Here is a 57671-nt window from a genome sequence, read left to right as displayed (position 1 = left end):
CCTGGACCAATGCCACATTTGCGGTTACTTTGGATGAAATAGCCAACCTTTGGCTTTTGGCAATATAGTTCAGGGCATTGTCAAAGCAAGCTGCATATCCTGCTGCAAACAATTGCTCGGGATTGGTATAAGCCCCCCCTACTCCTCCAAATACCTTAGGTAAACGTACTTCCAAATCCAAAACCCCATCATTGGATTTGACCCTTCCATTTCTACCCCCTACTGCAAAGGCAGCAGTTTCAAATAATTTCTGCATATGTTTTTTTATTTATATCGTACGCGATACAATAACAGGATTAGTATTTAGAATGTTTATAAAAAAAATTATATCCGAAAGAATTTAATAGAAAGCCATCCATAAGAAAAGGGACATCTATTTAAAAATCAATGTCCCCAATTGTATCCGGCCATATCATCCAAACAGGCCTTTAATAACAAAATACAATCGGCGATATCCTCCTTATGCGCCATTTCTATGACTTGATGGAGATGTCTGGTCGGTATGGATATTGCTCCGGCAATGGCACCTTGTTTACCCATTCTTTGAACTCCGGCAGTATCTGTTCCACCTGCTGTCAAAATTTCAGGTTGCCATTTGATTTTATGTTTCTCAGCTGTTTGTTTCATATAGGCTACCATTCTATAATCACAAATGGTGGATGCATCCATGATTTTTATAGCAGCTCCTTTACCCAACTCGGTGATTTTCTCATGTGGCTGAGCGCCCGGAACATCATAGGCCACGGTTGTGTCCAAAGCAATGCCAAAATCAGGATTAATTCCATGGGCTGCTACATTGGCTCCCCTTAAACCTACCTCTTCCTGTACTGTGAAAGTGGCATAAACGTCATATGCCGGATTGTCCAATATTTTTAAAGTTTCAATTAAAATAAAAACAGCCACCCTGTTATCAATGGATTTGCAATTGACACAATTACCCATTTCTATCAATTCCCTTTCCCTGGTGATGGTATTTCCTACGGAAACATACTTTTCCACTTCCTCTTTAGACATCCCCAAATCAATAAAAAAATCTGTAGTCTGGGGAAGCTTATTTTTTTCTTCCGCTGTCATGACATGGACAGGCTTGCTGCCCATCACTCCTACCAAATCTTTCTTGCCGTGTATAATTACTCTTTGTGCAGTTAAGGTTTTGGGGTCAAATCCCCCTAAGGTATGAAATCTGACAAAACCCTTATCATCAATATGGGTCACAATAAACCCAATTTCATCCATATGGGCAGCCACCATGATTTTTTTGCCATCCAGAATTTTTTTAGATTTTTTAACAGCAATGACATTCCCCAGATTGTCCGTTTTCACCTCATCTACTAAAGGTCTCACCAACTGGACCACCAAATCCCTAATTTTTTTCTCATATCCAGGTGCACCCGGAATTTCACAGACTTGCTTTAGTAAGGGTATATTAATTTCCATAAATCACAATTGCTTAGTCAATATTAATTTTTCCCCAATTTGGGGAATTTTTCCCTATTTTAAGGCTTTTTCAAGGAATAGAAAAATAGTTTGACCCTCTGTTTTGGCATGAAAATTTCTTCCTTAGGGGTAAATCAAACAATCAGGAGTTTTTCATGCAAATAATCCTTTTACTTATAGGTTCATTTATAATTTTTATTTTAAGTACGTTGACTGGCGGAGGGGCAAGTCTATTATTGATGCCACTGGTAGCCGCAGTAGTAGGTGTCAAAGCAGTAGCTCCGGTGATGGCTATCAGTATAGGCATGAGCAGTACCTCAAAGGTTTTTTTCTTTTTTAAATATATAGACTGGAAACTCTTTGCCTGGCTTTTCCCCTCCACAATAGTAGGTTCCATCATAGGGGCCAAAATGTTTGCAGAACTATCATCGGATTACCTCCAAGTTCTTATAGGCATCCTTCTTGTTTCCACCGTATTTCAATTCAATAAAACAGAAAAAAGAACAGGTTTCAAAGTAAAAGCATGGCATTTCGCCCCGATGGGACTTGTTGTAGCATTCCTATCAGGCCTTATTGGAGGGGTAGGTCCTTTGATGAATTCCGCTTATCTAAATTATGGCATCAGTAAAGAATCTCTTTTGGGCACCAGAAGTGCCAATGCCATCCTGCTTCACCTTACCAAGATCATCAGCTATGCTTATTTCGGGTATGCAACAGGTGAAGTACTGAAGTTTGGGATTTTGATAGGTATTTCATCTATGGTGGCTGTTTATTTTGGCAAACTTATCCTGAACAAAATGTCTGAATTGATCTTCCGTAAAATCGTGGTGGTCAGCATGGTTTTAAGTGGTGTACTGATGCTTTGGAAGAACAGGGATTTTATCAGTGAAATGGTGGCCTTGATTTAATCCACTCAAAATTCAAAAACCTCCTACATCCTAAAAATAAAAAATCAATTCGGTATAAGTTAGCTACTCTGCTGGAAAAGAGTAATGTGGGGCTAAACCAGAAAACAATGAATTTAAAATCAACTTTATGAAATTATCCATATCTAAAAATGTTCACCTGGTTGAACCAGGGGATTTTGAAGCGACAGATCATTGGTATCCAAGAGTGCTCAATTCAAATATCCATCCTTTAGTGGCATATTTTCTAAACCTTAGCCATGAGCAAATGGTAGAAAGATATCACCGACTACATCCATCCAGTGATCTGAATGCGATTATGGAGATTCTCCAATATCAACCACAGTATTTTAGATGGGCAGGGACAGATCTCATGCATATCACCAATCATGAAGGGTACAGAAAACTTGCTGTTATCGAAACCAACAGTTGTCCTTCAGGTCAGAAATCAATGCCTCTTCTGGATTTAAATGTAGAACAGGGTGGCTACAAAAGGCTGATTGAAAACACCTTCAAACCTATGGTCGAAAAACATCAGGAACCAGGTGGGCTTGCTGTGATTTATGATAAAAACCCCATGGAGAATATTGGTTATGCGGCTACCATTGCTGATGTTTTCGATGAAAATGTCTTATTGGCAAAATTTGATAAAGACGATCAAGATCCTCCTGCAAAGTTTGTGAACAACAAACTCTTTGTTAGGAATGAAAAAGAAGGTTGGACCGAAATCAGGGCAGCTTTCCGCTATGTTACCCAGGAACCATGGAATAGGATACCTCAAAAATCCAGGACATTACTTCTAAATCCTATAGAGGCCTGTTTGGCCGGTGGAAGAAACAAAGAAGTCGCTAGCTTGGCTTATGACAATTTTAACGAAAAATTCTCAGGGAGTGGTATAAGCATTTTTACCCCCAAGACATTCACAAAAGTACCTTATGGAGAATTGGCCAAATATTTCAAATTATTAGCGGGAAGCATGGTCATTAAGGTGCCCGATTCAAATGCAGGTCAGGGAGTCTATACAGTAATTAATGAAAAAGAATTGGATTTTACACTTTCCAAAATAGATCCTAACAGTGAGTATTTGGTTCAACAATTAATCCATAGTAATTACAGCAAGGGTTTGGACCCAACCCAAGCCTGGTACCATGTAGGTACCATTCCCGATAGTAAAGGAAGAAGCTATGCCTTTGACCTTCGATTGATGATGCATGCTACTGCAGAAGGAATGCGTCCTTTGGCAGTATATTCAAGGAGGTCAGGGTTTCCATTGAACCAAGAGCTACCTGAAAACATGAATTCCTGGGAAGTTTATGGGACTAATCTATCCATCAAAGGGGAAGATGGCTGGACTTATGCAGATGAAAGATTAATGCTATTTGACATCAGGAATTTTGGCCAATTGGGATTAGGAATAGATGAATTGATCAAAGGTTTTGTCCAAAGTGCCATGGCAGTGTATGCCATTGATCAAAATGCCATCAAAAAATTTGGTGTAAATCAAGCGAATATCTAATTTCCAATATTAACAGAAAAATGATGAATAAGAATATATTAATTGTGGAGGATGATGTAGTATTCTGCAAATTGCTCACCAGATTTCTTACCAAGAATAATTTTGATGTGATGGATGCACAAAGTGGCAAAGATGCTTTGGAATTAGTCAACCTCAATCAATTTGAACTGGCCATATTGGATTACAGATTACCGGATATGACAGGAATTGAAATCCTGAAGAAAGTAAAAGAAAAAAAGCCGAATGCAAAAGTTGTGATGATTACCCGATACGGAGACCAGGAAGTTGCCGTAAAATCAATTGAATCAGGGGCGGATGCTTTCATTTCCAAACCCATCAATCCTGAAGAATTATTACAGGTAATTCAAGGGTTTGAATAAAAAAAGCTCACTTATCTGTGAGCTTTTTTTATTTCTGAATTTTTCTTGTATTAATAAGCCCTAACGACTTTCCCTTCCATATAATTTGCAAATGCCCTATTTACAACCCTCATCCCTCCTGAAGTAGGAAAATTACCCGTAAAGTACCAATCACCCAAATGGTCAGGGATACACTTATGCAGGTTTTCAACCGTTTGGTAAAGAACCTTCACCTCAGCCTTGATTTCCTTAGTCGTGATGATTTCTGCTACCTTATCCGAAATTTCCTGGTCACTAAACGGCTCATAAAGCTCCTTCACATAATTCTCAGTCAAAATTTGTTTGGTTGTACATTTTTCATACACCTCATCCATCAAATTGGACATACCTCTTTCTTTCAACAGTTCCACAGTAGCCCTGAAAGCAATAAACTCCTTCATTTTGGACATATCTATCCCATAGCAATCCGGGAACCTTATCTGGGGAGCAGAAGAAACAATAACAATCCTTTTTGGATTCAATTTATCCAAGGTAGTCAAAATACTTTTTTCCAAAGTGGTCCCCCTTACAATGCTGTCATCTATCACCACCAAAGTATCAATCCCTGCCCTGACTACTTCATAAGTCGTGTCATACACGTTGGCCACCATGGCATCCCTGTCGGAGTCGTTGGTAATGAAGGTCCTCAATTTTACATCTTTACTTACTAATTTTTCAACCCTGGGTCTAAAACTTAATAAGGATTCCGGATCTTCTAAATGAGGTTTACCTTCTAATAGCACTTCTTTCCTTTTGGCAGAAAGATAATCTTCAAGACCTTCAATCATTCCCAAAAATGCTGTTTCAGCTGTATTGGGGATATAGGAAAATACTGTGTTCTTTAAATCAAAATCAATTGCCTGAAGAATCTGGGGAACCAAGGCTTTCCCCAATAATTTTCTCTCTTTATAAATATCCGGGTCGGTTCCTCTTGAAAAATATATCCTTTCGAAGCTGCATGATTTTTTCTCCCTTTCAGGAAGTATTTCATGCTCTGCGTAGGTACCATCTTTATTGATGACCAATGCATGCCCGGGATGGATTTCCTTAATTTGATTATAGTCAATATTAAAGGCCGACTTGATTGCTGGCTTTTCAGATGCCACAACCACTATTTCTTCATCCGCATAATAATATGCCGGCCTGATACCCGATGGATCACGCACTACGAAGCTAGAACCATTACCGATAATTCCAGCCATCGCATAACCCCCATCAAAGTCCCTACAGGATCTTCTTAATATCCGGGCTACATCAAGTTCATTTTCAATTACTGCAGTAATTTGTTCATTGGAGTATTCGTGCTTGTATTTATCAAAAATCCTCTGGTTTTCTTCATCCAAAAAATGTCCTATTTTTTCCATGACAGTAACCGTGTCTGTCTTTTCCTTAGGATGCTGCCCTAGCTGTACCAATTTGGCGAAAAGCTCTTCGACATTGGTCATGTTAAAATTACCCGCCATCACCAGATTCCGGCTCCTCCAATTGTTCTGCTTAAGAAAAGGATGGCAGGTTTCTATACTGTTTTCGCCATGGGTACCATACCTCAGATGTCCTAACCACACCTCGCCTGTAAATGCAATGTTTTGTTTTAGCCACTCTGCATCCAAAATTGCCTCTTCACCTCCCTGCTTTTTGGCCTTTTTATATTTCTTTTGAATTTTGTCAAAAATATAGTTGACTGCCTGCGGTTCTATAGACCTGTACCTGCTTATATAGCGAACCCCAGGCTTGGTATTAATTTTGATATTGGCAACCCCTGCACCATCCTGACCTCTATTGATCTGCTTCTGCATCAGCACATAAAGTTTATTGGGAATGTAAAGGGGAGAACCATATTTATCAATATAGTATTGCGGATTCTTCCGAAGCCTGATCATTGCAATACCACATTCATGTTTTATTTGGTCACTCATGAAGTTAAGGGTGAAATATTCTGACAGTGCAAAGTTAGCTCTTTTTTAGAAGTTTATGGAAGTAAATAAAATTTGGTTTACATTTTATTTTGACCCCCTCTTCATCCCCGAACAAAACTTCCAGAAAAAAGAGAAGAATAAGCCTCCTTTTATTTTTAAAACCTGGGTAAAATTTCCCCAATTGTGGATTATTTACACAGTTTGACCACATCATAAACACTCATGATTGATTCAAATCAGGGTATTTTTCAATTGGCATGACCCCTGCATGGTATCAAACATGAAAAAATTGACAATGGTTCTTCTAATGGGAATTTACCTGTTATTCTTAGGTATCAAATCCTATGAAAAATGTCAGGCCAATGCAGTAGCCCATAATGAAGAAAAGGAAATACAGTTCTTGGGTGGAGAATTGGAAAAGAAATTCTACGCCCCATAAAATATCAATTGTCCAATTATTAACCCAAAACCGCAATATCATGAAAAAGCAACTGCTCATTACCGCAATCTTCATGTTGGGGCTTTTTGTGTCCCCGTTGATGTCAATGCCAATCCCTTCTTTGAAAGAAAGTCTGGATTTCATTAATGACCAGGAGAAAGTTCAGTTAGACCCCAATCATCTCCCAGAAAAGGTCAAGAATACCATTGAAAATAATGAAGAAATCAAAGACCTCCCTATCACACAGGCCTGGCAGATCATCGAGGAAGATGGGACATCTCACTTTAAAGTGAAATTCGATATAGGAGGAGAAGAGCTTATCAAAATTTATGACCCTGAAGGAAAAGAAATCATAGATTAAATTAACCTGCTCTAAGTTTAAGGCATTGGGTGTATCCCATTGCCTTATTTTTTTATTAGCTTAGTAGAAAATTTTGTATGGGCAGATGGGAAAAATACTTTTAATTGAAGACGATATAAGTTATTCCAGAATTATCAAAAATTTTCTTGAGAAAAACGGTTTTGAAATTTTTACTGCCAATAAAGTTTCAGAAGGGCTTTCCGGTATGAAAATTTATAAGCCCGACCTGGTAATCACGGATTTTAGATTGCCGGATGGTAACGGAATGCAGATTCTGGAATCTATCCTAAAAGAAGGCAAGAACACCAAGGCCATCTTGATTACCTCTTACTCAGATATCAGAATTGCCGTAAAAGCCATAAAAATGGGTGCTGTGGATTATATTACTAAACCCATCAATCCGGAGGAACTGTTAGAGACAGTAAAAGAAGCTTTGGAATACCCTTCAAAAGACCAAGGTGAAGGGGAAAGTATTTCATCAATGTCCAAGCAGTATGTTGAAGGAAAGAGTCCTGCTTCACAAGAAATGGAAGAACAGATCCAATTGGTGGCACCTACTGACCTAAATGTATTGATTCTTGGTGAAACGGGTTCAGGGAAAGAATTTGTTGCCAATAAGATTCACCTGCTCTCAAAACGGAAAAACAATGTGTTTACCGCTATTGATTGTGGAGCAATCCCCAAAGAACTTGCTGGAAGTGAGCTCTTCGGCCACATAAAAGGGTCGTTTACAGGAGCTTTTGATAACAAAACAGGACATTTCGAAAATTCTAAGGGAGGAACTATCTTTCTCGATGAGGTAGGGAATCTAAGCAGTGAGGTTCAAGTGATGTTGTTAAGAGCTATCCAGGAAAGAAAAATCAGAAAAATAGGCTCTAACTACGAAGTTCCTATCGATGTAAGGATTATTTCAGCCACCAACGAAAACCTTAAATCACAGGAAAAAGACGCTTCATTCAGAGAAGATTTATACCATAGGCTGAATGAATTTTCCATTCAGGTCCCCTCTCTTAAAGAAAGAAAAGAAGACTTGGATCTTTTTATTCAAAGATTTATCCAATCCAGCAACCAAAGGTTGGGCAAATCTGTGGAAGGCATTGACCCCGAAGTCAAAAACATTTTTTATAACTATTCCTGGCCGGGCAATCTCAGGGAACTGAAAAATGTAATCCGAAGGGCGGTACTGCTTTCGAAAGGTCCTAAAATCACATCAGATTTGCTTCCTGTAGAAATCAAAGATTATATAGTAACCAGAAACGAATCCTCTTACACACCCCCATTTAAGGACAGTCTTCAGATCCAAGAAAGAGAAATCATTCAAAAAGCACTTTTGGAAACAAAATACAACAAATCCAAAACAGCCAAACTTCTGGGAATAGACAGAAAAACACTTTACAATAAAATGGAGAAATACGGCTTGAATTAAGCCAGGCTCAGCCTAAAATCTTTTTCGATTTTCCCCAAGAGCTTATTCGTTTCTTCAATGAGTCTTAAAACTTGATGATCCAATTCATTAATTGCTCCATCCTTAATGTTGACTTCAATTTCTTTCGCCATCTCTCCTTCCTTTGCTTTAATCTGGGACAATCTACTGGATAATTGATGGGTTATTTCCCGGACCTTTGATAAATCACCCGATTTTATAGCTTTTCCCAATTCTAAAATATTGGAATGGGTTAACTGAAGGATATCGGAAATTACTTCAAGCAACATCTCCTCATCTCCCATACAAAATTTCTTTATGTCGGAAACATCATATGTTGAGGACTGTTGGACCAAACTCTGATTTAAATCTTCTTTCCCTCCGATTTTTTTCTTTTTAAGTTTTAATAGTCCTCCAATTTTAGAAATAAGTTGCTTATCACTGAAAGGCTTTAAAATCAGATCATTAAAACCATTATTTTTCAACTTATCCTGTTCATCCGCAAAAACATTTGCAGTCATTGCCAAAACAGGTAAAGATTGGTAGGTATCTTTTGCCCTTAACATCTTCAATACTTCAATTCCACTAACTTCCGGCATCTGAATATCCAATACAGCCAAATCAAAGGGCATATCCTTAAACTTTTCTTTGAACTCAATCCCACCATGATATGCCGTAACATTGGCCCTCTCGGATTCCAAAAGCAACTTAATCAACTTCAAACCTAAAGGATCATCATCTACAACAAGCACCTTCAATCCGGCGATTTTATAGACTGATTCAATGGATTCTTCTTCCTGATCAATTGGGTCAACACAATCCATGGGTAAAACCACCTTCATTTTTGTTCCTTTATTGAATTTACTTTCCGCAGAAATACTTCCCCCCTGGAGATCTATCAATTTTTTGATGATGGCTAAGCCAAGTCCGGTCCCTCCAAATCTTCTGGTAATTGAGGTATCTCCCTGATTGAATTCTTCAAAAATTTGAACCAACATTTCCTCAGACATTCCTACCCCTGTATCCTCAACGGTAATTTTAAGCTGACCATTTTTAAAAATGACTGCTACATCAATCTTCCCTTTATGGGTAAACTTAATCGCATTGCTAAGCAGATTATTCAAGATCTGATTGATTCGGAGTTGGTCTCCTAAAAGCCATTTGGTTTTAGGAATATCAATATCCCAATTAAAACCAATACCTTTTTCTTCTGCTCTAAAAGAATAAAAACTCTTGATGGAAAGGAATAATTTTAGAGGGTCAAAGGGTTCTTTGTCAATCTGCACTTTTCCTGCTTCGAGCTTTGAAAAATCAAGGATATCATTCACAATCCTTATCAAGGTATCTGAAGCAAATCCAATCATGCCAACAAATTCCTTTTGGTCTTCATTAAGCGTTGACTTTTCTAGAGCTTGCTGATATCCCTGAATAGCGTGGAGAGGATTTCTTATCTCATGGCTCATGTTGGCAAGAAAATCCTGTTTAGCCTTGGCCAATTTATCGGATTCTTTCTTTGCTTCTTCCAACCTAAGCCTATAAAGATTGGCCTTTTTAACCTCATTCAGAATGCTGTTGATAAAACCCAAGGAACCTACTACCCCTAAAAAGACCATGATAGCCAACACAATCGAAACATTGTAAGTCAATTTATAGGCAGATCGGTTTTTATCATCATAATTTTCAAGCAAATCCCTTTGCATACTGGAAATCATTGCCTGAATCTGGGAAAAAACTTCCTTGTTTTTCTCAATCAGCCTGGTCTCAAGGTCCACAAAATTCCTTTGAAGCCTTTGCTCATCCTCAAACATTTCTGTCATATAGCTTTTGAGGGCCTCGAGCGCTCCTTCAGGTGTCTCAGCTTTTTTTCCTTCGGATCCAGCCTGCAATTCCCCTATATCTTTGACAATCTCCAAAATTTCATCTCTATAATCAATCTCCCCCTGTGACAAAAGGGTCTTTTCCTCCTCTTCAATTTTGGAGTTCAGGCTCCTTCCGGAAATTTCAGACATCAGATCTCTATTTCTGATTTTACCCAAAAACTGCATTTCGCTCAGTTCCTGCTGACGTTTGATCCTGGTCTCAATACTTTTGAGTGCTTCTTCACTGAATGTCCTATTTGTCAAATTATACCTTACCTCCTCCAATCCGGCAAAAACCACCATAAGCTCACTGATATTCAAACTTATTTTTTCACAACTTTTGACTTCTAATGAATCCTGGGCGTTTGATTTCAGCCAGTCCAAACGGAATTTAACTCTATTTAGGGTCTCCTCTAGGACAGAATCCTTATCTGATGTCCTTTCTGTCTTGGACATATCCAGCAAATATACATCCGCCAGTAATCCGTTAAGTTGGGTAAGTTTTTCATTCGGTTTGGTTAAATTCTCAACTGTATCCAATAGTTTGGTAATACTGAAATAGGTGATTACACTTACTGTAATCACTAAAAATGCTGCAAGGATAAACCCTATTACAACTTTACTCCTCAACTGATGTCTTTTCCAACTCTTGATCAAGGCTCTTTAATTTAAACTATCGTTGATTGCATATCAGAATTATGGCTGGCAATATGGTCGTTCTGATCAATTACTCAGACAATTATTGTTCCATTTAAATTAATGGATATAAATTAAGCCGTCCTAAGATCTAGGAAAGGAATCCATTCCTCTGCATGCCTTTCTGCATATTCTGCAATAAAAAAACCCAAAGTGGGTTTGAAAGGCTGTGTCTTCAGCCTCATTCCCGCCTGTTCAGGTTCTTTATCTCCTTTATATACATTGCACCGGTGGCAGGCAGTTACCAAATTGGTCCAATTACTTTTTCCACCTTTAGATTTTGGAATCACATGGTCTATAGTGAGTTGTTTTTTGGAACCGCAATATTTGCATTCATGCCCATCCCTCTTAAAAATATTGGCCCGATTGAGAAGCACCCCCTTGTAGGGAATGTGTTTGTAATCGTTCAACCGGATGACAGCAGGATATCTATATTCTCTGGAAACCGTCCTGATGGCCAAAGATTCGTAATAGGTCAAACAGCTTACTTTTTCCAAAACAGATAAAACAATTGCCTTTTGAACCGTCACAACAGCAACAGGCGAATGATCGAGATTCAAGACAAGAACACGTTTCTCCATAATCCTCTAATATAAAATCTTTGATCGGAAAAACCTGTTGTTCAATGTGATTGTTTTTAGAACTTCATTCTATCAAGTTCTCTCTTGACGTCCTTGGCTTTTATGTCCTGTCGCTTATCATGAAGCTTTTTACCTCTGGCAAGGGCTATTTCCATTTTTGCAAGTCCTTTGTCATTGATGAAGATCCTTACAGGAATAATTGAAAGCCCTTTTTCTTCAAATTTGGACTCAAGCTTTTCCAATTCCTTTTTATTTAATAATAATTTCCGCTCCCGGACTGCGTCATGGTTATAACTAGATGCCATTGAATAAGGAGCAATGTGCATCTGTTTGATAAACAATTCCCCTCGTTTAAAATAACAGTAGGCTTCATTCAAAGATACTTTTCCCTCACGGATGGACTTGATTTCCGTTCCACTTAGCATCAATCCTGCCGTAAAAGTGTCTATAAATTCAAACTCAAAACTTGCCTTCTTATTACGGATATTGATGACCTTATCAAATTTATTTCTCTTCTCTTTGGACATATGTTACCTGATATTGATTGTGAATGCCAGAACTGTTAGTGGCCAACCCCGAACAAACCTAAAATTTAAGTCTGGCTTCTGGAACCACATCTAGTCCACAAAACTCACCTTTTAAATATTTATAATGTGCCGCAATAGCTATCATAGCAGCATTATCCGTACAGTATTCCATCTTGGGAATATAGATGTTCCAACCTAATTTATTGGCCGTTGCCATTAATTCATTCCTAAGGCCTGAGTTGGCAGAAACTCCTCCTGCAATCGCTATTTCTTTGATATTATAATCCTTTGCTGCCTTTTTAAGTTTTTGCATCAGCATACTGATCAGGGTAAACTGAACTGAAGCACAAATATCTGCCAAATTTTGCTCAATAAATCCCGGATTTTCCTTCAAGCTATCCCTCAAAAAATAAAGTACCGCAGTTTTTATACCTGAAAAGGAAAAATCCAATCCGGGCATATCAGAAACAGGGAAAACAAAAGCTTTAGAATTACCCTGTGTGGCATATTTATCTATCAAGGGGCCTCCAGGATATGGCAAACCCAATAATTTGGCGGTTTTATCAAAAGCCTCCCCAACAGCATCATCTGAAGTTTCTCCAATAATTTCCATGTCCAGAAAATCTTTTACCAAAACCAATTGGGTATGCCCTCCGCTTACCGTAAGGCAGATAAATGGAAAAACCGGCTTGGGATCATCGATGAAATGGGCCAAAATATGGGCCTGCATGTGGTTCACCTCAATAATAGGTAACCCTAAAGCAAAAGCAAATGACTTTGCAAAAGACACGCCAACCATCAAAGATCCCATCAAACCCGGTCCTTTTGTAAATGCAACCGCTGAAAGTCCCTTCTTGGAAATACCTGATGACTGTATAGCCTCGTGTACAACAGGAATCAAGTGCTGTTGGTGAGCACGGGATGCTAATTCAGGAACAACTCCCCCATATTTTTCGTGTACTGATTGTGTCGCGACTATATTATTGAGTATTTTGCCATCAGAAATCATAGATGCGGACGTTTCATCACAAGATGACTCTATAGCCAGAATATTGATCTTCATTTCTGTTATTCCTTGAAAAAGAACCCCAAAGTTACGGAAAAATTGTTGAAAGCCTTAAGAGTATTCTTTAGGCTATTTCTCTTCCTTATCTTTGGATTACTTTTAATTGCAATCCTCCTGCAGATTCCGGTTGCTCAGACTTTCTTTACCAAAGGACTTACCAATTATATTTCAAGAAATACGGGTTTTGATACCAGCATTTCCAAAGTCCGTATCCGATGGTGGGATGCCATTAGCCTTAAGGACGTTGTTATCTATGATCCCCAGGATAGTTTAATGGTTGATTTAGAGGAAGTTTATATTGATTTTTCTATAAATGGACTTTTTGATAAATCCAATCCTGCATTGGACCAAATCAAAATGGAAAAGGGAAATGTAAGATTGATTTTCCACAAGAAAGAAGGCAATTTAAATATAGTTGAGTTCTTTGACCGATTTAACGACCTGATCCCGGGAACAAGGGACCCCAGCAAACCAAGGGGCAAATTCAGCATTAACAATATTTATTTTAAAGAGACATCACTGGACATTCTGAATTATCAGGCTGAGCCAGTAAACTCAGGGTTTGATTACAATAATTTGAAATTCAGAGGCCTTATTGCGGATGTAGATGCTTTTTATACCAAAGGTCCGGAGATCGGCATGAAAATCAATTACCTAAGAGGTTTGGAATCCACTTCGGGAATGGCCTTTCAACAACTTAAAACGGACTTCACTTTTTCTCCCACCTATATGGAGTTTGACGACCTATTTTTGCGATCCAATAAGACAGAAATAAAAAATTACCTGCGCTTTGATTTCGATTCCACCCAAGCTTTATCCAATTTCAATGAAGAAGTTCGGATTTTAGCCAGATTGGATGAATCAATCCTGGATATTCAGGATTTAAGGTATTTTTCTGACCAATTACCGAATATTGAAGACCGAATATCTCTTAGTGGGGAAATAGAAGGAAAAGTATCGGATTTTTCTTCAGACCAATTATTAATAAGGTTCGGCAAAAGGAGCGCTCTATTCGGTAAGTTTAAGATTGATGGACTTCCCAATCTCGATGAAACATTTTTCCAAATGTCTTTGATGAATTCAGCCCTCAACAGCAATGATCTTTCACCTTATATATCGGAAGAGGCAAGAAGAGAAATCAACAAATTCAAGGATATACGATTTGATACTGATTTTTCAGGTTACCTTCATTTTTTTACGGCCAATGGCAACTTTAGGACCGGTATTGGTAATATCATCGGAAGGTTGAATTATAAATTTGACAAAGGGGAGCCCACCTTTTCTGGAAAATTAGAACTCAATAATTTAGATATTGGGGTGTTGCTTGAAGATCCACAAAGGTTCCAAAAAGTAACGATGACTGGGAGCATCAAAGGAAATGGACTTACATTACAGTCTGCCTTACTGGAAATTGATGCCAACATCCAAAGTGCAGGCGTTAATGGCTACAATTACACCAACATACAAACAGATGCTACCTATGGTAAGGATTTGTTCCGTGGAAAAATTACGGTAAATGACCCCAACCTTAAAGGAAAGGCAATTGGCGTTTTAGATGTTCGTGATGGAAAAGATTCTATTCGCCTCAATGTTGAAATTGACACGGCCTATCTTCAGGATATTGGTCTGATGGAAAAAGAAACTTTCATCAGCGGTAAAATTGACCTGGATACCAAAGGTGTTACTCTGGATGATATAGAAGGTATAGCCAGGTTCAGTGAAATAAACTTAAGCTATGAGGGGAGAAACCTCTATATAGACAACTTCTTTTTTCAATCTCTTTTTACAGATGATTTCAGGTTGATTTCCCTGAATTCAGATTTATTGGTCGCTGGAATTTCGGGAAAATTTAAAGTACAACAGTTATTGGATGATGTTGAAAATCTCAGCAAAGAGTATCTGGCCATCCTAACCAACTCAGAAAAACCAAAATCCCTATTAATTGATTTAAAACCCGAACCTTACAATATTGATATCAATCTGAATTTTATTGACATCAATCCAATCATTAACCTCTTTGAACCAAGGGCTTCCATTTCAAAAAATACGATAATCGAAGGGGCATTTTACCAGACCCCGGACAACACTATATTGAACTTTTTCTCCAGTATCGACTCTATTTACTATAATGGGAATTTTCTTTTCGATACCAATCTTGATTTTAACACCTCCAAACTTACCGCCAATGATGATGTTTTGGCATCCTTTTACATATTTTCAAAAAAACAGGTTTTAAATTCAGGCTTAACCTTCAACAATTTGGCCATGGAGGCAATATGGGACGAATCCAATATTGATTTTACCTACAGGCAAGACCAGCTTGAAACAGGAAGTTATGTAAGGGTGAAAAACGAAATCACGATTTACCCTGACCACACCACTATAGTTTTTGAACCCTCTGAATTGAAAATACTTGAAAAAACTTGGAAATTCGATCCCGAAAACCTGATTTATATTTCAAACAAAAATTTTCTCTTTGATAATATCAAACTTTTTAATGAGGATCAGTTCATTGCCTTATCCGGAACCATTTCTCCTAATCCAGAAGATGTGCTTAGTCTTCAAATCCATAAAGTAAACCTTGATTTTTTCAACACATTAAGCACAAAAGAATTTCAGGGTTATGCAAATGGACAATTTGGATTGAACAATTTTTATCAGATGCTTGGTATCAATGGGCAACTGAATATAGATGATATGTACATCAATAACTTTCTGATCGGAGATATTGAAGCAGCAACATATTTTACTGATCGTCACATCAATCTGGAAATGAACAATATACGGGAAGGGAAAAATGTAATTTCACTGGGTGGATATTTAGGAAGCGATGATGAGGAACTAGCTTTAAAAGCCAAATTAAATGATGCGGATTTATCCATTTTGGAGCCCTTTCTGTCCAATTACCTCACCAAAATGGGGGGGACAGTCTCAGGTGATTTAATTATTGAAGGCTCCCTTACCTACCCGGTTGTTGTGGGTTCAGGAAAAGTTACAGAAGGAACTGTATTAATCAATTACCTTAATACTTTTTATACCATCGATGGTAATTTAATTTTCGATCCTGATGAAATCAGTTTCAGAGAATTGACCTTGAGAGATGTCAATGGTAATCGGGCAAGAATGAGAGGAGGAATTTCACATGACTATTTCAATGATTTCATTTTGGATATCACCACAGGGCTTGAAAATTTCCAGGTTTTGAATACTACTATAAGAGACAATGAGTCTTTCTATGGGACAGCTTACGCAACAGGATCTCTGAATATTTTTGGAGCCGCTAATAACCTGGATATTACCGCCAATGCAACTTCGCGGCCAAATACCAGAATTTTTATCCCCATCGGATCAAGCAATGTACAGGCACAGGCAGAATTCATCAATATCATAAATGTAAGAGATACCACCAAAGTGGTCAGCTTTGAAGAAACCGTAGAAAAACTAGCCATCAATAATGTGAGAATGAATTTCAACCTTGATGTAACACCCGATGCTTATGTTGAAATTCAGGTTGACCCGAGGACGGGTGAAAACATACAAGGTAGAGGAAGAGGGGTGTTGAATTTGTTAATTGATACCCAGGGAAACTTCTCCATGCTGGGCAATTATGAAATCACAGAAGCAAAATATAATTTCTCACTCTATAATGTCATCAGAAAAGAGTTCAACATACAGCCTGGAGGAAGAATTTCCTGGTACGGAGATCCCTATGAAGGGATTATGAATATCCGGGCATCTTATCAGGAAAGTGTTTCCTTGCAAAACCTTCAAAACCTACGTGCCGGGGCTATAGAAGACCCCCAAATGAGAAGAAGATTCCCATTAAAAGTAATCATGGACCTGAAAGGCAACCTTCTTTCTCCCGATATCGCCTTTAATTTCGATTTTTCAGAATTTCCAACCGAAGGGACTGTGCAAACCTATATTTCAGCTTTCCAAAACAGGATTGCCAATGATGAGCAAGAGAAAAACAGGCAGGTTTTCTCGGTTATCATGATGCGCTCACTTTCACCCGAAGGTCAGTTTAGCGGGGTAAGCAATATTGCCACCTCGAATTTAAGCCAATTACTTTCCTCCCAACTGAACAGTTTCATTGCCCAGGTGGACCAAAACCTTGAAGTAGACATAGATCTGGCAAACTTGGACCAAAATACCCTTGAGACATTCCAATTGAGAGTTGCTTATACCTTTTTGGATGGTAGGTTGCGGGTTTCCCGCGACGGAGGTTTCACCGACCAACAGGGTAATGCCGACCTCAGTAGCATTGCAGGAGAATGGCACGCTGAATACTTGATCACCGATGACGGAAGATATAGAATGAGGGTATACAACCGAAATAATTTCAATACCTTCACCTCCCTTTCCCTGACAAGGAATGTGGCAACATACGGGGTGAGCGTTTCACAAAACCTATCATTTAATTCCTTTGCTGAACTATGGGCTAAAATAAAGAAGAAAGAAAATGAAAAATTAAGGTTAAATGATACTGATGACTTTTTGCGCTATGAATTTGAAGAACAAAATAGATGGCAGCCCATTCCGCTGGAAAACCTGGATAATAGAGTCAGCCCTTTGGATTATTTGATTGACCAACCTTTAAAAAATTACAGAAAAGAGGATGAAGATTAAAACTTTTTCACGTCTGACCTCTTTCTATTGCTGTAAACTATACAATAAATATGGAAAAAGTCAGCATTTTCTGGTTTAGAAGGGATCTAAGATTGGATGATAATACCGGTCTCTATTATGCCAATAATCAAGAGAAGAATATTCTTCCCTTATTTATTTTTGATAGGAATATTTTGGATAAACTTGAAGATAAAAAGGATGCAAGAGTCTCATTTATTCATTCTCAAATCTGCAGGTTAAGTGAAGAATTGACATCATATGGAAGTTCTTTAATGGTTAAATATGGAAATCCAATTGAAATATGGCAAACCCTTTTGGATGAATATGATATCCAAACAGTATACACCAATAGAGATTATGAGCCTTATGCTAGAGAAAGGGATGAGATGGTACGAAAATTACTCCAAGAGAGAAATATCCAATTTTTGGATTTCAAAGACCAAGTGATTTTTGAAAAAGATGAAATCGTCAATGGAAGTGGAGAATTTTACAAAGTCTTTACGCCATACAGTAAAAACTGGCTGGAGAAATTCAAAAACACCAAGATCCAAATGCTAAGTTTGGATAAAAAAAGAAACCAATTTCTTCGGATGGCCCATATCGAAATTCCATCTTTAGAAGAAATGGGATTTCAAAAAAGTGACATTGAAATACCTCCCCTTCAAATTGACAGGCCTCTAATTCAAAAATATGACCAAGTCAGGAATTTTCCTTCCATAAAAGGAACAACAAGATTAGGGATTCACCTTCGATTTGGAACCATTAGTGTCCGTAAACTTGCTTTGGAAGCCTATAAGCTCAATGAAACATATCTGAATGAATTGATCTGGAGAGAATTTTACATGATGATCCTCTACCATAATCCACAGGTGGTAGATAAAGCATTCAAACCCCAATATGACCATATTCCTTGGAGAAATAATGAAGAGGATTTCAAGAAATGGTGTGAGGGTCAAACCGGTTATCCCATTGTGGATGCGGGGATGAGGGAATTAAATGCAACGGGATTTATGCACAACAGGGTCAGAATGATTGTAGCCAGCTTCCTGACCAAACACCTCCTTATTGATTGGAGATGGGGGGAAGCATATTTTGCAAAAAAATTATTGGATTACGAACTGGCATCCAATAATGGAGGCTGGCAATGGGCAGCTGGTACGGGAACAGATGCCCAACCCTACTTTAGAGTATTTAATCCTGATTCCCAAACTGAAAAATTTGACAAAGAATTAAAATACATTAAAAAATGGGTTCCTGAATATAGTACATTAGCCTATCCAAAACCCATGGTGGATCATAAATTTGCCAGAGAGAGGGCAATTGAAACATATAAAAAAGCATTAAATTCATGAATATAGGTGATAGGGTCCGTTTATTGCACGGCAATGAAGAAGGAGTGATAGCCAAAATTTCTCCAGGTGGAAGAGTAGAAGTTGAAATTGAGAATGGATTCAGAATTCCAGCGATGAAAAATGAAGTAGTGGTGATTTCATCGAGTGAGAAGCAATATTTTGGCGAAGGAATTGAGGCGGAAAAATCTCCTTTTACATCCCTTCCTGCTACCGGTAAAGGGGATATTAAATCGGTATTTATTGCTTATATTCCTTTAAACGATAAAGACCACAGCATATATTTATGCAACAATTCTGAGCGTGATTATTTGGTAATGGTATCGGAAGTATATGGAGAAAATAGCCAAACCCTCCTTGCTGAACGATTGAATGCCAAAAGCAGCAAAAAAATCGGCGAGAAATCCATTCAAAACTTCGAAGAATGGCCGGTCATGTTGGTTCAATTTTTCCCCATCCATAAAAAAATAGAAAAAACTGAAAAATCATTTGAAAGAAAGCTGAAATTCAAAGCGTCAGTCTTTTTCAAGAGTAAAGGGCTTGTTCCTATTTTGGAGAAAAACGGCTATGTCTTCAAATTATCAGAAAATATACGGGATATTGATATTAAACAGCTTAATGAAGAATTGAATGCCGGGAAACCGCAATCAGTTCCCCAATTTGAAAGACCCCCCAAAGAGATCGACCTACATATTGAAAAATTGACCAAGGACTATCCCTTTATGAGCAATTCTGAAATGCTGAAACTGCAAATGGAAACTTTTGAAAAAAATCTTAATTATGCCATCGCTTCAGGGATGGATGAGATCACCTTCATTCATGGGATCGGAAATGGCGTTCTAAAAAAAGAAATCCAGAAGTATCTCAGTCATTTGGGAAATATTAAGTATTTTCAGGACACACAGAAAAGCCGTTTTGGATACGGCGCTACATTGGTCAGAATTTCTTAGGCAATGCAAGGTAAAACATCCCCGATTTTCGGGCTTTTTCAACAGCATTTTGAAGGAGCGAAGGCTGCTTTTAATTCCCTCAGTAAGCAGTATAGAGGGAAGAAAGCCATTGAACTTGAGAGCAGGCTTATTTTTCTGGAGATTTACATTGACTTGCTTTCAAGAATTCACTTCAAAGAAAGTGATCTAAAATTCCGTCTATTCTCTCCTTTTAAGAAAATTTTCAAAGGCCTAAAAAAAACAAAGCATATCAAAATGATTATGAATCAGATTGAAGCTTTGAAATTCAAAGAAAACATAGTTTTCAACTCCTACAAAAAAGCTTTGGAAAATGAAAAACTGAAACTTTATAATGAGGTTTATGACCTCATTGTTTCGGCTCCGCTCAGAATCTGGGAAGATCTACACCAAGAAGCTTTCAATTATAGTAAAGGATTAAAACCATTAATGATCAATACCGCTACCACACAGATCATCAATGAAGAACTGGAGTTTTTCAACGTGGAGAATTACGGGAAACTTGATAGTAAAGCCCTTAAAGATATTTATGAAGGTATTCGTGTGATCACTGCTCTGGAAAATCTGAGAATCGAATCTGGCTTTAACCCTATTTTTGTTCAGGAGGTCCATGAGCGGATGAGTGAGTTACAGAAGGCACTACACCTTTGGTATGAAAACCATTTATTCATTCAGCATCTCATGGGTTATCTCGCTGATAAGCCTGATGTCCCGAAGAAATATTTAGATCTACTTTCCTCACTTCAAACAAATAAGAAGACCCATACTAAACAAGTTGAAAAATTGACTAAAGAATTATTCCAAAGAATTTTGGAGTAAATTTCCCTTATTTTATAGTTACTTGACAGGTTTATAACTTTTATAGGAGGCCAAACTGACTATAGTATAACCCACAGTCAACATTAGGTGAAATAGAAACATTTCAAATGTACCTGAAATAACAGAAAGAATGGACATGGCAAAAAAAATCAAAGCCATTCCACTTTCCAAGTAGGTAGTGATAGGGACTTTGACCTGGTTATAAATATTTTTTTTCCATGACTCTTTTGCCTGAAGGTTATATTTAGGTGTCCTGATAAAAGGAGATTTTTTCCCAGACAAACCTTCCCAAACAGCTTGAGCATTATGAAGCGCTAGTCCCATTGAAACTGCAAGAAACAAAGGCAATTCCCATAAAAATTTCCCCAAAACCTTCCAAGAATATTTTCCTAGACTCCAATTGGCAAAGAAATAAACCAAGGCAATGATAATAAATCCCAAAAAGAAAAAAGTTGCATATTGGAAATAGAATTGCGGAAGCAGCCCTAAGTAAAAGCCCCACCAAACCGGTATACTGGCAAGACTGACCATCAAAACCGCAATAAAAATCACTGCATTAAGTAAATGAGCAGAGGCATGAAATTTCTTCCTGAATGACAATTTTTGGCTAAGTACATCCCCCAAATGTTTAACTGCACATTCTGCCCCCCCTTTGGTCCATCGAAATTGCTGTGATTTGATAGCGGACATCACCGGTGGGAGCTCAGCAGGTGATTCAATATCCGGCCTGTAAATGAATTCCCAACCTTTCCTCTGGGCTCTATAACTTAAGTCCAAATCTTCCGTAAGGGTATCGTCATGCCAATTTCCAGCATCAATAATGCAGCTTTTTCTCCAAATACCACCGGTTCCATTAAAATTGATAAATGCATGCTGAGCATTTCTCCCGATTTGTTCAACCATAAAATGGGCGTCCAAGGCAAATGCCTGTAACCTGGTTAGGATTGAGAAATCCTCATTAAGATGCGTCCATCTGCTTTGAACCATTCCAATTTTTTCATTTTTGAAATGTCCAACCGTATTTAAAATAAATTGGGGATCTGGTACAAAGTCTGCATCAAAAATGGCAATAAAGTCCCCTTTTGCTTTCTCTAGGCCCTCCCGTAGTGCCCCTGATTTAAATCCTGTCCTTATATTCCTATGGATATATTGAAAGTTTATTCCAGGATATAGGAGAATATGATTTTTAATGATAGAAGAGGTCTCATCTGTACTGTCATCAAGAATCTGGATTTCCAGTTTATCTTTTGGGTATTGGAATTTGGCAACCGAATCAATCAATCTCTCCACTACATACTTCTCATTGTAAATTGGCAGTTGAACCGTAACCATGGGAAGATTATCCCAAACAGGCGCACCCACTTTCTCGATTTTTTTATGGCTCTTCAAAAAATGAAACAATAAATCCGCCTGGGCAATGCTATAAACCAGAATAAAGAGCATGCCTACCACATAAACTAACAAAAAGAAATAGATCAGTACCATTAGGATTTTACAATTACTGACTTATTCCCAATAATTATGGGCATTTCATTGATCCTACCTTCTTCATCCCCATTTTCAAGTTTTAAAACTCCCCTTGGGCAAACTGCAGAACAAATACCACAACCCACACAGGAAGACCTGACAATATTTTGCCCACGTTGGGCATACCAACGCACATCAATCCCCATTTCGCAATAGGTGGAACAGTTGCCACAGGAAATACATTGCCCACCGTTAGTTGTGATCCGGAACCTGGATTTAAATCTTTGAACAAGACCGAGATAGGCTGCCAATGGGCATCCAAACCTGCACCATACCCGGTTACCCATTAATGGGTAAAACCCGGTCCCTATAACACCAGCAAAGGCCGAGCCTATCAAAAACCCATAGATGGAATGCAGCTGATTGGTGGCCTGTCCCAAAAGGCTGAATTGCATAAAATAATTTGCAATGGTTACAATAGTCATGAGAACTGCAAATACCAAAACACCATGGATCATATACCTCTCAATTTTCCATGCCTTTAATGACTTGTCCGATAGCTGTCTATAAGGGTCCCCTAAAGTCTCAGCCAGACCTCCACAACCACAGACCCATGAACAATACCATCTTTTACCATATAAATAAGTCAGGATCGGTACACCCAAAACAATCAAAATAATCCCCCATACCAGCATAAACATACCCAATGCACCTGAATTGAGCATTCCGTCAATCCTATAATCATAAAAAAATGAATAATCCAAAGGCCAAATATTCTTAAAGTCATGCCATGGCATATTTAGTAAGACCAATATTTCAGGTAAAAGGAATGCAAAAGCCAATTGGAAAAACATTACTGAACCTGTCCTTAAAGTCTGATAAGCATTCCCCTTATACTTTCGGAACATTCTGATCCCCATAACCAATATGGCCAAGGTGTAGATCAAGCCATAAAGAAACCATTGGCTGGCTTCATTCCCTGAAATCGCCCTACTCAAAGGATCCACCATTATGACCAGGTTTGTCATATATTCCGGAAACCAATAAAGAATCACATAGAATAAAATGAGATATCCTCCTGTCAGGATTCCCAATAAACCCCTTGATTTCATGGAAGAAAAATAAATTCCATTGTTTTTGATGCCTTCTGGTACATCCTTATATAAGGGTAAGATATAGATCAATGCCCCAATGACTGCCAGTAAAATTGATCCTGAGAGGAATAGCATCGGAACTTCATTTACATCCCCTTGACTTGCAGTTTTGGTCAAAGTAAAGGCATAATTATCCCAAATGACAAGATCCCATTCCTGTTTGGCTTTCAGATCATCATTGTACTCACGCAAATAGGCTTTGAAATCATTGATGAATCCGAAATTTGATTCATACTGCTTGTCAAACATAGGTCTCAAAATCCTTAACATGGCCTCTTTGTGCTCAGGTTTGACTTTTTGCTCGACCATTTCTTCTTCTAAATAGTAGGTCCCCAAAAATGGTATATAACTAAAGATCAGAAGACCAATAATAAAAACAGCAAGCCCTAAGATTTGAAACTTTTTCATGTGCGCATTCCGGTTAATCTCTTAAAGAATGGGACTTTTTTGAATAGAATATTACGCCCGGTCTCCTTGTTGTACTTTTCCAGAACATCTTTAAAATACGGTTTATAAAATTCTGGATTAAAATTAGCTTGTTCTAAATTTTCAAGCACCTTTTCAAATTTCCATCCTTCTGAAATTACCTGATCGAAGAACTCATGACGTAACCTCATTCCAAAGGCATTTACCCCTGTGATTTTGCCTGTTTCGCTTTCGTAGATAAGCCGCAAACAGACCTTTCCATAACTATCCTCCCAGTAGAAACAACTGAATTTTGAATCCCAGACAGGAGGAACCCATCCATAGGTCTGGTATTCAATATCAAAAAATTTGGCAGAATTAAACCAAATACCCGGTCGATAAGGTTTTGGGTTTGAAGAAGTCAGGTTATGGGCCAAGGTTTCTCCGTGCATTCTTCCTGTATACCAAACCTGCTCAATATTTTTCCTTCCTGGGCCAGGAATTTCCTTAAATTCGGCACAGTCACCGATTGCATAAACATCTGAAATATTTGTTTTGAAATATTGATCCACTAAAATCCCCCTGTTGGTATCCAACTTGGTATCTCTTAGAAAGGAAATATTGGGACTTACTCCCACAGTCAAACCCACAAACTCACAATTTATAGTTTCTCCTTTATTTGTCCTTATCCCTTTAACCCTATTTTCCTCATCCCCAATAATTTCCTCGAGTTCGGTTTCCAATCTAAGATCGATATGATGTTCCCTGATATGTCTGTTGACCAATTCAGCCTCTTCCAAAGGAAGTACATTATCCCAAAAGTTTTTCTCCCTGACCAAAAATGTAACCGGAATTTTCCTGCTTGCCAGCATCTCGGCCATTTCAATTCCTATCAGCCCTCCTCCAACAACTACAGCTTTTTGAATATCTTGGGTATTTTCCTCCATCAACTCAAGATCCTGAATGGAATAAAGTCCCTGAACCCCATGTAATTCCTGCCCTGTCAAACCCAGTTTATTTGGTCTGGAACCTGTTGCCAAAATGAGAATATCATAATTAATTTTATTCCCATCATGACAAAAAAGCAACTTATTGTCAAAATCAACTATTTCTATCCAGGCTTTCAAGAGGTTTATCCTGTTTTTATCCCAAAACCAGTCTTCATAGGGCTTGGTATGTTCATATCTCATATGCCCCATATAGATATACATCAGGGCTGTCCGGGAAAAGAAGTGATCCGTTTCCCCCGAAATCACCAATATCTCAGCCAGATCATCCCCTTTTCTGATATTTCTGGCACAGGTAATTCCTGAAATCCCATTCCCAATGATGACTATTTTTTTATCCGGTTTACTCATTCAGTGACCAATCGTAAGTGAGGTGTGATATTTTGGCATTTTGACTAATCTTTACCAAGGAATACTTGTTAAGATAGTCAATTAAACTTCCATTTTTGGTAAAATCACCCTTGAACCATGAAAAAATCTGAGATATCTCAACCTTATCGGATGTTATTTTATTTCGTAAAGGGTCATTAATAAAACTTTTAGCCACCTTATCCAATTGAGAATCAATATCCTCAGAGAGAAACGCCTCATTCAATAATTTTGGGCAGGAAAAGGAGGCACAATTGATGGCAAAATGAATTCTGGGTTCGTCAAATTCCTTCCTCAAAATCTTATGTTCTAATTCATCAAGAGAAGCATCCTTTCCTCCTATTTTAAAAAATTTGATGTGCCAAACGGTATTGACCAATGGAATACTCACCTTTGGATCCAAATCCTTTATACTATTAACCGGGTAATTATCGACGATTAGCTTGATGGTAAAAGCATTATACGCATTGATCCAATAAGCCAACTGCTCTTCTTTTGTCCAGTTTCTTCGATCAGGGGCATTGTTACTTAACAGATCCAGGTATTTTTCCAATTTGGCTTTGTCCTGAATAAATCCCTTATAGTTGACCAAACCTTCGGGATTTACATACTTTTTCAATAATTCATCAAATATTTGATGGGAAGGTGGCCTAGAGTTGGATTGTCCTAGTTCAGAATAGCCACAGGAATGATTGAAAAGAAGGGAGATCAATAAAACAAATAAGGTTTTCATAATTCAATCACATTCATTTTAATACACCTTTTCTCCTTTGTTCAACCAAATACCCCAGGATTTACTGTAAGCATGTATCCTTTTTGTAGGTAAATTATTGGAATAAACCGGCTTTTCTTCATTTACCCAATGAAAAATGCCTCCATAAAGGTTGTACACTTCCTTAAATCCCGCATCTTTAAGCTTTTTCCCTATATCCTGACTTCTGGCACCTATGGAACAATAAACGACAACCGGTTGGTCTTTAGAAATATCTTTGACTCTCTCCAATGAGAAATCCTCATATCCAACCCACATTGCTCCATCCAAATGACTAACCCTGTATTCCTCAATTTCTCGGGTATCCAATAAGACGGCTTTTTGCAAAATTTCATCCTGATCCGGGTATACTAAAGGAAAGTCCTTGTCATAAAAACCTTTTAATAAGGTTTTGTATGCCACACTTTGGGCCAAAATGCCTTGACTGAAAAATGAAAACAGGAAGACAAGAAGGATTGGGTATTTTATTCTCATGGTTTATTAACACCAACTTTTCAAAATTGATTGCAAAAAAATACCTTTAAAGTATCAATATTACTTTAAAGGCATAGGGTAATTCCTTGGACTATTTAGTCTACCCATAGAAATCTGAGAGCCTGGCCAGTCCTTTTTTATCCAGCACGATAATTTTTTTACCTTGATAATCTATTAGTTCATCTTTTTTGAACTCGGAAAGCAATCTGATGACAGTCTCTGTGGCAGTTCCCACCAAACCTGCAATTTCTTCTCTGGTAAGAACAATATCTATTTTATCACCTTCATTGCCATCTATTCCATAGGTTTCACTCAACTTCAATAAGGTAAAAGCCAACCTCTCACGGATAGATTTTTGGGTCGCGTCTGTCAATTTACTTTCCATAATTCCCAGGTCATGACAAAGGGCTTTTGTAACTCTCCTATGGAATTCGGTATCCTCAGCCAAAACCTTTAAAAAAGATTCCCTCGGTACAAAACAAATATTGGCATCCTCTACAATGGTGGCGGAATTGGAATATGATTCCTCACCCAATAATGAAGCATAACCCAAAAAATCCCCTTTTTTTGCTAATCTGATAATTTGCTCCTTTCCATTGGAAGCGGTTTTGTACACTTTTACCACACCATCACTGATACAGAAAACCCCTAGAGGTTTAGTACCTTCATAAAACAAAATCTGTCCTTTTTTATGGGTAATAAAATTTTTACTTTCTGATAATTGGCACAAGTGCTGATCGGATACATTGGCAAACAATGAAAATTTCCTACTCATGCATAATTCACAGGGAGTATTTTTCTGCTGCACTTTCATAAAGACTGGTTGTAATAAAGTTCACTAACTTAATCCTTAAATTTAATCAAAAACATGACATATGTCACTTATTTATACAATTAAATTTAGGAATATCCGCAATTTGCACATAGTTACCTGTTTTTTTATCAAATGCCAAAAATAGGTGTTTAATCCCATTGGTGATCCCTAAAAATTGGGCATTTAAACTCTTATTGTAGACACAAATCTGTTCTACCGTTTTTTGGGAGAGCAATACATTTGGGGCTTTGCACTCCATTAACAAAAAAGGATTACCCTTCCTATTCCTTATTAAAATATCGAATCTTTTTTGGAGTTGATTGTATTGGACTCCCTTCTCCAGAGAAAAAAGACTTTTAGGATAATCCCGAAATTGAATCAAAAATGCTATCATATGCTGCCTGACCCATTCTTCCGGAGTCAAAATCAGATATTTTTTTCTCAGGGAATCAAATATGCTCAATTTCCCTTCCTCTTCCACAATTTTAAAATTGAGTTCTGGAAAATTCAGCTTTTCCTGTAAAAACGCATATCGATTTGCTGTCATGGTGCAAATATGAAAGCTTTTATTTGAATCTTTGTAAGATTCAAATAATCAAAATTCCAGATAAGGCTCAAGCCTGGAAACCCACTCCTGATTGAAGATCTTGATCTTAAGCAAATCTTCTGCCTTGGTATAATTGCCGTGCTGTTCCCTATAAGCCACGATTACTTTTGCAGCTCCATAGCTGATATAGGGATGTTTTGCAAGAGCAGATATATCAGAGTCATTGATAGAAAGTTTTCGGATTACTCCCGGTTTGAAGACAAAATATTCAAAAACCCTATCCAATACTTCCGGCGTCATGCCATAAACCTCCAATAATTGATCCTTTTCGTAAATTCCTCCTATGTTGTCCCTAAATTTTATAATACGTCCTGCCATAGTAGCCCCTATGCCCGGAACAATCTGCAAAACGATGGAATCTGCTTCATTGAAATCCAGGGTATTCAATTCAGATTTCTTCACAGGTTGAAAACTACTTTTTCTTTTTGTTGAATCTAGATTTCCGAAATGAACTTGAATGGGGGATTTTTTGTCAAAGGGAGTAAACCCAGCCTGAATCAAACTATCCACCCTTTCCATATACAAGTCAAACTGCTTATCGCTTTTTTTCTTTATCATCAACCCATAAACAGAAGGGGCAGCATAAAGGAGAATTAATGAAGGAACAACTAAAATAAAACCCCTGGATTCTCTGCGCGTAAAGCCAAAATAGGATTTAAGAAAATAGAAAAGTCTGGATTTCATAAAAATTAAGATTACATTCAACAATAAAAAAGCACCTCATAGATTTCATCTATGATCTTTAAATTAATACAATTGGAAAATAAATCCAACTTTTCCGAATATTGCATCCGGATTAAAAGCGAGAGATTCTTTTATTTAGACCGAATTTAAATTATTCTTTCGGTTCATAAAATTTTCTTTTGCCACCCAAAGTGAATTAAATTTGCATATTAAAGTACAAGGAATGCAAAATCAGTTTAGAGCCATCAGTCTATCTTATAAAAATGCCCCCGTAGAAATTCGGGAAGTTATTGCATTGGACGAAGGGTCTATCCATTCTCTACTGGTTAAACTGAGAGATTTTTTTAGCATTTCTGATACTTTGATTCTTTCCACCTGTAACCGTACAGAAGTTTATTATTCCCATGAACTTGATATCAATACCGAAATCATCAAACTGATAGGTCTTGAGAAAGGCATTGATAATGTCATAGATTACTTGGAATATTTTGATTGCCTTAATGATGACAGAAAAGCCATTGAGCATTTATTCAAAGTTTCCGTAGGTCTGGAAGCCCAGGTAGTAGGGGACATGCAAATAGCAAATCAGGTTAAACGGGCCTATCAGGCTTCCGCGGACCTCAATATGGCTGGGCCTTTCTTGCACAGGCTCATGCATACTATTTTTTATACAAACAAACGTGTTGTTCAGGAAACCGCTTTCAGGGATGGCGCGGCTTCTGTTTCCTATGCTGCAGTTGAACTTATAGAGGAACTTACTTCCAATACCTATCAACCAAGAGTGCTTCTGATCGGCGTTGGTGAAATTGGTGAAGATGTAGCTAAAAATATGGTCCATATCCCGGAGGCAAAAGTCACCATTACCAACAGGACATTTGAAAGGGCCAAAGCACTTGCTGATGAACTGGGTTTTGAAGTGATTCCCTTTGAGGAATGCTTTGAGGCAATGAAAAATTCTGATGTGGTAGTTTCTTCTATCTTGAAATCAGAACCCTTCATTACCAAAGCGCTGGTTAAATCTATGGAAATCCCCAGCTACAAACTTTTTGTGGACCTGTCTGTTCCCAGAAGTATTGAAACTACCATAGAGGATGTACCTGGAGTTTTGCTTTATAATGTAGACAATATCAGAAGCAAGGCTACAGAAACCTTGGAAAAAAGATTGGCTTCCATTCCTCAGGTTGAAAAAATTATAACTGAAAGCATCGATGATTTTTATAATTGGAAAAAGGAAATGATGGTATCTCCTACCATCAATAAACTGAAAAACGCGCTCGAACAGATCCGTCAGGAGGAAATGTCGAGATTTTTAAAAAATGCGGATGAATCTCAGATTGCAATGATCGACAGGATCACTAAAAGCATGATGCAAAAAATCCTGAAGGTTCCTGTAGTCCAATTACGCGCTGCCTGTCAAAGGGATGATGCAGACAAACTCATTGATATCATTACTGATCTTTTTGATCTAGAAAAAGTCAGCGATAAAAAGCTTGACGCTTAATAAGTAAGTTTAAGTTCCCTTCTTAAAAATTCATCTTCTAACTTATTCCTTTTCCAATAGTCAATAATTTTTATTGCCTTGCGCTTGGCATGTGTTATTTCCTTTTCCCCATTAGGTCTGTTTTGGATTTCTTCCCATTCCAGAATCTGATAGGGAAAAGCGTTTTCATACAAAATCTTCAAAGTCCTTATTCCGGAGCTATACGTTAATTCCAACTGACTTCGGCTTTCGCTCATCTTTTCCAATTTGATAAATGCAGGTTCGGTTTTAAATTCCCTGTGGCTCAACCTTTGATATAAGAGAGAAGGCAACATTTTAACATTTCCTGTTGGGATTTCTGAGGGATTGATCCGGATTAGATTCCAAAGATCATCTTCCATAATTCCTTCCACAGAAAAGCTCTGATCCCCTTCTTGTTCAAAATAAGAAAAAAGTTTACCTGTATAGGTTTCTTCTCCTTTTCTGTTCATTTGAGTAAAGGTCTGTCCACACCACTCTTGGGAACTTGCGGTAAATTTTATTCCAAGACCTTCTTCCTTGGTCGGGGTGAATACGGACAACATCATATGATAGGGATAAATCCCTGTTACAAAATCCCTCGTTTGATTGAGTTTTAGCACACTTATTTTGTCCCTACCTGCTTTTTCGGGTTCATCCAATTTTACCTGATTTTTTCTGGAAAAATCCTCTGTGACAAATATCATTACTGCCTCACCTTCCCTAGCTTCACCATACCGGTATTGTATGAGGTCAAAGCTGCTGATTTCAGCTTTTCCCTGAAACCAATATTTTCCCCATTCTACAAAATCAATATTTTCTCTTTCAGGTCTACCACAACCGGTTATTCCAAAAACTACCAAAGAAATGATTATCAAATTGCTTTTCATACTTCCTTAATTCTTCCCAGTCAAATAAATCCTTTTTCCTGTTTTTGCAGATTCCATAGCCGCAGACAATATCTCCACTACCAAAAGATTATTTTCCAATGAGTACAGACCATATTCCCCGATTTTGAGATCTCCTCTGATCACATCTACAAAATATTCAAATGGATTGGCAATGGTGCCAGTATCCTTTGCATATATCAAATTAAGTTCCTCAGTAGCCTGTCCTTTGAATCTGGCCTTTAATTTCTCACGGTCCAAAGCAATACAATATCCATTTGCCCCATATACTTCCATGTCTTTCCGGTCAAATGGCCAATTCCAGGAAGCCTGAATAATGGCCTGGGCGTCTTTGTACTCAATCAATATGCTTGCTTCATCATCCACTAGCGGGTATATATCCGGTTTATGGGTTTGTGCCAAAGCCATTATAGAAACAGGCCTTTCCCCTTTTATCAAAGCGGTCATAATATTGGCACCATAACATCCAAAATCTATCAAGGCCCCTGCCCCGTTTTTATCCGGATCGGTCAGCCATGTCAAAAATTCAGGGCCAACTCCGATTTCTTTCGGTCCTCTATGTCCATGATGGAAAACAGCCTTTCTTATAGGTCCCAAATCATCTTTGGGTTCAGAAAAAAACCGGAGGATCGCATCTGTGGTCGGATACCATGAAGTTTCATAATTGGTTAATAGGTGAATTTTATGCGTTTTGGCCAGGGTTTCCATTTCCCTTGCATGGGATACATCAAAAGCCAATGGCTTTTCCACCATAACATGGATTCCCCTCGGAGCACAGGAACGAACTACATTTAGGTGTTCTGAAATTGGGCCAAAGGCCAAGGCTCCTTCCGGCTGAACCTCATCCAGCATTCGGTCTAAGTCTGAGAAAAATAAGTCATCTTTGAGTCTATATGTTTTCTTAAACTGATCAACTAATTGGCTATCCGACTCATAAACGCCTGCCAATTCAAAATCCCCTTGAAACTGCTTTTGAAATATCCAATGGGAATGTCCATGACTCAGACCCACCATCACAAAACGTACAGGTTTGTCATCAAGCTGCTGGGCAAATATGGATTGTTGTATTAAAAGAAATAGGAAGCTGATAAAAAACAATCGGAAGGTATTGGGCATATCCCTGAGGTTTAGTGTATTCTTATAAAAATAAGAAAAACATGGTGAAAAACCTTCTTATCGGTACTTCCAGATTGTCCAAAGTATTTTATATCCCGCGCCAAAAACACCTTTGACCGTGCCACTTACTTTTGATACCCCGATTCTTTTCCTGTAATCTACTGGTACTTCAATGGTTTTTAGACCCAATTTAGCCGCTTTGATCTGCATCTCTATGGTCCAGCCATAATTTTGGTCAACCATCCCCAAAGCCATCAACTTCTCCCATTTTATCGCCCTAAATGGGCCCAAATCAGAATAGTCTGTACTATAAATCCACTTCATCAAAGTTGTAGCCAGCCAGTTGCCAAATACCTGAGGTAGGGTCATAGAACCTCTTTGACGATTCCCTTTGGCGCGGGAACCGATTACCATATCATAATCCTTTTCGATGATAGGTTGGATTACTTCTGCCATCTGCTCAGGATAATCACTATAATCCCCATCCAAAAAAACCAGAATATCCGGAGGTCTTGAAAGTGAGGCCAAATAAGCCATCCCTGTCAGGCATGTCTTTCCATAGCCCATCTTGGGTTCATGCAAAACAATTGCCCCTGCATCCTTAGCAACAGATGCGGTATTGTCAGTGGAATTGTTGTTTACCACCACGATATTCCTAACAAACCTAGGAATATCGTCTATCACTTTTCCAATGGAATTTTCTTCATTATATGCAGGAATCAATACATCGATGACAACTTCATTGAGTCTTGGCAAAGTACTTTCAGACATACAATTAAACCTTTGACAAGGCAGCCTCCAAGTCTGCTTTTAGGTCTTCCACATCCTCAATCCCTACGCTCAACCTAATCAGCGAATCAACCAAACCCACTTTTTCCCTTTCTTCCTTTGGAATACTGGCATGGGTCATAGTTGCCGGATGGCCACATAAGGATTCCACCCCACCAAGGGATTCCGCCAAAGAAAAATAATGTAAGTTTTCCAGCACAATCTTCGCATCCTCCACCTTATTGCCTTTAATAACAAATGAAATCATACCCCCAAAATCCCTCATTTGCTTTTTGGCAATGCCATGGTTAGGATGGTCAACAAAACCCGGCCAATACACCTTATCTACTTTGGGATGAGTTTTAAGGAAATGGGCAATTTCTCTGCCATTTTGACAATGCCTTTCCATCCTTAAGTGAAGGGTCTTTATACCCCTCAAAACCAGGAAACAATCCTGAGGACCTGGGGTAGCCCCACAGGCGTTTTGAATAAATGCCAGTTTTTCCGCCAGTTGGCCATCATTGACAATAAGAGCACCCATTACCACATCTGAATGACCTCCCAGGTATTTGGTCACAGAGTGCATGACAATGTCTGCCCCCAAATCCAAAGGATTCTGAAGAAACGGAGTCGCAAAAGTATTGTCTACCGCAAAGAGCAATTGATGCTTCTTAGCCACTCTCCCGATTTCCTCGATATCAATGATATTCATCATAGGGTTGGTAGGTGTTTCCGCCCATATCAATTTGGTATTCTTATTTACATAAGAATCAATGGATTTCGGATCCTCCATGGAAATGAAATGGAATTTGATCCCATAGCGCTCAAATACTTTTGTGAAAATCCTGTACGAACCTCCATAAAGGTCATTGGTACTGATCACCTCATCTCCTGGATTCAATAATTTGATGATGGCATCTATGGCACCAAGACCTGAAGAAAAACACAAGCCATATTTCCCGTTTTCAAGTGCTGCCAAGTTATTCTGAAGTGCTGTTCGTGTAGGATTATGGGTCCGGGAATATTCATAACCCAAATGATCTCCTGGAGATTTTTGAACATATGTTGAAGTCTGAAAAATAGGTGTCATAATGGCACCAGTTGATGGATCGGGTGTTAATCCCGCATGTATGGCCTTGGTTCCAAATTTCATAATCTCAATTTTATGGGTTCTATTCTGTATAAATTGCTTTCCTTTGCGATTAAGCAGCCCAAAGATGGAAAAAAAGCTAAGTATTTTCAAGGAATTCAGGGAATCAGGAAGGAATAATCCAAAGATTGCCTTCGCCTTTCTCTGGGTTAGTCTGATGCCTTCACTGGGAAGTTTGATAATAGTCCCTTGGACTTTACATCAATCCAAATGGATTTCCAGTCTGGATTTTTCCATTCCATCAGCACCCATTGCCGCCCTGACAATTTCTATCTTGTTAATGGGATTGGCCATCATGCCCACCACCTTAATAGCCGGATTAACCGGGTTCCTTTTGGGATGGAAAGCATTCCCTTGGTTGGTTTTGGGATATTCCTTAGCCACCCTTTTGGGGTATGCCTGGGGAAAAGGCCTAAGTGGGAAAAGCTTGGATTTTTTACTGATAAAATACCCAAGAGTGGAAAAACTTCTCGATGAGAAAAAAGAAAATCTTGGTGAATTGATATTTTTTGTGAGATTAAGCCCGGTTATACCTTTTGCCTTATCCAACTTGTTCTTTGCCTTATTAAATTCCGGGTGGAAAAAACTTATCCTGTTTGGAACCTTGGGTATGTTGCCCAGGACAACTTTGGTGTTTTTTTCTGGTACTTTGGTTTCTGATCTTTATTCCGCTGTCAAGGCAGAGGGAATTTCAGGAAAAGGTTGGATTTTCTTATGTTTTTTGTTGATAAGTATATGGGGAATCTTTCGGTTTTTTAAATCAAAAAAACCGTAAAAGGAAATCAAAAGACAATTTTTAATTAGTCAAAGCTAAAATGATTTACCATTAACATATTCTTAAAAAATATTTTTATTTACTGCCTATTTTTTAAAAAATTGGCACAGATTTTATGGATAGATGTATTGTCCATGAGACATTAAACTTATCAAAAATCATGAAAAAAAGCATCTTTGCAATGATGATTGCCGCAACTGCCCTATTGGCTTCCTGCGGATCCAAAACTACAGAAGAAGTTACTTCTGAAGAAGTTGAAACAGCTGTTGAGGAAACTCCAGTTGAAGAAGTTCCCCAATTAGAGGAAGTCGAGGAAGTTGAAGAGGTGGTTGAAGACTCAACCGAGAATTCCGGGAATTAATTTTGAAAAAGACAAAAAAATAACCCGTCAAATTGGCGGGTTATTCCTTTTTTATCCCATAAAACACCAATCCCAAAATCAGTGATACATTCCCTGAAACAGTATATCTCAATCTTGTTACTGTTGGCCTTTGGCATTTCGGGAATATTTTATCCTTTTGTATCTGCAAACAAGCAAAATTCGCCTGCATCTGAATTTTCCCAGCTTATTCCTGTTGACCATAATTTCTATTTAGAACATGGCTTAAATTTACAGATTGACCACTTCGGGGTAACAAAATCCAACCAATCAGATTATCAATTTGATTTTTCCGCCTTACTGTCAGCTCGCTTGGCTTTGGAAGTTATTTTCGATCTGAAAAATACATCCTGGTTGAAAAATCCTACCATTTTTTTTGATGTCCTATCCCTTCTTTATCCATTCCATCATTTTTGGTAATATTCCAGGCCCCGGCCTTTCTTTTTAATTGTCAAGTCAAAGTTATCACTTTGCTTCTTTGACTCTACAACATTCTAATTTTCACCCATTAAATAAAAACATATGTTTGACATTGAACCTGTGTCATTGGGAGTTTCCATACTCCTTGTGATTGGATTTATCGCGCCCCTTTATATTTATAAAAGAAAACAGTCTAAAAAAGCCTCATATCAAAAAAACCTTTTCAATGAAACCGAAAAAACACTTGGATTGACATGTGATGTGAAAGATTTTTGGAGAGATTATTATGCCATTGGTTTGGATTCTGATCATAAAATGTTGGTTTATATAAAATTTGAACAAGAATCTCTACCACAGGTATTTGATTTGAGAAATTATGATAGCATTACCCAAATTCAAAGACATGAAGAAATAAAAACTGGTAATATCCGAAAGGAAATCACCAATTTTATTGGACTTAAATTAAATGTCCAAAACTCCAATCAAAAGGAGACAATTTTGGAATTTTACGATGGAGATCTTTTTTCTGACCATCAAGGAGAAGGCCCCTTGGCAGCTAAATGGAAGGACCTGATTAAACAAAGTATGCAGAAAAAAGGAAAATAAATAAAGCGCCCCAGATAGAAATAAATCCTTCAAGTCTGGGGCGCATTTTTCTCTAAGTCAATCTGAAATAGCCTTAATTGATCATTTTGGCCAGGAAAAAGAAATAACCCTTGATCTTCCATCCCCAGTTTTTCCAAAAGCCGAATGGATCTGTTGTTTTTGGGAAGGACTATAGCTTGTATTTTATCCAATCCCAGTTTTACTTTTGAATATCCCAAAATGGCCTTAGAACATTCAAAAGCAAACCCTTTCCCTTCAAATTCAGGCAAAAAAGCAAATCCAATATCCGGAAAGGGAAGATATTCTCTTTTTAATAAACCTGCAATCCCAAGCTTTTGTAATCCATTCCTCATAAGAACTAAGTATAGGCCAAAACCATTTTTGCTATAACTCTTCAACGGACCTTCTAATAGGTAGTTTTTTGCATCTTCAATGGAATTGATTCCTCTATCACCAATATATTTCAGCCAACCGGGGGTATTCAGCAATTGAAAAATAAAATCAGCATCTCTCAAGGTTAACTCCCTTATAATCATTCTTTCTGTCTGAATAGGAAACCCTATATCCATGCTGCTTGAATTTATATTTCCGGGTTTTAAATTTGAAAAAACCCAAATTTACCTCAAAAGATACATTTTTCCATAGCCCTGCTTAAATGCCTTATCCCCGGCAGTTGCCCTAGGTTCTACAAAGGCTCCGTTTTTTCTGACCAGAACTCTATAAATATAAACACCATTTGCTAATAGGTCCCCAAATTCATCCCTTCCATCCCAGGCATATTCGGTGATATTATTTCCGATGCGTATCGGCCCTAACTCATCTTGTAGAATTTCCCTTACAACTCTCCCTGTGACGGTCATGATCTGTATTTTGATCTGATCAGGCACTTCTGAACCTGTTACTGTAAATACAAACCTTACACTGGTACTAAAAGGATTAGGGTATGGATAGAAGTTCGTTATAGAAGCTTCATTGATGACCTCAAAATTAATTTCGTAGGGCTTATCTACCCCAAGCTCTTCGGTAACTATTCTAAAGGTATACATTCCATCCTCTAAAGGACCAGGGCGAAGTTCAACCTTGTAACTGCTGTTTTCTGTAGCTTCAGACCAGGTAATTTTCGGGCTTGAAAAACTCATCCGCTCAAAAAGACAGCCCTCACATTGTTTTTTGAGGAATAGCTCAATGCCCAAAGTGTCCTTTTTTAGAATCAGAGATTTTTCATTTTTTAGCACTGAAGTTATCATCACCGTAGGAGAAACGATGTCCCCATCCATGATATAAACCCCATCGAAATTTACATCCAAAATCGCTGAGGTATTATCAGGATTGACCACATAATAAACCCCCAGATCCAGCTGGTTATTTCTGAAGGTCTGCTCCATGATAATCCTTGGGTTGGCAAATACTTCAACCTGAATATTCCCACCCCTACCCACAGAATTGAACGGAATTGAAAACTCATGAGACTCTCCGATTTTGACTGCTGGGATCTTTTTAGAAAAAGTCTCAAATACCCTTTTGGTGGTATTATTAAATTTCCATTGCACTACAATAGAATCCAGGAAATCAAATTTGGAAATATTTGTAAATTCAAAATTCAGGACTGACTCCTGACCTTCCTGAAGATTGACCTGACTTTCTTTGTTTTTGAAAATTAAAACCCCTTCCGGTACTCCCGAATAATTTACCTGCCATTTATCCAATTGGGCCGGAGCAGTGGATTCCTGGTCTTCCATCGTATAACGTAACCTGACGAAAGGAAATTGGGAAGGACTAATATTACTTAAATCTATCTGGGATTCCTTAAATGCAGATATGAGCAACTGTTCTTCTCCATTTTCTTTTACCCCAAATAGATCAAAATGAGTGAGATCTTCATTAATCCAATCTCTATTTTTGACATGATTAAAAAACTGCTTCCATTCTGAAGCGGGGCCAATTCTAGGAGTAACAATAGAGGCAGAGGTAAAATAACCTTCCAATTTCGTTTCGAAATCAATAACCTGTTGGTTACTTCCAAGTTCAGGATCACTTTTTGCGACCACTTCAATTGATTCACCAGGATTCATTCCTTTTCTTCCAAAAAGTATATAGGGGTCTCCGTTTTTGAGGTTGCGGAGAACCGCTTCATTTGCCCCAAGTTCCTTCAATTTTGCTATTGTTGCATCAGACCACTGCTCAAAAGTTACATTTCCAATGGAGAAAATGACAACATAATCCCCCTCCTTCACTCCGTTTACATAGTCTTCTATACCAAAACCCGGACGCTCAATCCATGCATTTCTGATATTTTGTATGATCTGTGGAACTTTGCCGCAACTTCTTCCATCCAAAATGTCAAAACCTGGTACTGGAATAGCCAAATAAGGGGTTAGTGACCTTTGTTCGAAGGCTACCAAACCCAATGAGCCATTTGGACATAATCTGGCACTGCCATCCACAAAATTATCAATGATTTGAGGAACACCATCCAGAATAAACTGGGTATTTCTAAATGTGAGGCTGTCTGCCTGATTTCCGAAGGTAAACACTTCAATATCCAAGGAAGTATCCGGGTATTTCCATATTCTTTGCACTGGATCAATCTCCAGATTATTAAGTTGATTGCTTTCCAATTGGGGCAACACTCTTTGTGTCCAGCCTTCAGGACCCTCTTGGATATAACTGAAGCTGCTATTGGTCCAATCATTACTTTCACCCTCCCTCGGCTCCAAAAATCTTGTTCTCCAGAAAAAGGTCACTGAATCCCTCTGTGGGACATTTTGGAAAAGATCCAATGTCCAATTGGCCAAATTTGCGGTAGTCACCCTTAATTCCCGTCTCCTTGCTGAAGAAAAATTTGCCTCCGTGTCAATCTGGAACACCAAAGTTCTGGGTTCCACAGATTTCCCTGGAATTTGAGTTATCAATTCAACCTCCCTTTCATTTACTATTCCAAAATTAAAAGGCAAAACATTCAGTGTTCCACTCAAAGGAATGAACATGGAAACGGTCACTGCATTGTTAGCATAGTTCATCTCAGGGATATTTCTTGAAGGATTGATCTCTATGGTAAAAAAGTTTTCTCCAAAAGAGGCAATTCCTGAATTCAGTACTGAAAAATCTATGGTATCTCTCCTGTAAACAGGGGCAATGGTCAGATTGGGATAAGTAATATTGGTACCATCAGGTAATCTTCTACTGACCTTAAACTCCACGGAATCCAAATCCACTCGGCCAAGATTCCTTAACACAAAGGACAATTTGAGGGAATCCGCTAAAGCATTAAAGACATCTCCTTCAAAGGCATCTAAACTAACATCCGATTCCCTTACTGCATAGTCGGCCTTATCTGCCGGAAACAATCTGGCAGCAGGATCGCCCAACAAAACCAATTGTTCTGCATGGGAACGGTTGACAATGGATGTCCCATACCTCAAGAAAAATAGTTTTTCCGCTTCCCTTCGTACCAAACCAACAGGTTGGTATATCATGGATGAATCTGCAAATGCCTTTGAATAAAAGGATTCGGAAAACCGCCTCAAATAAATATCAACTCCAATATTCGCATGAGCTAAAAAATTGGAGGCTCCTTTTGAAGGAGTCAAAATCCAATCCTCTCCGAAAGTATACACACTGCCGAATGAATTTCCGGCATCACAGCCATTCATCAAAATGAATGGGTATTTACCACTATTATTATATCCCATGGCTGGATCAGAAGCCAATCCGATTTCAATATCAATTACAGTGGGCCCTGCATGACCAAAAAAGGTCATGAGACTTATCCCCTCGTTAACATCACCTGAGACATCGATAAGCTCTACAACTGAATTTGACCTTTTTCTGTAAGTCTTTACATTTCCTCCTAAAAATGGCCCTTCGGCTATATTTTTGAACCCATTCAAAAAATTATAAAATCTATTTAATTCAAAAGCCGTAATTCCCCCACTTAGATGTAGGATTTCCTTTTGCCAATCTTCTGTTGCGCCCAAAGCATCCTTTTCTTTGGCTTTTTCCAGATAATTGGTCACATCCTGAGGACTTCTTGCAGGTATCCTTCCAATACCCAATGCAGGAACAAATGGATTTTGGAGATCAAGTCCTATAGCATAATTATTATCTGCATAAGGATATCCGGCTGGAGGAATCAGATCCTGGAAAGTAAAAACTGAAGGATTTTTCCGATAAAAATGGGTAACGTTGGAAACCCTTGTGGTAGAGTACATGCCAAGTGCCCTTCCTATTAAAAACAGATACTCAGGTTTGTGACGGGGATAGTAAAGCTTCAGAAACTCATATATTGCCAATGGAGTCTTTTCACCAAAGGAAAACTGGTCATATAACTCGTCAATATTTACCACCAAAGTGTCATAAGCTCCACCCTCCGCTGAAGCCCTGTATTCAGCATAGGCCTTAACTGGGTCTGGATGAATAGTGCTTTGCCTTCTTAAATTTCTATGGGATACAATGAGGTAATCAGCTGCCTGATCCAAAATATTCCTAAATCGAACCTGTCTGATTTCATTTACTTCCCTAACATTTAACCTGTTCTCCAACCAAACCTTACTGGAATCCAAACTCACCCCCGCTTGCAAACGGATCTGATTATTTGTCTTGACAACAGGTATTTTTATAGGATTGTTTGGATCTGAAATCTCATATGCCACATAGTTGGAGAGCATATTTTCAAGCTGAAGAACTGATTCCCCTTGTCCTAAAATAATGGTTTCTGCATCCAATTCCCCATTTTCTACTTTTTTAGGATAGGTAATACGCACATAGGAAATGGATATATTGTCAGTTCCTTCGGGACCTAAGGAAGCAACCCGAATATTTAGGCTTCCATCTGGATTAAAATCAGTGGACTCAAAACTGATTTCCTGATTGAGTACTTCAAAATTGGCATATTCAAATCTTCCAACTTCCCTCAATGTTCCTACTGTCGGGCCTACTGATATAGCAGTAATATGTGGGTTTTCAGACCTTCCTGTCAATCCGATTTCCAGTTTTGCATCACCAATTCCTATTTCTCCCAATGCAGAAAATGAAATAGTCCTTGGATTAGGCTTGGTAACAGGAGCACTCATCCAACCTTGGCCTTCTTCATATACCGCCAGTCTGACACCGGGAAAGTAACTCCTTCCAAGATTGTATTGATCAGAGAAAACAATCATTCTTTCCGTATTGTAGGTATCTACCAACGGCGAAGCGGCTGGAGCCTGTCTTTGTGTCATCCTCTTTCCTGGAATACCTTGGGTTATGGTAAGAAAAAATGCAGTTGTATCATTATGGTGGTTATACATGATATTACCTACATGATCAGGATTATTGAAAAGCTTGAAATCCAAAGTTGCGTCATTCCTTTTTCCAAAAAAGTCAATAAAATCATTGGTGTCAAATCTTCCATCCTGCTCCCCTTGAATATAAATTGCCACTTCTTCTCCTCTATGGTATAATCTGATATTTCTTGGATCAAGGGTATTCGGATTAATTCCGGCTGAAGAAAGAGAAGCAAATGTAATCCTGTGAATCCCATCTTCCACAGTAGGGATTTTATAATACGGCCTGGTATAATCAATCCATCCGGTTTGTGCCTTAGCAAAATCCGAAAGCATAAAAATTAAAACCAATATGAAAATCCTTCTGCCCATTTAATCTTCCCAACCTTTATTTATTCTAAACTTAGTATCATTTTCTTTAAGACTCACCTTAACACTGATGACATGAGAGTAAGGTGTTTGCGACACCCCTCCAATATCCGTAAGTGCATAATCAATATTGAATTTTTCATTGAAAAAAACTCCCACACCGAAACTAGGTTTCCAGGCCATGTAATAGGTATTGTCAAAATCCTTGATTTTTTGAACATTACTGCCACCGGCACGGAAAAATACAAGATTTTTATAAGCTGCTTCTATTCCAAGCCTAGGATCAAAACTTACCAAATTTGTTCTGATTATTGTATTTCTTTTTCCATCAAATGTGAAATCAAGATCCAACACGCCCTGGACTTTGATATCTTCCGAAATAACCACGTCTCTTGTAACACTAAAAATGGCTCTTGGCAAGGTCAATTCAATGGAATTTACGGGAATCACATTGTTTGTCTGGGCATAAATGTCTCTTACCATTTCAGCATTATGAAACCAAGCATTGAAGGTACTCGTCACATCCCTTAACATAAACCCGAGTCTCCATTGTTCCAATAAAAAGATTCCTCCAAAATCCAGCCCAAAACCCCAGGCCTGAGCAAACTTTCCTACATTCCTATGAATGATTTTCGCATTTCCTCCAAATTTAAAAATATCACTCACATCCCTGGCATAGGATAATAGAAGTGCATAATCAGCAGCATTGAAAAACTGTATATTGTTATAATTCAACGTTCCATTGGCGTCATATAAAAAACGGGTATCGGGAATATCATCTACGCCAAAACGGATAAGGGACACCCCGACCTGATTGTCCGCATCTATACTTGTACTATAACCTAGATAATCAAACTTGGCTATCCCCGCAAAATATTCTGCATGCATCAAAGAAAATTCATGTTGATGTTTGATGCCCAGTAAACCAGCTGGGTTCCAATAAGCTGCAGTGACATCTTTTACTGAAGATACCTGTGCGCCTCCCATTGCCAAAGCTCTTGCCCCTATTCCAATATTCATAAATTCATTGGAATATTTTGGAGCAATAGTCTGAGCGCTAAGTGTGAAACTTAGTATAAAAAATAAAATTGAAATGAAAACCCTGAAAATGAACATGTACTATGCGTATTTCACCAATGCAAAGTAAAAATAAATACTTAAGTAGTAAGCGATTTTTAAAAAAATTAAAGGTGGACAACCTTGTAATTTGTGTACATTTCCGTACATAATTATGTCCATTCAAGTCACATCTTTGCTTTCCAAAAATAGAAATTGTAGGTTGAGCCTAAAAAAATTCAGTTTGGCCCTAAAAGTTAAAAAACAGCCTAATTTTAAAAATTTTAAGGATTTTCCCATATTGAAAGAGTTCAAAAGCCTCTTTTTATAGCAAGCATATAGGCAATACAAGGTAGCTTTTTTCACTTTGGTACAATTTTTCTTTATTTCTGGCATGAGACCATGTATGAATCCCGATGATTGGTCCTGGTTAGAAATTTAAAAAATATAGACATATGAATGCTTCAAACACCCAAATTCAAATGCGGAAAGGCCTCCTGGAATTCTGCATTTTGCATATCATATCCCGAGGGGAAGTTTATGCCTCGGATATGATAGAGGAACTCACAGAGGCAAAGATGATAGTTGTGGAAGGAACACTCTATCCTTTACTTCAAAGGCTGAAAAATGCTTCTTTGGTCACTTATAAATGGGTAGAGTCTGAATCCGGACCGCCAAGAAAATACTACTCAATCACTGAGGATGGCAGAAAATTTCTTGAAACCCTCAATGAAACCTGGGAATCATTGGTTCATTCAACCCAATTAATCACCTCAAAGCAATAAAAACATGAAAAAGACCATAAGTATAAATATAAGCGGTATCCTTTTTCACATTGAAGAGGATGGATATGCTACCCTGAAAAAGTACCTGGAAACCATCAACAGGCACTTTTCCCACTATCAGGATAATCAGGAAATAATCTCTGATATTGAAAACCGCATAGCGGAAATCTTTTTAAGTTACCTGAAAAACAACAAACAGGTCATCACTGCTGAAAATGTCAACAGTTTGATTGAAAAGATGGGTACAATAGCAGATTTCAAAGCAGAAGAGGAAGAAAATGAACCTATAAAGGATAAAGAAGAAAATCAGGAAAATGATTTCTACAAATATATCACTCCTCCAGGCCAGGAATCCAAAGGATATAAAAAACTGACTAGACTTGAGAACAGAAAAATATTGGGTGGGGTCTGTGCCGGTTTGGCCCATTATCTAGCGATTGATCCATTATGGACGAGATTAGTGGCCTTATTGCTGCTTTTCAGTGGTAAATTGAACTTTGGCAAGCCTGCCTGGGATTTCTTACCATGGAATTTCTCTTTCTCTTTGGGAATCTGGGCGCTATTAGCCTACATCGTGCTGTGGGTAATTTTGCCTGTTTCTTATGATGAACCTGAAGACAAAAACATTAAAAAACTTTACAGAAATCCTGATGACAGAACATTAGGCGGGGTTGCCAGCGGTTTGGCTGCTTATTTCAATATTGAAGTTATCTGGGTAAGACTACTATTCATAGGATTGATTTTTGCCGGAGGTGCAGGATTTGTGATTTATTTGATTTTGTGGATCATTACACCCCAAGCAAAATCAATTACCGAGAGGATTCAAATGAAAGGTGGGGCCATTACTTTGGATAATATTGAGACGACCATTAAGGAAAATATGAACCCTATACCTCCACAAGAGGAAAGTCAGGCAAGAAAGATACTGCTAGCTCCTTTCAGATTTCTAGGAAAAGTAATCAATGGATTGGGAGAAGCCTTAGGTCCATTCGGGATGTTTATCCTTGCTGTCATCAGGGTTTTCTTCGGGCTGATAGTTTCAATCATCGGGATGGCGATTACTATTGCCCCAATTATACTACTTGGAGTCTATTTCGAAATTTTTCCGGTAGGTGATTCAGGAATTGTTCTGGACAATATCCCTGCCGAATGGATAAGTGATATTCTACCTATTTGGCTAGCCATTGCTGTTGGGGTTGTTATCCTGATACCGGGCTTGATTATTCTCCTGTTGGGAATAAGTGTTATCATCAAAAGAAGTATCATTGAAGGAAGATTTGGTCTTATTGCCCTAGGCGTATGGTTACTAAGCATCGGGGTAGTTGGATTTCAGTTACCAAAGGTTATTTCACAATTTAAATCAGAAGCCATCCACACTACTGAAGATACCGTCAATTTATCAGAGGGGATTGTAGTTTTAAAATCAGAACAGAACCAAGGAGACCAAGGAATCTTTGATTTGGTAAATTTGCAACTGGTAGGGACAGATGGGAAGGAAATGGTATTGGTTCAGGACTTCAAATCCAAAGGAAAAGGGTATGAAGACGCATTAAATAATGCCAGTAAAGTTACTTACAATTATATAGTAGCTGACACCATCATCACCTTTGACCGTAGCCTTGACCTAAGCCAATTGGACAAATTTAGAGGTCAAAACCTAAGTCTAACCCTGGAAATCCCTTATGATAAAGCATTTGTTCTCGATAAGTCAATTTTACCCATCATCCGGAACACTTTGAACAAAAATGGTTATAAAAGCAGGGATGTAAGCTCAAGAAATTATTGGGTATTCAATGAAGATGGCCTCCTCTGTCTTACCTGTAGTCAAAATGATGAACTCTCGGAAGCAGATAGTTTATCAAAAGCAAAGTTTACTGATGCTTTCTTTATGAAATAATTTAAAGAGAACGCTTAAAATAGGAAAAGGCTGAACAGATAATTGTTCAGCCTTTTTGATTTTCCTACAGTCCAAAAATCAAGCAGAAGGAAATAATTCAAATTAGAAATTAAATTCCAACATCTACTTATTTACTTATCTTGCATTTCCGTTAATTAATAAACCCAAAACATAATGCAAGTAAAAGTAAAATTTTTAGGAGGAGCCAAAACCGTGACTGGCTCAAGATATCTTTTGGAGTTTGACCATAAGAAAATTTTGGTGGATTGTGGCCTTTTTCAGGGTCTGAAAGAATACAGGTTAAGAAATTGGGATAAATTCCCTATTGATCCTTCAGATATAGATTTGGTTATTTTGACCCATGCGCACATTGACCATAGCGGTTATTTACCAAAATTGGTCAAAGAAGGGTTCAGCGGACCAATTTATTGCACCTTTCCAACCGAAGAGCTGGTCAGGATTTTATTATTGGATGCAGGAAAACTACAGGAAGAAGAAGCAGCCTACGCCCAGAAAAAAGGTTATTCCAGGCATGAGAAACCTTTACCTTTATATACTATAGAAGATGCTGAAAAAGTATTCCCTTTATTGTATCCTGTTGATTTAGAGCAGGAAAACCATATAAATGAACAACTTTCTTTTACATTTTATAATGCAGGCCATATCCTGGGTGCAGCAATTGTAAAAATTAAAGTCAGAAGTGAAAATCAGGAAAAGAAACTTATCTTTTCCGGAGACTTGGGAAGGTATCATGACCCCATACTCCACGCCCCTTCAAGAATACCATTCGCAGATATCCTTTTTATGGAATCCACTTATGGTAACAGGGTTCAGACCCATCAAAAACCGGTTGAGGATTTAGGTTTGGCCATAAGAGAAACTTACAGAAATGGTGGTGTTTCGGTTATTCCGGCCTTCGCCGTAGGTAGGACTCAAATGATACTTTATTATCTCAACTTGTTGCAACAAAAAGGGAAAATTCCTGACATTCCCATTTATGTCGACAGTCCTATGGCCATTGATGTCACAAAGCTGTATAAGAAATTCCCCCAGTACCACCGGTTAGGGCCAGTACTTGAAGAGGAAGGTGCAAATCCCTTTGTGAATAGAAATCTTCACTATTATCAAACCCAAGAAGCGTCCATGTCCCTTAACGCCATCAAAGGTGATGCTATCATTATTTCTGCCAGTGGAATGGCCACCGGAGGAAGGATACTGCATCATCTTTACAACAGATTACCCAATGAAAACGATAGTATCATTTTCGTCGGATACCAGGCAGAAGGAACGAGGGGACGTAGAATTCTGGATGGAGAACCGACTTCCAGAATGTATGGGATCGATGTACCCGTAAAAGCCAAGACCTATTACATAGAAGGATTGTCAGCCCATGCGGACCAGGATGAACTAATTGAATGGGCGGAGGGATTTACTTCAAGACCCAAGAAGATCTTCCTGATCCATGGCGAAAAGCTAGCGGCAGAAGGATTGGCCAACAGGCTTAAAGAAGAATTAAACTGGAACCCTATAATCCCGGAATATCTGGAAAGTTTTGTACTATTTGACGGCATATAAACACTTACAGCTATCAGAAAAACTGAATTCCCTGACCCTATTTCTTTATCTTAAGTTTGCTTAGCTTTGCCAAGCTCAATTTGGAATAAGGAGCCTAAATAAATACCATTCCGCATATGTACATGAAATCACTGATAGAAAAAAGATATAGCTTATCTATTAAAACGACTTTTCCAATTTTACTTGCCTACCTTATCAGCAGTTGCGGTGTTTTAGGACCAAAACCATCACTATTGGTGATTTCTGGAGATTTAAGCCCAAAAAATTCTGAACTTACTTTGGAAGAACTAAGTCGATGGAATCAATTAGACCTGATACAGGATACGATACCGGGAATGAGTGTGGACAGAGCTTACAAAGAAATCATACGGAGGAAAAAAGGGAAACCGATAATTGTGGCGGTCCTGGACTCAGGAATAGACCTTCTTCACGAAGATATCAGCAATGTTTTATGGAAAAATAAAGGTGAGGTACCCGGTAACAACGAGGATGATGATAATAATGGCTATATCGATGACATTCACGGTTACAATTTTTTAGGTGACGCCTATTATGAACAGTGGGAATATGCAAGGATTTTAAGGCTGGGGATTGGGGATGAAAATTACCAGGCAAAAGCAAAAAGAAAATTTGATTCAGAATTTGAAGAGGCCATGCAGAATATCTACCAAATGCAAGGTATGGCAGGGATGATAAATGAAGCGGATTCAGCTGTCAGAAAAGAATTAGGGAAAAACACCTACACCATTGAAGATTTGGAAAGCCTCCCCTATGAAAACGAGGACCTCAACCAAAAAGCAGCATTATTGATGCAGATTTTAAGCATTTCTGATGGCCTTGATGAATTAAAGGGATTTATTGATGATGGGGTTTCCTATTATTCTGAACAATTAAAGTACAATCTTAATCTTGAATTTGATGGCAGAAAAGTGGTCGGGGATGACCCATATGATCTTGATGATAAGGGCTATGGAAATGGTAATCCACAAAGCCAATTAAAAGATGAAAGCCACGGAACCCATGTGGCAGGGATAATTGCTGCTGAAAGGGGAAATAAACTTGGAATCAATGGAGTGGCCAATCATGTTGAAATCATGGGTATCAGGGCTGTACCTGATGGTGATGAATACGATAAGGACATTGCCTGGGGAATTAGGTATGCCGTGGACAATGGGGCAAAAATCATCAATGCCAGCTTTGGCAAGTCATTTTCCCCAAATCCTGAATGGGTATACGATGCTATCAAATATGCCGAATCTAAAGATGTACTTATTGTATTGGCAGCAGGAAATGATGGGCTTAATCTGGATGATCCTGAAAATCCAAATTTCCCCAATGACCATAAATTCCAAATCGGGAAAAAGTTTGTTGATAATGTGATAACAGTAGGTGCCTTAACTCCCTTCTTTGGGACTGATATGATTGCTACCTATTCCAATTATGGAGCCAAAACTGTAGATATATTTGCTCCCGGAGAGCAAGTATATTCTACTATGCCTGAAAATGAATATGAATTTCAGGGAGGTACTTCCATGGCTGCCCCTGCCGTGGCAGGAATTGCGGCGTTAATCAGATCTTATTATCCTGGATTGAGTGCTTCTCAGGTTAAAAAAATAATCATGGAATCAGGTTTAGCTCCAAAGCTTAAGGTTTCAATCGGAGAAGAGGGAATGAAGGAACTGAGCTTGGCCGACCTCTGCATATCAGGGAAAATCGCCAATGCATATAACGCCATGCTTTTGGCAAAACAGGTCCATAAAGGTAAAGTTTCCATGTGACTTTACCCCTTTAAAGCATCCCATAAAATCTCGACCGGGTGTTTGGCTTTTTTGCCGGTACCATCCCAGATCTGATGACGACAGGAAGTGCCCGGCGCTGCTATGTCGATGGATTCCTTAGAATTACGAACAGCTGGGAACAAAACCATTTCCCCTATCTGCATACTCAATTCATAATGTTCAGCCTCATAGCCAAAGGAGCCGGCCATTCCGCAACAACCTGAAGGAATGATTTCCACTGTATAATGCCTGGGCAAGGAAAGCACTTTTTGTGTCCACGTCAAAGAAGAAAGGGCCTTTTGATGGCAATGTCCATGTAATTTGATATGTTTGGAATCCTGGGTAAAGGATTCCGGAGTAATGTTTCCTGCTGCAATTTCCCTTCCTAAAAATTCATCAATCAACAATGTATGGGATTTGATTTTTTTTGCGTCTTCTAGGTATTCTTTTCTTACCAATCTTGGGTACTCATCCCTGAAACTCAAAATTGCTGAAGGTTCTATTCCCACCAATGGGGTATTTCCGCTTACTTTATCCCTGAATGTCTTCACATTGGCCTCAGCATGATTTCTGGCCTTTTCCAGTAATCCTTTGGATATTGCAGACCGGCCACTTTCTTCATGATCTACCACCTTCACCTCATATCCCAATTTTCTGAGAAGTTTTATGGCAGTAATTCCTATCTCTGTGTCATTATAGTTGGTGAATTCATCCACAAAAAGGTAAATGGTTTTGATTATGGGTGTTGTAAAAGGAAACTTTGATTCATTTTTCCGGAACCAGGATCTCAGATCGACTTTACTAATTTCAGGAAGGTTTCTTTTTGGAGCAACACCCAAAATTGACTTCATCAATCCTGAGGTCATAGGATTCCTTAAGGAAAAATTGGAAATCCCGGGAAGTATAGCCCCCAGTTTATTTAAATCGTTAATATAGGCAAATGCCTTTGACCGCAATGGAACCCCGTTTGATTTTTGGTACTGGTACAAAAATTCAGCTTTCATGGATGCCATGTCCACATTGGAGGGACATTCTGCGGTACAACCTTTACAGGATAAACAAAGGTCCAATGCGTCTTTGATTTCAAGATGATCAAAGGCATTCGGCTTCTTATCCTTTGTCAAAAATTCCCTTAATGTGTTTGCCCTTCCCCTGGTAGTATCTTTTTCATTTCTTGTGGCCTGGTAACTTGGACACATGGTTCCCCCTGACAATGGTAATTTGCGGCAATCTCCTGATCCATTACACTTTTCTGCCATCCTTAACATCCCCCCCACTTCAGAAAAATCCAGTAAGGTTTCCTGCTCGGGTGTCTTCATATCCGCCTCATACCTTAGCGAAGTGTTCATTGGAGCAGTATCCACAATTTTTCCGGGATTAAAAATATTGTCAGGATCCCAAGTATATTTGATCCGTCTGAAAAGTTGGTAGTTCTCTTCCCCAACCATCAAGGGAATAAATGGTGCACGAACCCGGCCATCCCCGTGTTCTCCACTTAAGGAACCATTATATTTTTTGACTAACCTGGCAACATCAAGGGAAATATTGTAAAACTCTTGCTGATCTGCTTTCTTTTTCAGATCCAAGATAGGTCTTAAGTGGATCTCCCCAGCTCCGGCATGGGCATAATGTACCGGTTCCTGACCATATCCCTCCATCATTTTGTCAAATTCATCAATATAATCTGCCAAATCTTCAATATCCACTGCCGTATCTTCAATGCATGCTACTGCTTTTCTGTCACCTGGAATATTGGCCAAAAGTCCCAATCCAGCGCTTCGAAGAGCCCAGGCGGACTTCGTCTTGTCAGGACCGATGACGGGATAGGCATAGCCCAGACCGGCATTTTTCAAATCTGCAATCAGCTTGTCTCCTTTCTCCCTAGCCTCCTCCTCTGTTTTTCCCGTGAATTCTATCATCAAAAGTGCCATAGGATCACCCTCAACAAAATACCTGTTTTTGCTGTATTCCAAGCTCTGTTTGGTGCAGTCTAAAATAATTTTATCCATCAATTCCACTGCTGTAGCGGGATGTTTCATCGCTACCTGGGCTGCCTTCATGCTTTGATGAATGGACTCAAAATGGGCTGCCACAACAATCTCCACTGGATCCGGTAAAGGATCTAAAGAAATTTTAATCTCGGTTGTAAAGGCCAGAGTGCCTTCCGATCCAGCCAATAATTTGCAGAAATTGAAATGGTCCGAACCCTCGGAAAAAATTGCAGAATCCATTAAAGCATCTACTGCATAACCTGTATTTCTCCTATGAATAGACTTCTTAGGGAAATTTTCAACAATTTTTTTTTGAATGGAAGGATTGGAAAGCTCAGTCCTGATTTGTCTGTAGATTGTACCTTCCAGAGAACCTGAGAGGCATTTATTTTCAAATTCTTCCTTAGAAATACTTCCAAAAACAGTTTTAGACCCATCACTCAATAAGGCTTTTAGTTCTAGGACCTTGTCTCTGGTCGTACCGTAAACAATGGAAGTGGTTCCAGATGAGTTATTACCCACCATACCACCAATCATCGCCCTATTGGCAGTGGAAGTGATAGGGCTAAAAAACAGACCATGGGACTTTAAAAAATGATTTAACTCATCCCTCACTACCCCAGGCTGCACCCTAACCCATCTTTCTTCCTTATTGAATTCAATTATTTTAGTAAAGTATCTGGAAACATCCACCACTATCCCATTTCCAACACATTGACCGGCCAATGAAGTGCCTGCTGTTCTCGGAATCAAAGAGGTTTTATTTTCCCTAGCAAAAAAAATGAGCTTTTGGATATCAGCTTCTGTTTTTGGGAAAGCCACGGCCAAGGGCATTTCACGATACACCGAGGCATCTGTAGCATATAAGGTCTTAGTCAGGGAATCGAATTTAATCTCCCCTTCCAACCGGGAAGCTAAATTCTCCAATAAAGGCAATAGGTTAGGTTTAATTAAAGTCATACGACAAAAATAAGCATAAGAAATAAGCTACATATATGCTTCTCAAAATAAATCAAAGAACTTCAACTACCTGTGTCATTTTATAACAATCGGATCAAATGCCTGATTACATTGACAACTTTTCAAAAGATCAATAAATACATTAAAAATTTGTCAAAAATTCCAACAGAATTATCTATTGAAAAAACAATTCAATCCAAAACAAGAGAGGGCTTATCTGGAAATTGACTTGGTAAATTTTGGTTTGTAATAGGATTTTATTACTTTAGGAATATGGCAGGAGGAACATCAGGGTTCAATATGATCCAATCCACTAAGGACAACAGAAGTATCATTTCCAAAAGGATGGGAATGAGGGACAACCCTTATGGCAAAAATATCCCAACAATCGAAAGCAGGAATTCAGATCAGTATGATGAATTGATCAATGAGCGATTTGAGAGGAAAGAACAGCAATATCAATCCAATAAGATCGTATTGATGTTTTTCGCATTGTTGGTCTTACTTTCTATTTCTCTATTTTTTATTTAAAATTAATACAAAGCCAAAACAGATTTCTATCCACCCTAAATGGTTTTTTGAATAGTACTCATTTTATTTGTCCTTTATTTGACAAAAAATCAGATTTCAAGATAATGTTTTTCTACCTTTCCCAATTCCTGAGTTTTCTGGTCATGCCTTTGACTCTGATAATCATTTTGCTTATTGCAGGTTTTTTTTGGAGCAATAAAGCAAATGGAAGAAAAATCATACTCACAGGAATAATCTTTCTTTTGATTTTTTCAAATCAGTTTTTCTCCAATTGGGCCATGAATCAATGGGAACCTGGATTCAAGGCTTTTTCCCAGTTACCTAAATATGAAGTAGGAATAGTCCTTACAGGGGTGACCAACCTGAGTAAAACTGTTTATGACCGGACTTTTTTTAATAAAGGCGCAGACCGGGCTACCCAAGCTGTCCAACTTTATAAAATGGGCATAATCAAAAAAATCCTAATTTCCGGTGGACAGGGACTAAACCCAAGCAACCCCAATACAGAAGCTGAATTATTACGTGATTTCATGCTTATCGCAGGAGTAGACCAAAAAGACATTTTGATTGAAAAACAGGCTAAAAACACGTATCAAAACGCAGTGCTGAGTAAAGAAACTTTAACTGAACATGACTATTCATCCGGTCAAAAACATTTGCTTATTACCTCAGCGTTTCATATGAAAAGAGCAAAAGGCTGTTTTGACAAAGTGGGTTTAAATACCGATACTTTCCCCGTGGATTATTATTCCGAAGATACCAAATTTGATATACCCACCCTACTTTACCCAGATCCCCAAGCCATGCTTCTTTGGCACAAACTTTTTAAAGAATGGATTGGAATAGTTACTTATAAATTGGCAGGGTATATTTAATTTCTCACCATAATCTACAACTAGGTCTTCGTGACTGCTTTCTTTGGAATTCACATTTATTATCGCCAGCGAATCCATGCTTTCTTTGATTCCATTTTGAGCGCTGTCTCTGGAAACGGGCAAGCAAAAATTACCCTGGGTTTCGATCGTGCCTCCCTTTACCCAGGGCTACCCATAGGCCACCCCTACAGGGTGGTTCCATCCATATTTCAAATAAAATCTCTTGAAATGTAAGAGTGAAATTTCCAGGTTTCTAACCACGACACTTGGCCGTGGTGGAACAATGACAACTTCAAAACTCCTCACTATCCACTCTACAATTTCTTCCCCGCTTTTGCCTTTTTACTTTTGCCTTGGCTCTTAATATCCTCCCCTACAGCCTGGCCCCTCGCTAAATTAATCCACTGGATTAATTTTTAACGCTCGGTCCTGAAATCCACCCTTCGAACTCCGATATTTAAAACTTACTATAAAATGCCTCCTTGATTTTTACCAAGTAGTGGATTTCAATTTAGGAAATGCCCTTATAATATCAGACAAACTGATCTGTCCAACCAATTTCCCATCTCTCATCACCGGAAACCTTCTGATTTTTAATTCTAAAAATTTTTGAGCCGCATCAAATAAGGACATATCCGGTGACAAAGTAATCACATTTTGTGTCATATGCTCAGACACGGATCCGGGAAAACTAGGTGTATTTGAATATTTCCCCTTTATAATCTCTTTGAGACAATCTACTTCTGAAATAATTCCAACCAACTCCCCTGACTTATCAACAACAGGTGCACCGGAAATTTTTCTTTTTGTCAGCATTTCCAATACATGATCAATGGAATCTTCAGGTTGAAAAGTGACCAAATTGGTGCTCATATGATCCTTTACTAAAATGGGATTTGCTGCTTTTTTGGGTTCTACCACCCTTACGCCTTGAAAACTTTTAACCATGATTTTTTAGATTTATCGTGAACTGAATAATTTACTGTAAAAAAATATTATTTCAAAATGATATTCTTGAAACAACTTATTTAACCCATAAAAAAATTTACTTGGCTTCAATTATAAAAAAACAAAATTCAAAAAAATCAAAATTTACTTTTTTCCAACCAAAAATGATATCTTCTTATCCAGTAGAATAAGCAACACTGTCTTAAACTTACAACAGTCTAAGAAAGCATCCAATATACCTTTTCTAACATGGTCATCTTAAATGATGATCAAAAAAAGATATGTAAATTGATGCCATGAAGAAATCATTATGTTTTTCACAATATGATTAAAAGGGCAATCCTTTTATTAATGATTGTATAGTTCCAAACAAAGGTCCTTTTATGGGTACAAAATATGGTGAATTTTATGATGGATGATGGCCTGAACCAAGCTCAATTCATTGCTCTTAAAAATTCTATCACCATCCTTTCATCAATGGTCAATACCTGTTTGAAAGCATTAGGGTCATTGGACAAAGAAACGTTTGGATGAAAATACATACTTTCAGTAGGCCTGAAGGTTTTGCAACTGGCATGGATTTCCCTGAGCTTACCCGTACTTTTCAGTTGGGGAATATGGCCGGACTTAAGTCCTCCTCCTGGAATAATGATAATCCTTTCCCCTGCCAATTCTAAATAATTCAAAATATTGTTCAGACCTAAGTCCACTGAATTTTCACCACCTGAAGTCAATATTCTTTTAAACCCACAATCAATGATATCTTCCAGAGCCTGATCTTTGGATTTACAGATATCAAATGCCCGGTGAAATGTACAGGGTAATCCACCTGCCTGATTGACCAAACTTTCGCAGGCAGCTTTATCCACATCACCTTTTTTATCCAAAACACCAAAAACAAACCCATCCGCACCCAAAGATTTCAATATCCCAATATCACGGCGCATTACTTCCAGCTCCTCTAGAGTATATACAAAATCACCCCCTCTAGGTCGGATCATTACATATATGGGAATTGAAATCTTTTCCTTTAAAAAAGAAAGGTTACCGGCAGAAGGTGTCTCCCCTCCTTCTCCAAAGTCTGAGCATAATTCCAGCCTGTGGATGCCAAATTCTGCTGCTTTTATTGCAGCTTCGACAGTAAATACAGGAGCTTCTATAACCATTTGTTCCATTACATTTTGTAGCCAGCAGTTAACAAATCCTTTCCACCATTGTAGTGCCTTGCATAGGTAAATCCCTTTTGAACTGCAAATGCACCATACTCTCCCTCTTTATTGATAGCAAGAAAACCAGCCTGAATATCCTTAATGTCTTTGGCGTTTTTGGCAATCAATCTCCTCACAGCTTCTTCACAGGCCTCCTGTGGACTCCTGCCCTGACGCATCAGTTCCACAATGAGAAAACTACCACAGATCCTGATGATGGATTCACCCAACCCGGTCGCTGTGGCGGCCCCCACCTCATCATCTACATAAAGTCCTGCACCAATAATCGGGCTGTCTCCAACCCTGCCATGCATTTTAAATGCCAAGCCGGAAGTAGTACAGGAACCCGCCAGTTTCCCATCTGGCCCTAAGGCTATCATCCCAATGGTATCATGATTCTCAATATTGATGATCGGTTTATATTTGGATTCCACTTTCCAATCCTGATACATTTCATTGGCTTTTGGACTAAGGACTTCTTCCTCCATTTTAAAACCCTGAGCAATAGCAAACTGACGTGCACCCTCCCCGGCCAACATCACATGGGGCGTTTCTTCCATAACCTTCCTTGCCAAAGAAATGGGATGCTTTACCTGCCTGACAAATGCCACCGATCCACAGGAACCATCTCCTTTCATGATCGATGCATCCAAGGTCGGAATGCCTTCCCTATCTGGCAAACCCTGCAATCCCACTGAAAGATTATCCATATCCAATTCGGTCACTTTCACTCCCTCTTCTACTGCAGAAACAAGATCACCTGTCTGCATAAGAACCTCCCAAGCCTTATCATTTGCCGGCATCCCATGATCCCAAGTGGAAAGTATAAGTGGTTTCAACTTTTCTCTTTCTGCTTCTTTTGGCGCTTGGGCACAGGCTTCCAAGATCCCACTTGGAAAAAGCAGGGAGGTTGAAATAAGTGTCTTTTTAATAAAGGATCTCCGATCAGACATGGTATTTTTTTTGAATGAAACATGAAATTTAACAGGAATAAAGATTCAAAAAAAATCGCATATTTATATTTGACTTTAATGATTATTTTGAAGAAGTCATTCTTTAAAGCAAAAGGAGATTGTAGATTTATGATTTTAGATTTTGGATTTTGGATTGCAGTTTCGATTTTGAGTTTTGGAATTTGGGGCTTGGATTTTGGATTTTTGGATTTGGTAATCGGGTAAGTCAATATTACCTTGTAAAACACAAAAAGATTAAAAAAATGAGACCTTATATTTTAGCTGAAAATAATTGGAAAAACTTAAAAGATGAACGCTTCGAATTGGCAGTACTTCCATGGGGAGCAACTGAGGCCCATAATTACCACATGCCATATGGAACAGACATATTTGAGGCTGATTCGGTTTCAGCCGGGGCAGGTAAGATTGCATGGGAAAATGGGGCAAAAGTCATTGTTCTACCTACTATCCCATTTGGGGTTAACACAGGTCAAAGTGACATCTATCTGGATATCAACATGAATCCAAGTACCCAATTTGCCATCTTGAAAGATATCTTGACGGTTTTGGATAGACAGGGAATAAAAAAATTCCTGATCGTCAACAGCCATGGAGGAAATGACTTCAAAACGATGTTAAGGGAATTAGGCTTACATTTTCCAGAGATGCTGTTGATGACCTGCAACTGGTACCAATCCTTGGATAAAACATTGTACTTTGAAGAGGAAGGGGATCACGCTGATGAAATGGAAACGAGTCTGATCATGTATTTACATCCGAATCTGGTGCTGCCCTTGGAGGAAGCTGGTGATGGAAAAGAGAAAAAATCCACTATCCCCGGTTTGAGGGAAAAATGGGCCTGGGCAGAAAGAAAATGGTCACAGGTCACTGAAGATACAGGAATAGGAAATCCGAAAAAATCCAATTCCGAAAAAGGCAAACGGTATTTTGAGGATGTCTGCAAAAAAGTGGGCCAATTAATGATAGATATCTGCAAAGCAGATCTGAAGCACCTTTATCATTAAATAAGAAATTTCCTTAAAAGATTGGAGCATTGATTCTTGAAATCAATGCTCACAAAAAATTCAACAAATCTCCTGACTTCGACAGTCGTCAGTCCCATTTGATTATAAGTAATTGATATTTAATATTTTGTAATTTTCGGGTTGCTGATTTGGGTGTCCCAGATATGTTTTTTATTATTTTTAGACATGTTTGT

The 57671-nt window shown here is 38.4% G+C and carries 48 protein-coding genes (1 of these 48 running past the window's edge); 22 read left to right on the top strand and 26 right to left on the bottom strand.

Annotated elements, in window-relative coordinates; genetic code table 11:
• A protein-coding gene (locus tag ACFSKV_RS12995; RefSeq protein WP_380803448.1) for an organic hydroperoxide resistance protein crosses the window boundary here: on the bottom strand, positions 1 to 256 show its 5' portion. 158 nt of this gene lie to the left of the window's left edge; the window shows 256 of its 414 coding nt (coding positions 1-256); it begins with the start codon at positions 254 to 256; the stop codon falls past the left edge of the window.
• Positions 257 to 384: 128 nt separating this feature from the next.
• Complete coding sequence (locus tag ACFSKV_RS12990) at positions 385 to 1437, bottom strand: M42 family metallopeptidase (RefSeq protein WP_380803446.1); 1053 nt, start codon at positions 1435 to 1437, stop codon at positions 385 to 387.
• A gap of 155 nt (positions 1438 to 1592) precedes the next feature.
• Between ACFSKV_RS12990 and ACFSKV_RS12985 the strand changes: the two genes are divergently transcribed.
• The 3 genes from ACFSKV_RS12985 to ACFSKV_RS12975 all read left to right on the top strand — a co-directional run bounded on the left by ACFSKV_RS12985 (position 1593) and on the right by ACFSKV_RS12975 (position 4238).
• A complete protein-coding gene (locus tag ACFSKV_RS12985; RefSeq protein ID WP_380803444.1) occupies positions 1593 to 2345 on the top strand; it encodes a sulfite exporter TauE/SafE family protein in 753 nt (250 codons plus the stop codon).
• A 127-nt stretch (positions 2346 to 2472) separates the two neighbouring features.
• Complete coding sequence (locus ACFSKV_RS12980) at positions 2473 to 3858, top strand: ATP-grasp domain-containing protein (RefSeq protein ID WP_380803441.1); 1386 nt, start codon at positions 2473 to 2475, stop codon at positions 3856 to 3858.
• Between the two features lie 20 nt (positions 3859 to 3878).
• Entirely contained in the window at positions 3879 to 4238 is a 360-nt protein-coding gene (locus ACFSKV_RS12975) for a response regulator (protein WP_380803439.1), read from the top strand.
• A 50-nt stretch (positions 4239 to 4288) separates the two neighbouring features.
• Here ACFSKV_RS12975 and ACFSKV_RS12970 read toward each other — a convergent pair whose 3' ends face one another.
• Positions 4289 to 6172, bottom strand: a complete 1884-nt coding sequence (locus ACFSKV_RS12970; protein ID WP_380803436.1) for an amidophosphoribosyltransferase — start codon at positions 6170 to 6172, stop codon at positions 4289 to 4291.
• Positions 6173 to 6452: 280 nt separating this feature from the next.
• Between ACFSKV_RS12970 and ACFSKV_RS12965 the strand changes: the two genes are divergently transcribed.
• The 3 genes from ACFSKV_RS12965 to ACFSKV_RS12955 all read left to right on the top strand — a co-directional run bounded on the left by ACFSKV_RS12965 (position 6453) and on the right by ACFSKV_RS12955 (position 8398).
• On the top strand, positions 6453 to 6611 hold the full coding sequence (locus ACFSKV_RS12965) for a hypothetical protein (RefSeq protein ID WP_380803434.1): 159 nt from the start codon (positions 6453 to 6455) through the stop codon (positions 6609 to 6611).
• A gap of 40 nt (positions 6612 to 6651) precedes the next feature.
• Entirely contained in the window at positions 6652 to 6972 is a 321-nt protein-coding gene (locus ACFSKV_RS12960) for a hypothetical protein (protein WP_380803432.1), read from the top strand.
• A gap of 85 nt (positions 6973 to 7057) precedes the next feature.
• Positions 7058 to 8398: a sigma-54-dependent transcriptional regulator gene (locus tag ACFSKV_RS12955; RefSeq protein ID WP_380803429.1), complete on the top strand. Its 1341-nt coding sequence runs from the start codon at positions 7058 to 7060 to the stop codon at positions 8396 to 8398.
• Here the strand turns inward: ACFSKV_RS12955 and ACFSKV_RS12950 are convergent.
• From ACFSKV_RS12950 to tsaD, 4 genes are all read right to left on the bottom strand, one after another.
• Complete coding sequence (locus tag ACFSKV_RS12950) at positions 8395 to 10911, bottom strand: hybrid sensor histidine kinase/response regulator (RefSeq protein WP_380803425.1); 2517 nt, start codon at positions 10909 to 10911, stop codon at positions 8395 to 8397. The genes ACFSKV_RS12955 and ACFSKV_RS12950 overlap by 4 nt on opposite strands.
• Before the next feature lie 113 nt (positions 10912 to 11024).
• A complete protein-coding gene (locus ACFSKV_RS12945) occupies positions 11025 to 11531 on the bottom strand; it encodes an HNH endonuclease (RefSeq protein WP_380803422.1) in 507 nt (168 codons plus the stop codon).
• A 56-nt stretch (positions 11532 to 11587) separates the two neighbouring features.
• Positions 11588 to 12058, bottom strand: coding sequence for an SsrA-binding protein (smpB, locus tag ACFSKV_RS12940; protein ID WP_380803419.1), 471 nt, complete (start codon positions 12056 to 12058; stop codon positions 11588 to 11590).
• Positions 12059 to 12116: 58 nt separating this feature from the next.
• Positions 12117 to 13121, bottom strand: coding sequence for a tRNA (adenosine(37)-N6)-threonylcarbamoyltransferase complex transferase subunit TsaD (gene tsaD, locus ACFSKV_RS12935; protein WP_380803417.1), 1005 nt, complete (start codon positions 13119 to 13121; stop codon positions 12117 to 12119).
• Positions 13122 to 13133: 12 nt separating this feature from the next.
• Here tsaD and ACFSKV_RS12930 point away from each other — a divergent pair, with 12 nt between their 5' ends.
• From ACFSKV_RS12930 to ACFSKV_RS12915, 4 genes are read left to right on the top strand one after another with little or no spacing between them, the layout of a single operon-like run.
• The gene (locus ACFSKV_RS12930; protein ID WP_380803415.1) at positions 13134 to 17753 is read left to right on the top strand and encodes a translocation/assembly module TamB domain-containing protein; all 4620 of its coding nucleotides are present in this window, start codon (positions 13134 to 13136) and stop codon (positions 17751 to 17753) included.
• 50 nt (positions 17754 to 17803) lie between these two features.
• Positions 17804 to 19105: a cryptochrome/photolyase family protein gene (locus ACFSKV_RS12925; RefSeq protein ID WP_380803412.1), complete on the top strand. Its 1302-nt coding sequence runs from the start codon at positions 17804 to 17806 to the stop codon at positions 19103 to 19105.
• Positions 19102 to 20052 carry a Smr/MutS family protein gene (locus tag ACFSKV_RS12920; RefSeq protein ID WP_380803410.1) on the top strand — a complete coding sequence of 317 codons (951 nt, stop codon included), beginning with the start codon at positions 19102 to 19104 and terminating at the stop codon, positions 20050 to 20052. The genes ACFSKV_RS12925 and ACFSKV_RS12920 overlap by 4 nt, the downstream gene beginning before the upstream one ends.
• Before the next feature lie 3 nt (positions 20053 to 20055).
• On the top strand, positions 20056 to 20889 hold the full coding sequence (locus tag ACFSKV_RS12915) for a hypothetical protein (protein ID WP_380803407.1): 834 nt from the start codon (positions 20056 to 20058) through the stop codon (positions 20887 to 20889).
• Positions 20890 to 20907: 18 nt separating this feature from the next.
• On the opposite strand, the gene ACFSKV_RS12910 is transcribed toward ACFSKV_RS12915, so the two are convergent.
• The 8 genes from ACFSKV_RS12910 to ACFSKV_RS12875 form a co-directional block, all read right to left on the bottom strand.
• Positions 20908 to 22374, bottom strand: a complete 1467-nt coding sequence (locus ACFSKV_RS12910; RefSeq protein ID WP_380803405.1) for a cellulose synthase family protein — start codon at positions 22372 to 22374, stop codon at positions 20908 to 20910.
• A complete protein-coding gene (locus ACFSKV_RS12905) occupies positions 22374 to 23918 on the bottom strand; it encodes a 4Fe-4S binding protein (RefSeq protein ID WP_380803403.1) in 1545 nt (514 codons plus the stop codon). The genes ACFSKV_RS12910 and ACFSKV_RS12905 overlap by 1 nt, the downstream gene beginning before the upstream one ends.
• Positions 23915 to 25273: an NAD(P)/FAD-dependent oxidoreductase gene (locus ACFSKV_RS12900; RefSeq protein ID WP_380803401.1), complete on the bottom strand. Its 1359-nt coding sequence runs from the start codon at positions 25271 to 25273 to the stop codon at positions 23915 to 23917. The genes ACFSKV_RS12905 and ACFSKV_RS12900 overlap by 4 nt, the downstream gene beginning before the upstream one ends.
• Complete coding sequence (locus ACFSKV_RS12895) at positions 25266 to 26024, bottom strand: DUF547 domain-containing protein (RefSeq protein WP_380803399.1); 759 nt, start codon at positions 26022 to 26024, stop codon at positions 25266 to 25268. The genes ACFSKV_RS12900 and ACFSKV_RS12895 overlap by 8 nt, the downstream gene beginning before the upstream one ends.
• A gap of 18 nt (positions 26025 to 26042) precedes the next feature.
• Complete coding sequence (locus tag ACFSKV_RS12890) at positions 26043 to 26537, bottom strand: rhodanese-like domain-containing protein (RefSeq protein ID WP_380803396.1); 495 nt, start codon at positions 26535 to 26537, stop codon at positions 26043 to 26045.
• Positions 26538 to 26637: 100 nt separating this feature from the next.
• Positions 26638 to 27351 carry a Crp/Fnr family transcriptional regulator gene (locus ACFSKV_RS12885; RefSeq protein WP_380803394.1) on the bottom strand — a complete coding sequence of 238 codons (714 nt, stop codon included), beginning with the start codon at positions 27349 to 27351 and terminating at the stop codon, positions 26638 to 26640.
• A gap of 64 nt (positions 27352 to 27415) precedes the next feature.
• On the bottom strand, positions 27416 to 27898 hold the full coding sequence (locus ACFSKV_RS12880) for a type I restriction enzyme HsdR N-terminal domain-containing protein (RefSeq protein WP_380803391.1): 483 nt from the start codon (positions 27896 to 27898) through the stop codon (positions 27416 to 27418).
• A 48-nt stretch (positions 27899 to 27946) separates the two neighbouring features.
• A complete protein-coding gene (locus ACFSKV_RS12875; RefSeq protein WP_380803389.1) occupies positions 27947 to 28642 on the bottom strand; it encodes a ComEA family DNA-binding protein in 696 nt (231 codons plus the stop codon).
• A gap of 223 nt (positions 28643 to 28865) precedes the next feature.
• Here ACFSKV_RS12875 and hemA point away from each other — a divergent pair, with 223 nt between their 5' ends.
• Entirely contained in the window at positions 28866 to 30143 is a 1278-nt protein-coding gene (gene hemA / locus ACFSKV_RS12870; protein WP_380803387.1) for a glutamyl-tRNA reductase, read from the top strand.
• Here hemA and ACFSKV_RS12865 read toward each other — a convergent pair.
• The 4 genes from ACFSKV_RS12865 to ACFSKV_RS12850 are packed head-to-tail and all read right to left on the bottom strand — an operon-like array spanning position 30140 to position 34094.
• Entirely contained in the window at positions 30140 to 31030 is an 891-nt protein-coding gene (locus ACFSKV_RS12865) for a hypothetical protein (protein WP_380803385.1), read from the bottom strand. The two genes, hemA and ACFSKV_RS12865, sit on opposite strands and share 4 nt — an antisense overlap.
• A gap of 6 nt (positions 31031 to 31036) precedes the next feature.
• The gene (locus ACFSKV_RS12860) at positions 31037 to 32164 is read right to left on the bottom strand and encodes a Gfo/Idh/MocA family protein (protein WP_380803383.1); all 1128 of its coding nucleotides are present in this window, start codon (positions 32162 to 32164) and stop codon (positions 31037 to 31039) included.
• Between the two features lie 57 nt (positions 32165 to 32221).
• Positions 32222 to 32935, bottom strand: coding sequence for a glycosyltransferase family 2 protein (locus ACFSKV_RS12855; RefSeq protein ID WP_380803381.1), 714 nt, complete (start codon positions 32933 to 32935; stop codon positions 32222 to 32224).
• Positions 32936 to 32939: 4 nt separating this feature from the next.
• Entirely contained in the window at positions 32940 to 34094 is a 1155-nt protein-coding gene (locus ACFSKV_RS12850; protein ID WP_380804013.1) for a trans-sulfuration enzyme family protein, read from the bottom strand.
• A gap of 55 nt (positions 34095 to 34149) precedes the next feature.
• Between ACFSKV_RS12850 and ACFSKV_RS12845 the strand changes: the two genes are divergently transcribed.
• The 4 genes from ACFSKV_RS12845 to ACFSKV_RS12830 all read left to right on the top strand — a co-directional run bounded on the left by ACFSKV_RS12845 (position 34150) and on the right by ACFSKV_RS12830 (position 36262).
• The gene (locus ACFSKV_RS12845; protein WP_380803379.1) at positions 34150 to 34857 is read left to right on the top strand and encodes a TVP38/TMEM64 family protein; all 708 of its coding nucleotides are present in this window, start codon (positions 34150 to 34152) and stop codon (positions 34855 to 34857) included.
• 160 nt (positions 34858 to 35017) lie between these two features.
• Positions 35018 to 35218: a hypothetical protein gene (locus ACFSKV_RS12840; RefSeq protein WP_380803377.1), complete on the top strand. Its 201-nt coding sequence runs from the start codon at positions 35018 to 35020 to the stop codon at positions 35216 to 35218.
• 81 nt (positions 35219 to 35299) lie between these two features.
• Positions 35300 to 35656: a hypothetical protein gene (locus tag ACFSKV_RS12835; protein WP_380803375.1), complete on the top strand. Its 357-nt coding sequence runs from the start codon at positions 35300 to 35302 to the stop codon at positions 35654 to 35656.
• A 102-nt stretch (positions 35657 to 35758) separates the two neighbouring features.
• Positions 35759 to 36262, top strand: a complete 504-nt coding sequence (locus ACFSKV_RS12830; RefSeq protein WP_380803373.1) for a hypothetical protein — start codon at positions 35759 to 35761, stop codon at positions 36260 to 36262.
• A 29-nt stretch (positions 36263 to 36291) separates the two neighbouring features.
• Here ACFSKV_RS12830 and ACFSKV_RS12825 read toward each other — a convergent pair whose 3' ends face one another.
• The 3 genes from ACFSKV_RS12825 to ACFSKV_RS12815 are packed head-to-tail and all read right to left on the bottom strand — an operon-like array spanning position 36292 to position 43011.
• On the bottom strand, positions 36292 to 36831 hold the full coding sequence (locus ACFSKV_RS12825; RefSeq protein ID WP_380803371.1) for a GNAT family N-acetyltransferase: 540 nt from the start codon (positions 36829 to 36831) through the stop codon (positions 36292 to 36294).
• Positions 36832 to 36879: 48 nt separating this feature from the next.
• Positions 36880 to 41898, bottom strand: coding sequence for a putative type IX secretion system sortase PorU2 (porU2, locus tag ACFSKV_RS12820; protein ID WP_465270320.1), 5019 nt, complete (start codon positions 41896 to 41898; stop codon positions 36880 to 36882).
• Complete coding sequence (locus ACFSKV_RS12815) at positions 41899 to 43011, bottom strand: putative type IX sorting system protein PorV2 (protein WP_380803367.1); 1113 nt, start codon at positions 43009 to 43011, stop codon at positions 41899 to 41901. It abuts the gene before it with no gap.
• A gap of 395 nt (positions 43012 to 43406) precedes the next feature.
• Between ACFSKV_RS12815 and ACFSKV_RS12810 the strand changes: the two genes are divergently transcribed.
• From ACFSKV_RS12810 to ACFSKV_RS12795, 4 genes are all read left to right on the top strand, one after another.
• Entirely contained in the window at positions 43407 to 43736 is a 330-nt protein-coding gene (locus ACFSKV_RS12810; protein ID WP_380803366.1) for a PadR family transcriptional regulator, read from the top strand.
• A gap of 4 nt (positions 43737 to 43740) precedes the next feature.
• Positions 43741 to 45633 (top strand): PspC domain-containing protein, encoded by a 1893-nt coding sequence (locus ACFSKV_RS12805; RefSeq protein ID WP_380803364.1) that lies wholly within the window; start codon positions 43741 to 43743, stop codon positions 45631 to 45633.
• Between the two features lie 174 nt (positions 45634 to 45807).
• Positions 45808 to 47208: an MBL fold metallo-hydrolase RNA specificity domain-containing protein gene (locus ACFSKV_RS12800; RefSeq protein WP_380803362.1), complete on the top strand. Its 1401-nt coding sequence runs from the start codon at positions 45808 to 45810 to the stop codon at positions 47206 to 47208.
• 122 nt (positions 47209 to 47330) lie between these two features.
• A complete protein-coding gene (locus tag ACFSKV_RS12795; RefSeq protein ID WP_380803360.1) occupies positions 47331 to 48986 on the top strand; it encodes a S8 family peptidase in 1656 nt (551 codons plus the stop codon).
• 2 nt (positions 48987 to 48988) lie between these two features.
• Here ACFSKV_RS12795 and ACFSKV_RS12790 read toward each other — a convergent pair whose 3' ends face one another.
• Complete coding sequence (locus ACFSKV_RS12790) at positions 48989 to 51937, bottom strand: FAD-binding and (Fe-S)-binding domain-containing protein (protein WP_380803358.1); 2949 nt, start codon at positions 51935 to 51937, stop codon at positions 48989 to 48991.
• Positions 51938 to 52210: 273 nt separating this feature from the next.
• On the opposite strand from ACFSKV_RS12790, the gene ACFSKV_RS12785 reads away from it, so the two are divergent.
• Entirely contained in the window at positions 52211 to 52468 is a 258-nt protein-coding gene (locus ACFSKV_RS12785) for a hypothetical protein (protein WP_380803356.1), read from the top strand.
• Between the two features lie 104 nt (positions 52469 to 52572).
• Positions 52573 to 53343 carry a YdcF family protein gene (locus ACFSKV_RS12780; RefSeq protein ID WP_380803354.1) on the top strand — a complete coding sequence of 257 codons (771 nt, stop codon included), beginning with the start codon at positions 52573 to 52575 and terminating at the stop codon, positions 53341 to 53343.
• A 489-nt stretch (positions 53344 to 53832) separates the two neighbouring features.
• Here the strand turns inward: ACFSKV_RS12780 and ACFSKV_RS12775 are convergent, their stop codons facing one another.
• From ACFSKV_RS12775 to ACFSKV_RS12765, 3 genes are all read right to left on the bottom strand, one after another.
• Positions 53833 to 54291 (bottom strand): CBS domain-containing protein, encoded by a 459-nt coding sequence (locus ACFSKV_RS12775; RefSeq protein ID WP_380803352.1) that lies wholly within the window; start codon positions 54289 to 54291, stop codon positions 53833 to 53835.
• A 434-nt stretch (positions 54292 to 54725) separates the two neighbouring features.
• Entirely contained in the window at positions 54726 to 55466 is a 741-nt protein-coding gene (locus tag ACFSKV_RS12770; RefSeq protein ID WP_380803350.1) for a copper homeostasis protein CutC, read from the bottom strand.
• Positions 55466 to 56452: a glycosylasparaginase gene (locus ACFSKV_RS12765; protein WP_380803348.1), complete on the bottom strand. Its 987-nt coding sequence runs from the start codon at positions 56450 to 56452 to the stop codon at positions 55466 to 55468. Before ACFSKV_RS12765 ends, ACFSKV_RS12770 begins: the two co-directional genes overlap by 1 nt.
• Positions 56453 to 56715: 263 nt before the next feature.
• Between ACFSKV_RS12765 and ACFSKV_RS12760 the strand changes: the two genes are divergently transcribed.
• Positions 56716 to 57477, top strand: coding sequence for a creatininase family protein (locus tag ACFSKV_RS12760; protein ID WP_380803346.1), 762 nt, complete (start codon positions 56716 to 56718; stop codon positions 57475 to 57477).
• Positions 57478 to 57671 lie beyond the last annotated feature (194 nt).

It is taken from the genome of Shivajiella indica, assembly GCF_042683085.1.
Taxonomy (GTDB): Bacteria; Bacteroidota; Bacteroidia; order Cytophagales; family Cyclobacteriaceae; genus Shivajiella; species Shivajiella indica.
The sequence above is the reverse complement of the archived record's forward strand: the minus strand, read 5'-3'. Positions and strand labels throughout refer to the sequence as shown.

Bases quoted from the DNA above. Each gene is read 5' to 3' on its own strand.
- ACFSKV_RS12895 (WP_380803399.1), bottom strand. From the start codon at position 26,024: ATGAAAACCTTATTTGTTTTATTGATCTCCCTTCTTTTCAATCATTCC.
- ACFSKV_RS12945 (WP_380803422.1), bottom strand. From the start codon at position 11,531: ATGGAGAAACGTGTTCTTGTCTTGAATCTCGATCATTCGCCTGTTGCT.
- ACFSKV_RS12915 (WP_380803407.1), top strand. From the start codon at position 20,056: ATGCAAGGTAAAACATCCCCGATTTTCGGGCTTTTTCAACAGCATTTT.
- ACFSKV_RS12800 (WP_380803362.1), top strand. From the start codon at position 45,808: ATGCAAGTAAAAGTAAAATTTTTAGGAGGAGCCAAAACCGTGACTGGC.
- ACFSKV_RS12785 (WP_380803356.1), top strand. From the start codon at position 52,211: ATGGCAGGAGGAACATCAGGGTTCAATATGATCCAATCCACTAAGGAC.
- ACFSKV_RS12960 (WP_380803432.1), top strand. From the start codon at position 6,652: ATGAAAAAGCAACTGCTCATTACCGCAATCTTCATGTTGGGGCTTTTT.
- hemA (WP_380803387.1), top strand. From the start codon at position 28,866: ATGCAAAATCAGTTTAGAGCCATCAGTCTATCTTATAAAAATGCCCCC.
- ACFSKV_RS12885 (WP_380803394.1), bottom strand. From the start codon at position 27,351: ATGAAAGTGCAGCAGAAAAATACTCCCTGTGAATTATGCATGAGTAGG.
- porU2 (WP_465270320.1), bottom strand. From the start codon at position 41,898: ATGGGCAGAAGGATTTTCATATTGGTTTTAATTTTTATGCTTTCGGAT.
- ACFSKV_RS12760 (WP_380803346.1), top strand. From the start codon at position 56,716: ATGAGACCTTATATTTTAGCTGAAAATAATTGGAAAAACTTAAAAGAT.
- ACFSKV_RS12985 (WP_380803444.1), top strand. From the start codon at position 1,593: ATGCAAATAATCCTTTTACTTATAGGTTCATTTATAATTTTTATTTTA.
- ACFSKV_RS12775 (WP_380803352.1), bottom strand. From the start codon at position 54,291: ATGGTTAAAAGTTTTCAAGGCGTAAGGGTGGTAGAACCCAAAAAAGCA.
- ACFSKV_RS12965 (WP_380803434.1), top strand. From the start codon at position 6,453: ATGAAAAAATTGACAATGGTTCTTCTAATGGGAATTTACCTGTTATTC.
- ACFSKV_RS12910 (WP_380803405.1), bottom strand. From the start codon at position 22,374: ATGGTACTGATCTATTTCTTTTTGTTAGTTTATGTGGTAGGCATGCTC.
- ACFSKV_RS12925 (WP_380803412.1), top strand. From the start codon at position 17,804: ATGGAAAAAGTCAGCATTTTCTGGTTTAGAAGGGATCTAAGATTGGAT.
- ACFSKV_RS12900 (WP_380803401.1), bottom strand. From the start codon at position 25,273: ATGAGTAAACCGGATAAAAAAATAGTCATCATTGGGAATGGGATTTCA.
- ACFSKV_RS12765 (WP_380803348.1), bottom strand. From the start codon at position 56,452: ATGTCTGATCGGAGATCCTTTATTAAAAAGACACTTATTTCAACCTCC.
- ACFSKV_RS12905 (WP_380803403.1), bottom strand. From the start codon at position 23,918: ATGAAAAAGTTTCAAATCTTAGGGCTTGCTGTTTTTATTATTGGTCTT.
- ACFSKV_RS12805 (WP_380803364.1), top strand. From the start codon at position 43,741: ATGAAAAAGACCATAAGTATAAATATAAGCGGTATCCTTTTTCACATT.
- ACFSKV_RS12955 (WP_380803429.1), top strand. From the start codon at position 7,058: ATGGGAAAAATACTTTTAATTGAAGACGATATAAGTTATTCCAGAATT.
- smpB (WP_380803419.1), bottom strand. From the start codon at position 12,058: ATGTCCAAAGAGAAGAGAAATAAATTTGATAAGGTCATCAATATCCGT.
- ACFSKV_RS12795 (WP_380803360.1), top strand. From the start codon at position 47,331: ATGAAATCACTGATAGAAAAAAGATATAGCTTATCTATTAAAACGACT.
- ACFSKV_RS12860 (WP_380803383.1), bottom strand. From the start codon at position 32,164: ATGCCCAATACCTTCCGATTGTTTTTTATCAGCTTCCTATTTCTTTTA.
- ACFSKV_RS12770 (WP_380803350.1), bottom strand. From the start codon at position 55,466: ATGGAACAAATGGTTATAGAAGCTCCTGTATTTACTGTCGAAGCTGCA.
- tsaD (WP_380803417.1), bottom strand. From the start codon at position 13,121: ATGAAGATCAATATTCTGGCTATAGAGTCATCTTGTGATGAAACGTCC.
- ACFSKV_RS12890 (WP_380803396.1), bottom strand. From the start codon at position 26,537: ATGAGAATAAAATACCCAATCCTTCTTGTCTTCCTGTTTTCATTTTTC.
- ACFSKV_RS12790 (WP_380803358.1), bottom strand. From the start codon at position 51,937: ATGACTTTAATTAAACCTAACCTATTGCCTTTATTGGAGAATTTAGCT.
- ACFSKV_RS12865 (WP_380803385.1), bottom strand. From the start codon at position 31,030: ATGAAAAGCAATTTGATAATCATTTCTTTGGTAGTTTTTGGAATAACC.
- ACFSKV_RS12990 (WP_380803446.1), bottom strand. From the start codon at position 1,437: ATGGAAATTAATATACCCTTACTAAAGCAAGTCTGTGAAATTCCGGGT.
- ACFSKV_RS12855 (WP_380803381.1), bottom strand. From the start codon at position 32,935: ATGTCTGAAAGTACTTTGCCAAGACTCAATGAAGTTGTCATCGATGTA.
- ACFSKV_RS12815 (WP_380803367.1), bottom strand. From the start codon at position 43,011: ATGTTCATTTTCAGGGTTTTCATTTCAATTTTATTTTTTATACTAAGT.
- ACFSKV_RS12880 (WP_380803391.1), bottom strand. From the start codon at position 27,898: ATGACAGCAAATCGATATGCGTTTTTACAGGAAAAGCTGAATTTTCCA.
- ACFSKV_RS12975 (WP_380803439.1), top strand. From the start codon at position 3,879: ATGATGAATAAGAATATATTAATTGTGGAGGATGATGTAGTATTCTGC.
- ACFSKV_RS12780 (WP_380803354.1), top strand. From the start codon at position 52,573: ATGTTTTTCTACCTTTCCCAATTCCTGAGTTTTCTGGTCATGCCTTTG.
- ACFSKV_RS12970 (WP_380803436.1), bottom strand. From the start codon at position 6,172: ATGAGTGACCAAATAAAACATGAATGTGGTATTGCAATGATCAGGCTT.
- ACFSKV_RS12825 (WP_380803371.1), bottom strand. From the start codon at position 36,831: ATGGATATAGGGTTTCCTATTCAGACAGAAAGAATGATTATAAGGGAG.
- ACFSKV_RS12845 (WP_380803379.1), top strand. From the start codon at position 34,150: ATGGAAAAAAAGCTAAGTATTTTCAAGGAATTCAGGGAATCAGGAAGG.
- ACFSKV_RS12810 (WP_380803366.1), top strand. From the start codon at position 43,407: ATGAATGCTTCAAACACCCAAATTCAAATGCGGAAAGGCCTCCTGGAA.
- ACFSKV_RS12920 (WP_380803410.1), top strand. From the start codon at position 19,102: ATGAATATAGGTGATAGGGTCCGTTTATTGCACGGCAATGAAGAAGGA.
- ACFSKV_RS12980 (WP_380803441.1), top strand. From the start codon at position 2,473: ATGAAATTATCCATATCTAAAAATGTTCACCTGGTTGAACCAGGGGAT.
- ACFSKV_RS12875 (WP_380803389.1), bottom strand. From the start codon at position 28,642: ATGAAATCCAGACTTTTCTATTTTCTTAAATCCTATTTTGGCTTTACG.
- ACFSKV_RS12840 (WP_380803377.1), top strand. From the start codon at position 35,018: ATGAAAAAAAGCATCTTTGCAATGATGATTGCCGCAACTGCCCTATTG.
- ACFSKV_RS12830 (WP_380803373.1), top strand. From the start codon at position 35,759: ATGTTTGACATTGAACCTGTGTCATTGGGAGTTTCCATACTCCTTGTG.